General features: G+C 45.3%; 41 protein-coding genes, 1 tRNA gene and 1 riboswitch. Of the genes, 9 read left to right on the top strand and 33 right to left on the bottom strand.

Going from position 1 to position 57,671, the window contains the following annotated elements; all coding sequences use genetic code 11:
* Positions 1-56: 56 nt before the first annotated feature.
* A complete protein-coding gene (gene pmbA, locus L3V32_RS22705) occupies positions 57-1,400 on the bottom strand; it encodes a metalloprotease PmbA (RefSeq protein WP_006742351.1) in 1,344 nt (447 codons plus the stop codon).
* Between the two features lie 110 nt (positions 1,401-1,510).
* On the opposite strand from pmbA, the gene yjgA reads away from it, so the two are divergent.
* Positions 1,511-2,038 carry a ribosome biogenesis factor YjgA gene (yjgA, locus tag L3V32_RS22700; protein WP_005396253.1) on the top strand — a complete coding sequence of 176 codons (528 nt, stop codon included), beginning with the start codon at positions 1,511-1,513 and terminating at the stop codon, positions 2,036-2,038.
* Positions 2,039-2,127: 89 nt separating this feature from the next.
* Here yjgA and L3V32_RS22695 read toward each other — a convergent pair whose 3' ends face one another.
* Together L3V32_RS22695 and L3V32_RS22690 are read right to left on the bottom strand one after the other, a co-directional pair.
* Positions 2,128-3,090 (bottom strand): D-2-hydroxyacid dehydrogenase, encoded by a 963-nt coding sequence (locus L3V32_RS22695; protein ID WP_237285314.1) that lies wholly within the window; start codon positions 3,088-3,090, stop codon positions 2,128-2,130.
* Between the two features lie 93 nt (positions 3,091-3,183).
* Positions 3,184-3,936 carry a pseudouridine synthase gene (locus L3V32_RS22690; protein WP_237285312.1) on the bottom strand — a complete coding sequence of 251 codons (753 nt, stop codon included), beginning with the start codon at positions 3,934-3,936 and terminating at the stop codon, positions 3,184-3,186.
* A gap of 342 nt (positions 3,937-4,278) precedes the next feature.
* Between L3V32_RS22690 and L3V32_RS22685 the strand changes: the two genes are divergently transcribed.
* Positions 4,279-5,544, top strand: coding sequence for an NRAMP family divalent metal transporter (locus L3V32_RS22685; protein WP_237285310.1), 1,266 nt, complete (start codon positions 4,279-4,281; stop codon positions 5,542-5,544).
* Between the two features lie 108 nt (positions 5,545-5,652).
* Here the strand turns inward: L3V32_RS22685 and rapA are convergent, their stop codons facing one another.
* A complete protein-coding gene (gene rapA / locus L3V32_RS22680) occupies positions 5,653-8,562 on the bottom strand; it encodes an RNA polymerase-associated protein RapA (protein WP_237285309.1) in 2,910 nt (969 codons plus the stop codon).
* A 560-nt stretch (positions 8,563-9,122) separates the two neighbouring features.
* Here rapA and L3V32_RS22675 point away from each other — a divergent pair.
* Positions 9,123-10,499 carry a PhoH family protein gene (locus L3V32_RS22675; protein ID WP_237285307.1) on the top strand — a complete coding sequence of 459 codons (1,377 nt, stop codon included), beginning with the start codon at positions 9,123-9,125 and terminating at the stop codon, positions 10,497-10,499.
* A 66-nt stretch (positions 10,500-10,565) separates the two neighbouring features.
* On the opposite strand, the gene tldD is transcribed toward L3V32_RS22675, so the two are convergent.
* From tldD to L3V32_RS22545, 26 genes are all read right to left on the bottom strand, one after another.
* A complete protein-coding gene (gene tldD / locus L3V32_RS22670; protein WP_170892775.1) occupies positions 10,566-12,011 on the bottom strand; it encodes a metalloprotease TldD in 1,446 nt (481 codons plus the stop codon).
* 11 nt (positions 12,012-12,022) lie between these two features.
* The gene (locus L3V32_RS22665; RefSeq protein WP_237285305.1) at positions 12,023-12,844 is read right to left on the bottom strand and encodes a carbon-nitrogen hydrolase family protein; all 822 of its coding nucleotides are present in this window, start codon (positions 12,842-12,844) and stop codon (positions 12,023-12,025) included.
* Between the two features lie 33 nt (positions 12,845-12,877).
* On the bottom strand, positions 12,878-16,759 hold the full coding sequence (locus tag L3V32_RS22660) for a YhdP family protein (protein WP_237285303.1): 3,882 nt from the start codon (positions 16,757-16,759) through the stop codon (positions 12,878-12,880).
* Positions 16,760-16,771: 12 nt separating this feature from the next.
* Positions 16,772-18,241 carry a ribonuclease G gene (gene rng, locus L3V32_RS22655; RefSeq protein WP_005381138.1) on the bottom strand — a complete coding sequence of 490 codons (1,470 nt, stop codon included), beginning with the start codon at positions 18,239-18,241 and terminating at the stop codon, positions 16,772-16,774.
* Between the two features lie 18 nt (positions 18,242-18,259).
* A complete protein-coding gene (locus L3V32_RS22650; RefSeq protein ID WP_048626847.1) occupies positions 18,260-18,829 on the bottom strand; it encodes a nucleoside triphosphate pyrophosphatase in 570 nt (189 codons plus the stop codon).
* A 4-nt stretch (positions 18,830-18,833) separates the two neighbouring features.
* Positions 18,834-19,322, bottom strand: a complete 489-nt coding sequence (gene mreD, locus L3V32_RS22645) for a rod shape-determining protein MreD (RefSeq protein WP_012841380.1) — start codon at positions 19,320-19,322, stop codon at positions 18,834-18,836.
* On the bottom strand, positions 19,312-20,211 hold the full coding sequence (gene mreC, locus L3V32_RS22640; RefSeq protein WP_005396268.1) for a rod shape-determining protein MreC: 900 nt from the start codon (positions 20,209-20,211) through the stop codon (positions 19,312-19,314). Before mreC ends, mreD begins: the two co-directional genes overlap by 11 nt.
* 150 nt (positions 20,212-20,361) lie before the next feature.
* Positions 20,362-21,405 carry a rod shape-determining protein gene (locus L3V32_RS22635; RefSeq protein ID WP_005381144.1) on the bottom strand — a complete coding sequence of 348 codons (1,044 nt, stop codon included), beginning with the start codon at positions 21,403-21,405 and terminating at the stop codon, positions 20,362-20,364.
* Positions 21,406-21,556: 151 nt separating this feature from the next.
* Positions 21,557-25,987 (bottom strand): DUF6701 domain-containing protein, encoded by a 4,431-nt coding sequence (locus L3V32_RS22630; RefSeq protein WP_237285301.1) that lies wholly within the window; start codon positions 25,985-25,987, stop codon positions 21,557-21,559.
* A gap of 7 nt (positions 25,988-25,994) precedes the next feature.
* Positions 25,995-26,429, bottom strand: a complete 435-nt coding sequence (locus L3V32_RS22625; RefSeq protein WP_237285299.1) for an MSHA biogenesis protein MshP — start codon at positions 26,427-26,429, stop codon at positions 25,995-25,997.
* Entirely contained in the window at positions 26,419-27,132 is a 714-nt protein-coding gene (locus L3V32_RS22620; protein WP_237285297.1) for a PilW family protein, read from the bottom strand. The genes L3V32_RS22625 and L3V32_RS22620 overlap by 11 nt, the downstream gene beginning before the upstream one ends.
* Complete coding sequence (locus L3V32_RS22615; RefSeq protein WP_237285295.1) at positions 27,132-27,713, bottom strand: type II secretion system protein; 582 nt, start codon at positions 27,711-27,713, stop codon at positions 27,132-27,134. Before L3V32_RS22615 ends, L3V32_RS22620 begins: the two co-directional genes overlap by 1 nt.
* Positions 27,710-28,198 (bottom strand): type II secretion system protein, encoded by a 489-nt coding sequence (locus L3V32_RS22610; RefSeq protein ID WP_237285293.1) that lies wholly within the window; start codon positions 28,196-28,198, stop codon positions 27,710-27,712. Before L3V32_RS22610 ends, L3V32_RS22615 begins: the two co-directional genes overlap by 4 nt.
* A 115-nt stretch (positions 28,199-28,313) precedes the next feature.
* A complete protein-coding gene (locus L3V32_RS22605; protein ID WP_237285291.1) occupies positions 28,314-28,547 on the bottom strand; it encodes a prepilin-type N-terminal cleavage/methylation domain-containing protein in 234 nt (77 codons plus the stop codon).
* A gap of 67 nt (positions 28,548-28,614) precedes the next feature.
* A complete protein-coding gene (locus L3V32_RS22600; protein ID WP_237285289.1) occupies positions 28,615-29,118 on the bottom strand; it encodes a type II secretion system protein in 504 nt (167 codons plus the stop codon).
* A gap of 291 nt (positions 29,119-29,409) precedes the next feature.
* The gene (locus tag L3V32_RS22595) at positions 29,410-29,871 is read right to left on the bottom strand and encodes an MSHA biogenesis protein MshF (RefSeq protein ID WP_237285287.1); all 462 of its coding nucleotides are present in this window, start codon (positions 29,869-29,871) and stop codon (positions 29,410-29,412) included.
* A gap of 3 nt (positions 29,872-29,874) precedes the next feature.
* Positions 29,875-31,098, bottom strand: coding sequence for a type II secretion system F family protein (locus L3V32_RS22590; RefSeq protein WP_048626840.1), 1,224 nt, complete (start codon positions 31,096-31,098; stop codon positions 29,875-29,877).
* A gap of 8 nt (positions 31,099-31,106) precedes the next feature.
* Positions 31,107-32,831: a GspE/PulE family protein gene (locus L3V32_RS22585; RefSeq protein ID WP_074191841.1), complete on the bottom strand. Its 1,725-nt coding sequence runs from the start codon at positions 32,829-32,831 to the stop codon at positions 31,107-31,109.
* Positions 32,828-33,922: a lipopolysaccharide assembly protein LapB gene (locus tag L3V32_RS22580; RefSeq protein ID WP_237285286.1), complete on the bottom strand. Its 1,095-nt coding sequence runs from the start codon at positions 33,920-33,922 to the stop codon at positions 32,828-32,830. The genes L3V32_RS22585 and L3V32_RS22580 overlap by 4 nt, the downstream gene beginning before the upstream one ends.
* Positions 33,919-34,764 (bottom strand): ExeA family protein, encoded by an 846-nt coding sequence (locus L3V32_RS22575; protein WP_046873590.1) that lies wholly within the window; start codon positions 34,762-34,764, stop codon positions 33,919-33,921. Before L3V32_RS22575 ends, L3V32_RS22580 begins: the two co-directional genes overlap by 4 nt.
* A gap of 44 nt (positions 34,765-34,808) precedes the next feature.
* Entirely contained in the window at positions 34,809-36,452 is a 1,644-nt protein-coding gene (gene mshL / locus L3V32_RS22570; RefSeq protein ID WP_046873589.1) for a pilus (MSHA type) biogenesis protein MshL, read from the bottom strand.
* 20 nt (positions 36,453-36,472) lie between these two features.
* Positions 36,473-36,805: an MSHA biogenesis protein MshK gene (locus L3V32_RS22565; RefSeq protein WP_164666950.1), complete on the bottom strand. Its 333-nt coding sequence runs from the start codon at positions 36,803-36,805 to the stop codon at positions 36,473-36,475.
* The gene (gene gspM, locus L3V32_RS22560; protein ID WP_104974757.1) at positions 36,798-37,448 is read right to left on the bottom strand and encodes a type II secretion system protein GspM; all 651 of its coding nucleotides are present in this window, start codon (positions 37,446-37,448) and stop codon (positions 36,798-36,800) included. The genes L3V32_RS22565 and gspM overlap by 8 nt, the downstream gene beginning before the upstream one ends.
* Positions 37,445-38,890: an MSHA biogenesis protein MshI gene (locus L3V32_RS22555; RefSeq protein ID WP_237285283.1), complete on the bottom strand. Its 1,446-nt coding sequence runs from the start codon at positions 38,888-38,890 to the stop codon at positions 37,445-37,447. The genes gspM and L3V32_RS22555 overlap by 4 nt, the downstream gene beginning before the upstream one ends.
* An 11-nt stretch (positions 38,891-38,901) precedes the next feature.
* Positions 38,902-40,911, bottom strand: a complete 2,010-nt coding sequence (gene csrD, locus L3V32_RS22550; RefSeq protein WP_237285282.1) for an RNase E specificity factor CsrD — start codon at positions 40,909-40,911, stop codon at positions 38,902-38,904.
* 242 nt (positions 40,912-41,153) lie between these two features.
* On the bottom strand, positions 41,154-41,690 hold the full coding sequence (locus tag L3V32_RS22545; protein WP_012841367.1) for a single-stranded DNA-binding protein: 537 nt from the start codon (positions 41,688-41,690) through the stop codon (positions 41,154-41,156).
* A 277-nt stretch (positions 41,691-41,967) separates the two neighbouring features.
* Between L3V32_RS22545 and L3V32_RS22540 the strand changes: the two genes are divergently transcribed.
* The 4 genes from L3V32_RS22540 (at position 41,968) to L3V32_RS22525 (ending at position 48,464) form a co-directional block, all read left to right on the top strand.
* Positions 41,968-42,612 carry a LuxR C-terminal-related transcriptional regulator gene (locus L3V32_RS22540; protein ID WP_005397417.1) on the top strand — a complete coding sequence of 215 codons (645 nt, stop codon included), beginning with the start codon at positions 41,968-41,970 and terminating at the stop codon, positions 42,610-42,612.
* Positions 42,613-42,770: 158 nt separating this feature from the next.
* Complete coding sequence (gene galU / locus L3V32_RS22535) at positions 42,771-43,643, top strand: UTP--glucose-1-phosphate uridylyltransferase GalU (RefSeq protein WP_005397418.1); 873 nt, start codon at positions 42,771-42,773, stop codon at positions 43,641-43,643.
* A gap of 149 nt (positions 43,644-43,792) precedes the next feature.
* Positions 43,793-46,615 (top strand): excinuclease ABC subunit UvrA, encoded by a 2,823-nt coding sequence (uvrA, locus tag L3V32_RS22530; protein WP_046873583.1) that lies wholly within the window; start codon positions 43,793-43,795, stop codon positions 46,613-46,615.
* 67 nt (positions 46,616-46,682) lie between these two features.
* Positions 46,683-48,464, top strand: coding sequence for a PglL family O-oligosaccharyltransferase (locus tag L3V32_RS22525; protein WP_237285281.1), 1,782 nt, complete (start codon positions 46,683-46,685; stop codon positions 48,462-48,464).
* 58 nt (positions 48,465-48,522) lie between these two features.
* Here L3V32_RS22525 and L3V32_RS22520 read toward each other — a convergent pair whose 3' ends face one another.
* The gene (locus L3V32_RS22520) at positions 48,523-49,644 is read right to left on the bottom strand and encodes an alanine--glyoxylate aminotransferase family protein (RefSeq protein WP_047009173.1); all 1,122 of its coding nucleotides are present in this window, start codon (positions 49,642-49,644) and stop codon (positions 48,523-48,525) included.
* Between the two features lie 220 nt (positions 49,645-49,864).
* Positions 49,865-50,043: riboswitch (Lysine riboswitch) on the top strand.
* Between the two features lie 101 nt (positions 50,044-50,144).
* On the opposite strand from L3V32_RS22520, the gene lysC reads away from it, so the two are divergent.
* Positions 50,145-51,497: a lysine-sensitive aspartokinase 3 gene (gene lysC, locus L3V32_RS22515; RefSeq protein WP_134648147.1), complete on the top strand. Its 1,353-nt coding sequence runs from the start codon at positions 50,145-50,147 to the stop codon at positions 51,495-51,497.
* Between the two features lie 86 nt (positions 51,498-51,583).
* Here the strand turns inward: lysC and metH are convergent, their stop codons facing one another.
* Positions 51,584-55,264: a methionine synthase gene (gene metH, locus L3V32_RS22510; RefSeq protein WP_237285280.1), complete on the bottom strand. Its 3,681-nt coding sequence runs from the start codon at positions 55,262-55,264 to the stop codon at positions 51,584-51,586.
* Positions 55,265-55,455: 191 nt separating this feature from the next.
* Here metH and L3V32_RS22505 point away from each other — a divergent pair, with 191 nt between their 5' ends.
* Positions 55,456-56,787, top strand: coding sequence for a sodium:proton antiporter (locus tag L3V32_RS22505; RefSeq protein ID WP_053306797.1), 1,332 nt, complete (start codon positions 55,456-55,458; stop codon positions 56,785-56,787).
* Between the two features lie 763 nt (positions 56,788-57,550).
* On the opposite strand, the gene L3V32_RS22500 is transcribed toward L3V32_RS22505, so the two are convergent.
* A tRNA-Asp gene (locus tag L3V32_RS22500) sits at positions 57,551-57,627 on the bottom strand.
* Between the last annotated feature and the right edge of the window lie 44 nt (positions 57,628-57,671).

Raw genomic sequence — 57,671 nt, 5'->3', positions numbered from 1 at the left:
AAAACTAAAAAGCCTGATGAACACATCAGGCTTTTTTAATTCTGAACTAGGAAAGCTTACTCACCTGCAACTTTCATCGCATCCAGTAAGATTGAACCCGTTTGAATTTGCGAGCGCGTTTCAACGTCGCTACCTACGGCAACAATCTTATTGAACATGTCCTTCAGATTACCAGCGATGGTAATTTCCGATACTGGGTATTGGATTTCACCGTTCTCAACCCAGAAGCCTGCAGCACCTCGAGAGTAATCACCTGTTACCACGTTCACGCCTTGCCCCATCACTTCTGTCACTAACAAACCAGTGCCGAGCTCTTTGAGCATTTGTTCGAAGTTTTGACCAGTCGATTTCACGTACCAGTTATGGATGCCACCAGCGTGACCTGTCGGCGCCATCTTCATTTTACGTGCGGCATAACTGGTTAACAGATAAGTTGCTAGCACACCGTCAGTAATGATCTCACGGTCTTGAGTATATACGCCTTCGCTATCGAATGGGCTTGACGCCAAACCACGTAATACATGTGGACGTTCCGAGATATTGAACCACTCAGGAAGCACTTGCTTACCAAGGTGATCAAGTAGAAAAGAAGATTTACGGTACAGGTTACCACCGCTGATCGCCATAACTAGGTGACCAATCAAGCCAGTTGCAACATCAGCGGCAAACATGATTGGGTATTTACCTGTCTTTAGGCGCTGCGCATCTAAGCGGTTAATCGTATTCTCTGCAGCCTTACGACCCACTGTTTCTGGTGTCCATAAGTCATCGCGATGACGTGCCACTGTGTAGCTGTAATCACGCTCCATTTCGCCATTTTGACCAACGCCAATCACACAACAGCTGGTACTGTGGCGGCTAGACGCATAGCTTGCTAATAATCCATGGCTGTTACCATACACTTTTACACCGTAGTGGCTATCATAACTCGCGCCATCACTTTGCTTGATTGCACTGTTATAACTTAACGCTTCTTTCTCAGCGGCGATCGCCACATCGGCAGCATAATCGGGATCAGGGGCGTCTGGGTGGAAAAGATCAAGCTCGGGGATCTCTTGCACCATGTATTCTTTGGCTGCGGGCCCTGCAAATGGATCTTCAGATGTGTAATGCGCAATATCCAGCGCCGCAATAACGGTTTGCTCGATAGCAGCTTCACTTAAATCAGACGTGGAAGCACTGCCTTTACGTTGACCTCGGTAAACGGTAATGCCCAGCGCACCATCGCTGTTGAACTCGACATTTTCTACCTCGCCCATGCGAGTAGATACACTTAAACCAGTGCTTTTGGTAATTGCGACTTCGGCGGCGTCAGATTTTGCCGATGCAAGTTTTAAGGCTCTTGCGACGGCTTGCTCTAGCTCGGTACGTTGCTCAGCAACCTGCTGTTTAATATCCATTGTCTTTCACATCTTGTCTTTGATGAACAATAGGATAACAAGAATTTCGCTTTCTCCCCACGATTCTTGTTAAAATAGTCATAATATTAATCAAAACACAGGCAACTGAAATGGCACGTAAGAATCAAAAAGCGCCATGGGAACCAGAAGAAGAGATCATCTGGGTAAGCAAATCCGAGATGAAGCGAGACATGGAAGAACTGCAAAAGCTAGGTGAGGAGCTTGTCGGCCTCAAACCTGCAGTTCTCGAAAAGTTTCCATTGAGCGAAGACCTGCGAGAAGCAATTGCAGACGCGCAACGCTTTAAAAACGAAGCACGTCGTCGCCAATTACAACGTATTGGTAAGTTGATGCGTTATGAAGATCCAGAGCCAATCCAAGCGGCGTTGGATAAGATTCGTAACAAGCACTCTCAATTAACGGCGGTATTCCACAAGCTTGAAGCTCTGCGTGATCGCGTGGTGGAAGAAGGCGACAAAGCCATTGATGACGTAATGGAAATGTACCCAGAAGCGGATCGTCAGCGTCTACGCCAATTGGCTCGCCAAGCAGCGAAAGAGAAAAAGGCTGGGAAACCAGCAAAAGCGTACCGCGAAATCTTCCAGATCCTAAAAGGTCTAAACGAAGAAGAGTTTTAATTCGAGGGCTCAAGCAATGAGCATTCGATTTAAACGCAAAAAGCAGACGTCAATGTCTGCTTTTTTTATCTTTGGTTTTACAGTCAGCGTTACACTAAGCGATTAACGCGGTCTCCGCGCTCGAAAGCGTTAATGTTCTCAATCAAGATTTCCGCTAAACGTTGGATAGATGAGTCGCTGCCCCATGCAACATGCGGTGTCAGTAACAAATTAGGTAAACTCATATTGGCAATCAGCAGATTGCTCTCATCAGCCGGTTCTTGTGTAAAAACATCAAAACCAGCCGCTGCAATTTCTTCCTGTTTTAAGGCTTCCACCAGCGCTTCCTCATTAACCAAGCCTCCACGCCCCGTATTAATTAGAATGGCGTTGGACTTCATTTGTTGCAACTCTGCTTGACCAATTAAATTCTGAGTATGCTCGTTGAGCGGACAGTGCAAAGTCAACGCATCAGAACGTTTCAACACTTCTTCAAACGGTACATAACCAGGTCGACATTCCGGTGCACCTTTACGCTCAGCAAAGATCACCTGCATGCCTAGCGCATTCGCTAACTGTGCTGTCGCTTGCCCTAAAGCGCCGCTGCCAACAACACCTAGTGTGCTACCACCTATATCCCCGATTGGGTGCGTAAAAAAGCAAAACTGCTTATTACGCTGCCATTCGCCAGCGGCAATATCTTGATGGTAACCAAATAAATTTCGGCGTAAAGCAAACAGCATCGCCATCACGTGCTCAGGTACCGAACGCGTCGCGTAACCACGTACATTGGCAACCGCAATATCATGCTTAGCACAGTAGTCCACATCGACGTTGTTAAAACCAGTTGCGGCAACCGCGATCATCCGCAATTGTGATAGTTGCTCTAATACATTTTGGTCAAGCAGGACTTTATTGCTAATCACGATATCTGCATCTGCTAACCTTTCTATTACCTGCTCTGGCGCGGTTAAGTCGTACTCACGCCAGTGGTGCTGAAAGCTAGGTCGTGGGATCTCAATATGTTCTGGGATGGTCGCTCGGTCCAAAAATACGATGGTCGGCAAAGACATAACAACTCCTTATTCACGGCTGAAAGACAGGATACATCAACCACAGTAACGAAATAGCGAACTAGAAAGAACCGTTGTTGACTGCGGTTGGCATTAAGGGTGTGGCAACGTTTTATAATCAGGCAATGTACGTTCTGGCGAAAAATAGTTAAAGATCGCCGCCTCGGCTTCAGGATAAAAGTCACAAGGTACAAAAATACTGCTCAGCTGATCCGTAGCTGGATGATAAAAACTTAGCTCCGCAGCGTGCAACTCTAAACGTTCTGAAAACTGATACGCCTCTTCGCTTGCATAAAACTCATCACCCACAATCGCATGACCAATCGCCATCAAATGCACGCGTAACTGATGCGATCGACCAGTAATGGGCAGTAGTCGCACAACGGTCGTATGGGTGCTATCAGGGTGCACTTCACGCTTCACCACTTGGAATAAAGTTTGAGATGGCTTGCCGTCGTCGAAGCATACTTTTTGTCGCGGACGATTTGGCCAATCACAAATTAATGGAAGATCAATATTCCCTTCTTGCGGCTCAACATGCCCCCAAACACGTGCGTAATACACCTTGTGGGTGAGACGATATTGGAACTGCTTTTTTAATGCTCGCTCCGAAGGTTTGTTTTTCGCCAGCAGCATCAACCCTGATGTCGACATATCCAAGCGATGCACTACTTGGATTTCTGGATGCACTTCCTTGAGGCGGCTCCACATGCTGTCGTAATGCTCTGCAAGTCGACCAGGAACAGACAGTAACCCAGATGGCTTATTCACTGCCAGAATGTCGTCATCCTCAAAAACGATATCGACCCAAGGATCGGTGGGAGGGGTATATTCAAGCATTGCCATGGGAGATCTCTACAAAATAAAAACGCCGCGATTATATACCCAAATAGCACCCAGATGCAGGGTTCTGAAGAAAAGTTCAAACCAATAACACAAAGTCAATCCTTTAGCATAAAAACTAAAAATAGCACGTTGTAAATTTAGTTTGACAACAAGACGCATAACTGAATAGAGTGCTAGATGCACACAGCATGATATTCGCAAAGAATACTTAAAATAAATACATCAAAACACAGCATTTAAAAGACATTACCGTTGCGCAGTATAGGGCGAGCGCTCAGCTTGTCATGTACTGCGGTATGTATCTCTTTAGAAAGGTACATAAGATAAAAAGGACAATAAGCAATGGACTCCGCCGTTATAGATAAACCCCAATCCAAACTTTCCTTATTTTTTCGTTCGTTAGGCCCCGGCATATTAATGGCATCTGCTGCGGTGGGTGGCTCTCACCTCGTCGCATCAACCAAAGCTGGTGCGATTTATGGCTGGCAACTGGCGGCGCTGATTCTGCTCGTAAACCTGTTTAAATACCCTTTTTTCCGAGCGGGTGTACAGTACACCATGGGGACAGGGCTCACCTTGGTTGAGGGCTACGCGAAATTAGGTCGGCCTTATCTATGGCTATTTCTATTTCTGAGCGTGGTCTCAGCCGTAATCAATACCGCCGCTTTGTTGATGTTTAGTGCTAGCTTGCTGGGCTACTTCATTCCGTTTTCACTATCAATGGCATCACTCAGTATCATTGTGATTGTCACCTGCCTGATCATATTATTTGCTGGCCATTACAAAGCGCTCGATACGCTATCTAAGGTGATCATGTCGGTGTTAACCATCGCGACTTTACTTGCCGTTTCTATCGCCTTTGGTAACCCTGTTGAGCAAGTGGCCAACTTCGAGCCAACGTCACCTTGGTCGATTGCGGCAATTGGCTTTATCGTCGTAACAATGGGCTGGATGCCAGCACCGATAGAGATCTCCTGCTTGACCTCTGCGTGGTTAAAACGCCAATCAAGCCAGCAAGAAGTAACGTATCGCTCTGCTCTATTTGACTTTAATGTCGGTTACATTGGCACGGCTTTTCTTGCCATTATCTTTGTATCATTAGGTTCTTTGATGCTTTATGGATCTGGCGTTGCGCTTGAAAGTTCTGGCGTTGGCTTCTCCCATCAATTGGTTGGCTTATATGCGGCGACGATTGGCGAATGGTCTCGTTACTTGATAGCGGTAATTGCGTTTTTCTGTATCTTTGGCAGCACGATTACCGTTATTGATGGCTACTCGCGCGTTATTTCTGACTCTCAACGTCTACTGCGCTCGCAACCAGACACGAACCCTAAAACCACTTCAGCGATCATGCTGGTGGTCGCCTTATTTGCATTGGGTATTGTGGTTTTCTGGGCTTCTGCGTTATTGCCTATGCTGAACTTTGCGATGATCCTCGCCTTTATGACCACACCATTCTTTGCTCTGCTAAATTACACATTAGTGAGCAAAACCGAGTTACCTGAACCTCTGGCTGTTGGACCTAAATTGAAGTGGTTGTCGATTGCAGGCCTGATTTACTTGTTTGGCTTCTTGGCTGTATTTATCTGGTGGAAATGGTTGATGTAAATGAGTTAGCTATGAGTGAGTAATGCATTCTGCATAAAGAAACTAAACCGCAAATAAAGAAAAAGGTCTTCAACTGAAGACCTTTTTTAATGAGCAATAAAAACTTACTTAGTTGTGGCTTACCACAATCAAACGTAGCGAGTCGAGCTGCACTTGAGCTTGGTTGATGTAACCAGTGAGCTCCTTAATTTGTGCATCAATGGCTTCAATTTCTTCGTCACGAATATTTGGGTTTACCGCTTTCAGTGCTTGCAAACGCTCAAGTTCTGCATTCAAGCTATGCTGCATATCTTGATGAGCTTGCTTGCGTACTTCTTCGACCTTTTCTTCAATAAGAATATCACCGGCTTCGATCAAGCGGTGTACGTCTTTCTGTACCGACGTGACCAACTTGCTGCCTAAGTGACGGTTTACAGGGCTGAGCTGGCGGTTAAAGCTTTCAAATTCCACTTGAGCAGACAAGTCATTGCCACGCGAGTCCATCATCAAACGGATTGGCGTTTTCGGTAAGAAGCGCGCGATGCCACTGCGTTTTGGTGCTTGCGCATCTACCGCATAAATCAGCTCAAGAAGAATGGTCCCGACTGGTAGCGCTTTGTTTTTCAAAAGAGATACCGCAGACGTACCCACCCCTTCACTCATCAGAAGATCGATACCACCTTGGATCATTGGGTGCTCCCAACTGATAAAGTGCATGTCTTCACGAGATAAAGCCGTATCACGATCAAACGTGATCGTCGCTCCTTCGTATGGCAGACCTGGGTAGCTTGGTACCATCATGTGCTCAGATGGGGTCACAATCAGTGCGTTTTCACCTTTATCGTCTTGGTTCAAACCAATCGTATCAAAAAGAGAAAGTGCGAAGGTGACCAGATTGGTATCGCCGTCGGTTGATTCAATTTTCTCAACGATTTGTTGTGCTTTTTCCCCGCCATTTGAATGCATTTCTAACAGGCGATCACGGCCTTGATCCAATTGGGATTTCAGCTCTTTATTCATTTTTGCTGACGCTTCAATGATCTCATCCAGCGTGCTGGTGTCACCAGAAGCAAGGATTTCAATCAAGTCATCAGAGTACTTATCGTAAACGGCACGGCCTGTTGGGCAAGTTTCTGCAAAAGCGTTTAAACCTTCATCAAACCAGCGAGCAAGAATGGCTTGCGAGGTACCTTTCAGGTAAGGAATATGAATGTCGATGTCGCGGTTTTGGCCGATACGGTCCAAACGACCGATACGTTGCTCAAGCAAATCTGGGTTGAATGGCAAGTCGAACATGACAAGTTGGTTGGCAAACTGGAAGTTACGACCTTCAGAGCCGATTTCACTACAGATAAGAACCTGTGCACCACCTTCTTCTTGCGCAAAGTAAGCGGCTGCTTTGTCACGCTCAAGGATCGACATACCTTCATGGAAGACGGTCGCACGAATACCTTCACGCTCACGCAGTGCTTGCTCCAATTGCAGAGCCGTACTTGCACGAGAGGCAATCACCAGAATTTTCTCGCTGCGCTTCTCTTTTACCTTTTCAAGTAACCAATTCACGCGCGAGTCAAACTGCCACCAGCTTGCATCATCGCCTTCAAATTCTTGGAAGATCTCTTCTGGGTAAAGGTTCTTCATTGCACGTGCTTCCGAACTCATCTTACCGCCGATCATCCCAGCAACACGCATTGACGTGGTGTATTGCGGTGGAATATCCATTGGCATCAGGTGCACGTTACGCGCTGGGAAGCCTTTGATAGCAGCACGTGTATTACGGAACAGAACACGTCCCGTACCGTGACGATCCATCAAGTTGTCGATCAACTCTTGGCGCGCTGACGCTTTCGCTTCTTCGTCAGTCTCACTCTCGATTATGCGGAAAAGTGGTTCTACGTCTTGTTCAGACAACAATTCAGTAATCTGGTTTTTCGCTTCATCAGGCAGTTTTTCACCAGAGAAGAGTGAAGTAATCGCATCTGCTACAGGCGCGTATTGCTCTTCTTCCTCGATGAACGCTTCGTAATCGTAGAAACGGTCAGGATCCAGCAAACGCAGACGAGCAAAGTGGCTTTCACGACCAAGCTGTTCTGGCGTTGCCGTCAGTAACAACACTCCAGGAGTACGTTCGGCTAAACCTTCTACCACTTGGTATTCACGGCTCGGTTTATCTTGGCTCCACTCAAGGTGATGCGCTTCATCGACAACTAATAGGTCCCATTCGCCTTCCAGTGCTTGTTCAAAACGCTTGCGGCTCTTGCGTAGGAAGTCTAAAGAACACAGCACGTATTGCTGGGTATCAAATGGGTTTTCTGCATCCGCGAATGCTTCGATACAACGCTCTTCGTCAAAGATAGAGAAATGCAGGTTGAAACGACGCATCATCTCAACCAGCCATTGATGTTGCAGTGTTTCAGGTACCACAATCAAAATGCGTTCTGCACGGCCAGACAGCACTTGCTGGTGGATGATCATGCCCGCTTCGATGGTTTTACCCAAACCCACTTCATCCGCCAGTAATACGCGTGGCGCGTGGCGACGGCCAACTTCGTGCGCGATGTAAAGCTGATGAGGGATCAAACCTGCACGCATACCACATAGGCCACGCATTGGGCTCTTATGCTGCTCAAACTGGTTGGTTAGCGCACGGTAACGCAGAACAAAGTTGTCCATGCGATCGATTTGACCGGCGTACAACTTATCTTGAGGTTTATTAAAACGAATTTGGTTGCTCAGAAAAATCTCACGCAGAACAACGGCGGTTTCTTGCGTGTCTTCACGAGTACCGAAATAGGTGTATAGACCTTCATCTTCCAGTACTTCTTCAACTTTTAGAGACCAACCTTCTTGGCAGTCGATGACATCACCAACGTTAAAGGTGACTCGGGTAACAGGTGCATCGTTACGTGCGTAAACTCGGTTTTCCTCTGACGCTGCAAACATCAATGTCACAGTACGAGCATCCATTGCTACAACGGTACCTAAACCTAAATCGCTTTCCGTATCGCTAATCCAGCGCTGCCCCAAAGCAAATGTCATGAATTGACTACCTCGTTATTAGTTCTTGATTCGTGTTTCTTGTTGGTCTACTCATGCCCGTAGGCATGGATAATAGTTTAGATCTGATTCTGGCTTCTGCTATGCCGATAGCATTCGTCATTCCAGTATGAACTGAGTATTTTTAAGCCAGCTCAACATGATAAATCGGACGTAGCCTATACGCAGAAAAAGGTCGCTAATCTTACTTGAAGCTGTGATTTAGGTCACGCCGAAACCGCATCAAGCGGAAACTTTTTTTCCCAAACTATAAATGCAATCAAATTGTAAAATACTCATGCCAATTATTAAGTTGTAGAACGTAAATATTACGTATACTTCTAGTGAGGGGCGTTTAAAACCATTGCATATGATTTAAGCGCGTTAGTACACGATTAGGATCAACACGGGTTTGCAGTAAGTTGTCTTGCTACTCGGTTGCACACTAACCGACATCAGCCCGACAACCTCTATTGCAAGCAATCAGAGTTAGGCCGCTTCACACCTATTTGAGAACGACCTAACCACTCGCATGCAGAGCCGTATTACGGCAAGGAGACGCTATGGGCGATACCGATCGGAAACTGTTTGTACTTGATACCAACATTCTTCTTCATGAACCCTTTGCCATCTTCTCTTTCCAAGAACACGATGTCGTTATCCCCATGACCGTGTTGGAAGAACTCGACCGAATCAAAGACAGCAAACGCGATGTCGCAAGAGACGCTCGCGTGGCTATTCGCGCTTTGGAAGATTTGTTTAAAGAAGCAACGCCCGATGAAATTTCTGAAGGTATTCCTGTTTCTAAAGACAGCCCCGACCAAGGCACCATTTCCATTTTGGCGGATTTCGAACTGCAGGAAACCGTCAAAGCCTTCGCCGACAAAGCCGGTGACAACCGCATACTCAATGCGGTGCTTTATCTGCAAAACAAACGAGCACCACGTGAAGTGGTACTGATCACGAAAGACATTAACATGCGTCTGCGCGCCAAAGGCGCTGGCGTACGTTTTGTTGAAGACTACCGAACCGATCAACTGATTGACGACATTCAATACCTCACCAAAGGCTTTCAACTGCGTGAGGGGGACTTCTGGAGTGATATTGAGGAAGTGGAAAGTTATGCGCTGGGCGGAAAAACCTATCACAAGCTCAATCGTGAACCTTTTGAACCAACCTTTATTAACCAATATGTGATTGATGAAGACAGCGACTTTGCTGGCCGCGTGGAAACCATCAATGAAGACAAATTAACGCTACTCGACCTGAGCCGTGAACGCATGATGCACCGTAAGGCTTGGGACATCACACCAAAAAACATCTACCAAGGAATGGCGTTGGATGCCTTACTTGACCCGGATATTGACCTAGTGATTTTAACCGGTGCCGCTGGTAGTGGTAAAACGCTATTAGCCATGGCAGCAGCACTGGAGCAAACCATTGAAAAAGGCATGTTCGATAAAATTATCGTGACGCGTAACACGCCAGACATCGGTGAATCCATCGGCTTCTTACCCGGCTCAGAAGAGGAGAAAATGATGCCGTGGTTAGCGGCGGTGACCGATACCTTGGAAGCGCTACATAAACACGATCACTGCACTGAAGGCTCATTGAAGTACATCTGCGATAAAGCCAACATTCAATTTAAATCGATCAACTTTATGCGTGGCCGTTCGATCCAAAATGCGTTTGTACTGCTTGATGAGTGTCAAAACCTCACCGCATCACAAATCAAAACCATCATCACCCGCTGTGGTGAAGGAACAAAAATCGTCTGCTCCGGTAACTTGGCGCAGATTGACTCTCATTACCTCACCCCAGTGACATCAGGGTTGACGTACATGGTTGAGCGCTTCAAGAACTTTGAAGGCAGCGCAAATATTCACCTCAACGGCGTGGTTCGTAGCCGCTTGGCGGAATTTGCTGAAGAAAATCTATAATCGACACCGACTCACAAAGCAAAAGAGCGCTCTAATGAGCGCTCTTTTTATAACGATTCGAATGAGTTACTCAGTGCCACCCACCGTCAGTGAGTCCAATTTCAAGGTCGGCTGACCAACACCAACTGGCACACTTTGACCTGCTTTACCACATACGCCAACGCCCTTGTCGATACTTAGGTCGTTGCCGACCATAGAGACTTGCTGCATGGCTTCGATACCTGAGCCAATCAACGTCGCACCTTTAACAGGGCGCGTAATTTTACCGTTTTCAATCAAGTACGCTTCCGATGCGGAGAATACAAACTTACCCGAAGTAATGTCCACCTGACCGCCACCAAAGTTTGGCGCATACAACCCTTTCTCTACCGTCGAGATGATTTCTTCTGGCGTATGTTCACCTGGAAGCATGTAGGTGTTGGTCATACGCGGCATCGGCAAGTGTGCATACGACTCACGACGACCATTACCTGTTGGGTTCACACCCATTAACCGCGCGTTTAGCTTGTCTTGCATGTAACCTTTCAGCACACCATTTTCGATAAGCGTGTTGTACTGGCCATTCACCCCTTCATCATCCACATTGAGTGAACCACGAAGGTCTTTTAATGTACCGTCATCAACAATGGTACACAGTGAAGACGTCACTTGTTGACCCATTTTGCCAGAGAAAACCGAAGATTCCTTACGATTAAAGTCACCTTCTAGGCCATGACCTACCGCCTCATGTAGCAATACGCCTGGCCAACCTGAGCCCAATACCACTGGCATCATGCCTGCTGGTGCGGCTTCTGCTTCAAGGTTTACCAGCGCCATGCGAATCGCTTCGTCTGCATAATGGAAAGCTTGTTTCACACCATTGCTTTCCGTTAAAAAGAAATCGTAACCAAAACGGCCACCGCCACCAGCGCTACCTCGTTCACGTCGTTCACCTTTTTGAGCGAGCACGCTAATAGACAAACGCACCAAAGGACGAATATCGCCTGCATAAGTACCGTCTGTTGCCGCAACAAGCATCTGCTCATGCACACCGCTGATGCTGATCGAGACTTCTTTAATCAATGGCTCTTTAGTGCGGATGTAAGCATCTAGAGATTTGAGCAACTCTGTTTTTTGCTGCTTTTCCCACCCAGCTAATGGATTCACAGCCGCGTAGTACGCTTGGTTTTCGGTGCGTTTAAACGCTTGGACTTTGCCATTTTGCCCTTGTTGAGCAATACCGCGCGCCGCCATTGCACTCTGCTTCAGACCTTCAGGCTGAATTTGATCAGAGTAGGCAAAGCCGGTTTTTTCACCAGTTACCGCACGAACACCAACACCACAATCAATGTTAAAAGAGCCATCTTTGATGATGCTGTCTTCTAGAACCAGAGACTCGTGCCAGCTGGACTGAAAGTAAATGTCCGCATAATCGATCTGGCGCGTCGCAATGCTGGCAAGCGTGTCAGCAATGTCTTGTTCTGTCAGACCATTTGGGGCAAGGAGTGCCTGTTCTATTTGGTTTGTGCTCATAGTTAGCTCTTTTATTTCCGTCTCAATTCATTTTGAAAGCGACTGTGTTGAGTCAGCGGCATATTCTGCCTTACTTGTTGGCTCTGTGACAAATCTATCTCTGTCACTAACAAGCCTACTTCATCCTGAAGCTGTTTATGAATACGTCCCCAAGGGTCAACGACCATTGAGTGTCCCCATGTTTTTCGTCCACATGGATGCGTTCCAGTTTGTCCGCTCGCCAAAATCCAACATTGTGTCTCAATCGCTCTAGCTCGCAATAATACTTCCCAGTGAACTTGCCCCGTCACAGCGGTAAACGCAGCAGGCACCACAATGATATCCGCGCCTTCTTGGCGTAATACTTTATAAAGCTCAGGAAAACGAAGATCGTAACAGATGCTCAATCCAACGCTGCCGATATCGGTTTCCGCCACTACAATTTGATTACCCGCCATAAACGTATCCGACTCACGATAACTACCATAACCATCGGCTACGTCGACATCAAACATATGCAGTTTGTCATAGTGAGCAATGCATTTACCGTGCGGCGGCAATACAAGCGTTGTGGTCGTGACACCTTTTGCGGTTTGAATGGGCATGCTTCCGACAATCAGTGTTAACTGGTTCTTTCTTGCGATTTCAGAGAGCCGCTGTTGAATCATGCCACTCCCAAGTGGCTCTGCATGTTGATGGTACGCTTCGCGGTTGGCAAACAGCACCGTATTTTCAGGGGTAAGGACAAGCTTGGCACCTTGCTTACTCGCCAAAGCACACTGTTTTTCAATAAAGTCCAGATTCGCAGTGATATCTGGACCCGATGTCATTTGAATAATGCCAACACGTTCCATGTGTTTCCTCCCTATTCCATTTTAGTCGGTGAGTTATTTCGCCTGTTCACGCAGCTTTTCTGGCAGTTTGTATTCACCTTTACTTCGAGAAATTTCTTTTACCGTTGGTGAGTCTAGTGGGCCTTTCACTTCATAATTGACTTGAGTGAAGACCTCAACCACCGGAGAAATCACTGTTGAGATGGCTAAAACATACAACGCGGTTTGTGGCGCTACTGCAAACGCGGTCAGCATTGGTAGGCCTGATGTGATGTCTGGGGTGAACTTCACTTCCGCATCGACCATTCTGCTGTTCATATTGGCGATGCCGCGGATCTGCATTTCTCCTGCTAAGGCATCCATCACGATATCGTTGGTGATAAACACGCCATCTTGGATTTTGCCCGTGCCCGTGATCGAGTTAAACGCCATGCCTTTATCGAATACGTCGGTAAAATCGAGCTGCATCTTACGGATGATAGAATCCAAGCTGAACAAACCTAACAAGCGTGCCGCACCACTGACTTCACTGATCACGCCTTTACCAAATTCCGTTGAGACATTCCCTTGCAAGGTTTGTGTCTTCATCGACCAAGGCGCGCCGTCCCACTCCATATTGGCATTGATCTCAAATGGTGCCTGCTGAATACCCGATGTGATACCAAAGCGCTCCATAAGATCAGTGTTGTTATCACCTTTCATTTTCATGGTTAAGTTGGAATGGCTACTCTCTTTTGTCAGATCCCACCAACCGCTCATATCAATGCGGTTTTTGCCGCTGCTAAAGGTGATATTTTTCCACTCCAAACGGTTCTCGCGACGCTGCAAATCAACATTCACCTTCCCCACTTTGTAACCTTGCAACCAAAAATCATCGATGTTCAAAGTTAAGTTTGGCATCTCAGCGTGAAACTGGCGGTCAAAATTGGTAATCAAAGGCGCGTTTTGATCCTCACTGGCAAAGAGCGAGCTACGCTCTTTGGTCATCTCTTCAAACCCTGGAATATACAGGTGCAAGTGCTCCAAAGAGACCGATAAGTCATACGGTTTCAGATAGTTAGCCTTACCTTTAACCTCTTGACTGTCCACATCGAGTTGCCAGCTCAAATTCTTTTTGCTTGCGGAGAAGTCCACATCATGAAACTCAATCCCACCAAGCTGCAAGTTTGGCGTTTCAACATCAATCCGTGTCGGCAATGGAATACTCGGCGTCTTCATGCTTGCCAGAACAGATGAGGATTGCTTACCTTCCGAGCCCTGAACCAGCTCTGCCCACTGGTCTAAATTAAGCTCAGCGACACGCACTGATGCATCGTGTCCGACAATAGGGCTGATCCTGAAACCACCTTTGCCGACCATTAAATGAGTCGCCGTCAGAACAGGTACGTCGCCAGTTATATCTATCTCGGTTTGATACTTAGCATTTGGTATCTGTAGTCTTGCTGAAATACTTTCTTGGTTGCCGGATGCCTGTAGTTTTGCTTGCCCGGACTCGCCAACTTGTTTCGCTAGCGGATAGGGATATTGACTCGCTAAACGATTTAGCTGCGCCAACACATCAAGTTGATAGGTGAAGCCTACATCATTAAGTTGTAAGTCAATGTCCATTTGCCACGGCGCATGCCCAGAAACAAGCTTTAACCAACGCTCACCAACATAAGGTTTGAGAGGCTCAACGTCCCAATCCCCTAATGTATTAATCGTCACATTGTAGCCCTGTTCCGCACTCTCACCATGAAAATCGAGGGAGATAGGCTGGGTAAGCAACTCTGCAGACAAACCCGATGTGGTGACCACATCATTATCGAAGTGGATACGCCCTGTGGCTTTCTCCAGCGTCATTGGCGGCGCTTCAATATCGACACGGTTTTCTGTTAAATCGGCATAACCCCAAGCACGGGACTCTTTTTCAAAATCAAACGGAATGTTGAGCTGGAACTCAGAGTAAACCGGACCACTCACTTGCAGCGCCGTCAACGCTGCCCCGACCGAGTCCACCAATGGCGTCGCCATCATGTAGTCACGAACTTCATTACCCGGCGCGCTCGCTTTGGCTTCAATCTCAATGTGTCCACCCTCCGCCAACTCAGGGATTCGCCCAGTAATACGCTTGGCATGAACACCATTTAGCGTGGCGGACTTTGAATCTAAATACATGGCATCATTTTCAAACAGCAAGTCCAGCTGCAGATCAGTGATGGTTGGCCACGCCGTATCAAAGCTAAATTTCGCGTCTTTTAAACCGACCCACGCCTGAAACATGCCATTATGATCTTTGTAAGGAAAATCCCCTAACTCGCCATACCACAGCAGCTTAGCCGTATTCACTTTACCGCCTTGAATCGCAGTCGATAGGTAATCCGTTAAGTCTTGTCCAAGTGCCAGAGTCGGCAGGTAACGCCATGTTTCACCTGCGTTATAGAGATCTGCTTCAGCATAAAACGATAAAAATGGGCTTTGTTCTTTTGGAAAATCAAGACGGAATGCTCCTAGTACTTGAAGATCCGGTGTCGCTGCCGTCACTTTATCAGACCACAAGCGCCAGCCACTCTCATCTTGTTGCCAGATAATATCGACTTCACCTTGTTTGATATTCAGCGGAGCTTGAAATACATCACCGTACGGAAATACATCATCAATGACGGTTACTTTCGCTTTTGCCTGATCTAAATCACCAGATACACTGCCCTGCACATGATGGAATCCTGGTAGCAGTTCCCATTGCGTCATCGCAAGTTCATCCAGTTCCGCGGAGTAGCGTAACGTGTCTAAACCACCGTTCATGGACAAGCGAACATCTTCAACTCGGCCTTTCGGTGCCAATTTGTTGATAAGGTCACTGGTCGATTCTGACTCTGGAGCCAATTTGATGAGCGGAATAAGTGCTTCGATATCGAGTTGAGAAAGGTTGAGCGTCCAACCATTCGGTTGCCAATCAAACGCTGCGTCTAATTCCGGCCAAGGGGTGTTGTCGGTTCGGATCCGAAGTGAGTGACCATTTACTTTCCAACCTTGTTTATCTGGTCGAAGATTGAAAATACCTGACTCGATAAACAGCTCATGACGACCGTTTTCATTCCACACCAGCTCAGAAGGCAACAGTTCAACATACGCATCATTCGGTTGGCTGTGTTTCAGCGTCAGCCAAGTGTTTAAGCTGACCTTACCCGACTCAGCACCCGACTCTTCTTGCATGTAAGTGGTTAACCAAGGCGTCACTGAGACATCTTGGGCACTTACGTAAAACTCACCAGACACATCACGTAGCGAACCATGATCTTTAAAGTTAGCGCTCACTAACAATGAATTCAGACGAACATCGGCAATGTTCACGGTGCCTTCGGCTAAGTGATGCTTGCCTTGGTTGCTCCAACGGAGCTGCTCGATATCTAAACGGCGAGTCTCACCAGATACCGATTTATACCAAATCCGTGAGTCGGTAATGGTGAAGTCTTCAAACTGACGTAAAAGAAGTGAGTCGAGTTGGTCGATGAGCTTCACTTCGCTCTTATCCACACTCGACTCCTGCTCTTGACGACTAGAGGTCGGCAGAATGTCTACGGTGTGAATATCCAGAGCGAGGTTATGGATGGTGAGGTCTGCGACCACCGGTTTGAGTTGCAAAAGAGATTGAATGAGATCGAATTCAATTTGGATTTCTTCAACGGCAAAGCGTGCATCCTGAATATTCGGCAGGTTCGCTTCTAAACCGAGTAGCGCGATCGAGGGATGGTTATTGCGCCACGTCCCTGCGACGTTGGCGATAGAAAAGTCAAAACCTGTGTCTTGCTTGACCCAGGTTTTGATCTCATCTTGGAAGTGGTTAAGTTGTGGCAATGTGACGCGCAGTGTGGTTACTAATATGGCTAATAACACCAGTACAGTAACTAAACTCCACGCACAAAAACGCCCAAAACGGTTAACACCAGAATTCACAAATGTTCCAAATTACATCATTACGACGTCAAACTGTTCCTGAATGTACAGGGGCTCAGCCTGAACTCGCACTTGCTTGCCAATAAATACTTCGAGCTCAGCCAATGCATGAGACTCATCACCCAACAGCGCTTCAGCAACAAACGGCGATGCGTACACAACAAAATTATCGGCGTCGTAAGCACGGTTTACACGAGTAATCTCGCGTAATATCTCAAAGCACACGGTTTCAACCGTTTTCACGCTACCACGGCCTTCACAAGTAGGACAGCCAGAACACAAGATATGTTCAATACTTTCTCGTGTGCGCTTACGCGTCATCTCGACTAAGCCGAGCTGAGTAAAGCCGTTGATGTTAGTTTTTACTCGGTCTTTAGCCAGTGCGGTTTCCAATGAGGTAAGCACTCGCTGACGGTGCTCTTCAGACGCCATATCGATAAAGTCGATAATGATGATGCCGCCGAGATTGCGCAAACGCAGCTGACGAGCAATAGCCTGAGTTGCCTCAATGTTGGTATTAAAGATAGTCTCTTCGAGATTACGACGACCAACAAATGCACCAGTGTTGATGTCGATAGTTGTCATAGCTTCAGTTTGATCAATGATCAAATAGCCACCCGACTTTAGCTCAACCTTGCGCTCTAAAGAACGCTGAATTTCATTCTCGGTGTCGTACATGTCAAAGATTGGCTTGTCACCTTCGTAAAGCTCAAGCTTGTCTGTTAACTCAGGTACATACTCAGAAGTGAATTCTTTCAGGTTTTCATATTCGAGGCGGGAGTCGACCATGATTTTATCGAGCTCTGTGCCGACAAAATCACGCAGAATACGCTGGGCCAAACCAAGTTCACCGTAAAGCGTTGAACGCGTTTTGTATTTTGAACGACGCTCCATGACTTTTAGCCACAAGCGCTTAAGAAATGCCGCGTCTTGAGAAAGCTCTTTTTCATCTGCGCCTTCCGCTGCGGTACGAATGATAAAACCACCGTGCTCATCACAGTAATGGTTCACCACTTTTTTCAGACGCTCGCGCTCTTTCTCACTCTCAATACGCTGCGAGACACCAACATGGCTGGCACCCGGCATAAAGACAAGATAACGTGAAGGCAATGTGATATCCGTCGTTAAACGCGCGCCTTTCGTGCCGAGCGGATCTTTGACCACTTGTACAACAATGTCTTGTCCCTGACGTACCAGCTCAGAGATATCACGGACTTGAAACTGCTGTTTTTCGTTCTCTGCCACACATTCGGTATGCGGGACAATATCTGACGCATGTAAAAACGCCGCTTTATCTAAACCGATATCGACGAAAGCCGCTTGCATACCTGGCAGTACTCGGCTGACTTTGCCTTTGTATATATTGCCCACAATGCCGCGACGCGATTCGCGCTCGATATGTATTTCTTGTAGTACTCCACCTTCAATCATGGCCACACGAGTTTCACTCGGGGTCACGTTAAGCAGCAATTCTGCACTCATGTGCACACCTCAAAACAATTATAAAAATTCTTGAATTAGCTGATCGGTTTCGAACAAAGGTAAGCCTACTACAGCGTGATAACTGCCTTCGATTCGGGTGACAAATCGCCCTCCGAGTCCTTGAATACCATAACTTCCAGCTTTATCGCATGGCTCTCCTGACTGCCAATATTGTTCGATTTCTTCGTGAGTCAGTTGTTTGAACCACACGTCAGTGGTGACGACCACTGAATGTTGTTGTTCCGATGATACGACGCTCACCGCAGTCATCACTTGATGACGACGACCGGATAAGTCAGTAAGCATACGCTTTGAATCTTCAAAACTTTTTGGTTTTTCTAGCACACGGTCATCGCATACTACGACCGTGTCAGAGCCCAATACAACGGAATCAGGCTTAGCTAATGCTAAGCCTGCCTGAGCTTTTTCCAAAGAAAGACGCAGCACGTACTCTCGTGCCTGCTCATGAGCCTGTTTAGCTTCCTCAATATCAGGCAATACGATCTCAAAGTCATAACCTAGTTGAGCAAGCAGCTCTTTTCTTCTCGGAGAACCCGAAGCGAGAACGAGAGATAGGCTTTTCTTCACCGCTTTACCTTACGTGCCATGCACGACGAACTCGTCGCATTAATAAAAACATCCATGGCCAAAGTATACAGTTTATTGCTGCCGTCCACAGAGATAATGGATTAAATACTACGTCCTGGTTCAAATATTCCCCACAGAATATCAAAACTTCCAATAACGCAGTAAAAAAGGCAATTAAAATCGACTGTTGCCACAATGCCATGTTACGAATCAATAGGAAATTCAACGCCACCAGATAGATGACAATCGACATCATCATGCCGCGAATTCCAAGCGTTGAGCCGATCAAGATATCCCATAATAAGCCCAGCACTAGCGCGGTTCCAACGTTCACTCGGTGCGGCAGTGCCAACACCCAATAACACGTGACAAGGAACAACCATGATGGACGTAAAACATCCAACACACCTGGCCACGGAATGGTTTGTAATACCAGCGCAACGAAGAAACTGACACCAATCACCATTCGGCTGCTCACTACATTATTGGCCATCAGTTACCTCTTGTTCTTCTTGCTCTAACCCTTCATCCACATTGGATCGCAGCACTTTGTGTTGACGATCTTCATTCGGCCAAATCAGCAGTAGGTAACGTAAACGATCAAACTCTACAACTGGCTCAGCCTTGATTGACGCAAATTCTTGGCGCGTATCGTGATCCACATTGGTAACCGTCGCGACTGGGTACCCTTCTGGGTAAATCCCACCTAGGCCGGATGTCACCAATAGATCGCCAACCTGAATATCAGTACTGGTTGGAATGTGCTCCAGTTGGATTTCATCCATTTCACCATTGCCCGACGCGATCACTCGAATATCGTTACGGATCACCTGGACAGGAATCGCATTTTTCGCATCCGTTAGCAACAGAACACGTGCGTTGTGCGCTGCGACAAACGTGACCTGACCAACAATGCCTTTTTCGTTGATCACTGGCTGTCCGACGTACACTCCGTCTATTTGTCCTTTATCAATCACCACTTGATGACGATAAGGTGAAGTATCAACCGCCATCACTTCAGTTACGACTTTCTTTTCATCCCGGACAAATGAAGAGCCTAACAATTTGCGTAGACGTTGGTTTTCTTCTTTATACTGATCGAGCAAGATCAGCTCGCTTTTCAGGCGTAGCACTTCTCGCTTTAAGTTGCGATTGCCTTCAACTAATGCCTGACGAGTATTAAAACGTTCAAATACGCCATCGAACATGCTGCGAGGCAAATTGGCTGCGTATTGAATGGGCGCAACCATACTGTTCAATAAGTATCGGACGTTGGAAAACGTATCTAGACGACTATCAGCCAGCATTAAGCTCGCCGACACGATGACAGCAAAAAACAGACGTAATTGCAGAGACGGACCTCTGCCAAAAATCGGTTTCATCTTGTTTTTGACCTGATTGCTTCCATGATTATTGAGCCTTACTTGGCAACCTAAAAATACTTAAATAAATACTTTTAGGTATGGAGCATGTTTGAATTACAGAGAGAGCAGAAATGAAGGTGAAGCCCGACATGAGCTTCACCTAAACCTTTATTCTTCAGAGAACAGATCGCCACCGTGCATGTCGATCATTTCTAGTGCTTTACCGCCACCACGCGCAACACACGTTAGTGGGTCTTCCGCGATAACCACAGGGATACCGGTTTCTTCCATTAATAGACGATCGAGATCTTTCAGTAGCGCGCCACCACCAGTCAGAACCATGCCGTTTTCAGAAATGTCTGAAGCAAGCTCTGGTGGACACTGCTCTAGTGCAACCATGACCGCTGAGACGATGCCAGATAGCGGCTCTTGAAGCGCTTCTAGGATCTCGTTTGAGTTCAGGCTGAAGCTGCGTGGCACACCCTCTGCAAGGTTGCGACCGCGAACTTCAATCTCTTGAACTTCATCGCCAGGGTAAGCAGAACCGATTTCATGTTTGATCTTTTCAGCCGTGGCTTCACCAATCAAGCTGCCGTAGTTACGACGTACGTAGTTAATTACCGCTTCATCAAAGCGGTCACCACCGATACGTACAGACGATGAGTAAACCACACCGTTTAGAGAGATAACGGCAACTTCAGTTGTACCACCACCGATATCGACCACCATTGAACCTGTCGGCTCAGACACGCGCAGACCAGCACCAATTGCTGCCGCCATTGGCTCGTCGATTAGGTAAACTTCACGAGCACCAGCACCGAGTGCTGATTCACGAATTGCGCGGCGCTCAACTTGGGTAGAACCGCAAGGAACACAAACAAGAACACGTGGGCTTGGCTTTAGGATGCTGTTGTCATGCACTTGTTTGATAAAGTGCTGAAGCATTTTTTCGGTTACGTAGAAATCAGCGATTACGCCGTCTTTCATTGGGCGGATAGCGGAAATGTTGCCAGGTGTACGACCAAGCATCTGTTTTGCTGCGTGACCGACTGCAGCAACGCTTTTTGCAGAACCTACACGATCTTGACGAATAGCAACTACAGAAGGTTCATCAAGGACAATTCCTTGCCCTTTTACGTAAATTAGAGTGTTGGCTGTACCTAAATCGATAGATAGATCGTTAGAAAACATGCCACGAAGTTTCTTAAACATACTCTTCGCTCATCCTGCAAAAATATAGAAGACAAAAATTGCTCTAAATGTACCAATGCCTCGCTGTCACAGCAAGGTATTGGTACACAAACATGAGCAGAAAGCCTCAATTTCTTGCAGTTTCCTAACTTAAGGCCAAAAACCTAAGTTGTTACTGTCCGGTTAACCCAGGCTCACCACGGTAAATCACACGATCGTTACCACGGTGAATACCAAAGGTGACGACGGAGGATGGGTTTTCTTCACCAGGGCTCTTATTATCCCAGTTGTACTTGAGCCAAGGGATATTGCTACCATCCGAGTCTAGCCCTAACCATAGTTCAGCTTGTTGACGGATCGCAGATTGACATGTAGCCAAGTTTTGTTTGACCTTAATTTTTCGTGTTGTTCCCTCTGAAACCGTCGCATTCCCCTCCAAAATAACCGAGCAATCAGTACCATCATTAGGCCAAACTGGTGTTTGTTTTTTAATAAAATTCATTACAGAGGTATTGTTATCTTCTTCATTTACTGTAAAACGCTCACCATTCCAAAATTCAACAGAGAGGGGAACTGTCAATTCCTGGCCTTGGTAGCCCCCGACATCAGATAACAGCATTCGTCCAAACCTAACAGGAGGTTGGCTAGGAAGTACAGCAGATACATTGTAGCTCTCGGAAGAACTATTTTTAAATCTAACAGGGTCTTTACCCGATATTTCAAGACTAAACTCTGTAGTTTTTGAGAGTCGATCATTTGTATTGAAAGGCCCATTTTCATCGAGAGGCTTAGTCACATATGCAAAAGCGTCCTGCAAATACCACTGTGAAGTCTCCGATACATCAGGGTTCTCTCGCCAATCACCTAACGATGTATCGAGAATTAAACTGCTTGATACTTTTCCATCCCCCAGAACGGCAAGCTTAGCTTGATAACTGCCATCAATTAAGTGGTAGTTTTTCAATGGCGCACTACTACCCATACCGTATGGGAGTATCGACACTTCTGCCAAATCGAATTTCTGTCCCATATACGAAATGTTTCCTTGATTTTTTGGCGCATCCCATTTCGTTGAATTGATCACAAAGCTATCAGGGTAAAAGCGCCCTATCTTACGAGAACCTTTGACCCCTTTATCTCCATCAACTTCTATTGAAGAATAAAAAGCCCCAGTTTCCAAGGCAGACAAATTTATGCTTCCAACCTCTGAATAGGCTAAATCGGAAAAAACATAGCTATAGGCAATTTTTTTATCATCAGACACATTGCGTACCAATGTGCCAGTCAAGTTGCCTAAAATACCACCAACTGGAGAATCGAGCGTATACGATAACTCAGCAGACGCCTCAGATAAAAAGTAATTGTGGGTTAACTGTTCTTGCTCGCTACACTCTGGGCTATTGTATTTTAGCGGTGCGACTCGAACAGAAAAGAGCTGACCAGCGGCAACAAAAGCATTACCACTCTTACTGTTACCATTTGCGGAAACATACTCACCTTCAGTGCTCTGAGGGCAAACAGAAAACTTCCATGGACGCGATTTAACAGAAAACTTCCCACTTAAGAGACCGCCGTCGATTTGACATTCTTTTGTATCGGAGTCTTTTAGCTCATCAAAACTATCACAATCAAACTCTGAATCCTTTAGGGTTACCGTTGCTTCCCCTGAATCCGTAAACGTAACTGAAGATTTTGCTAGGCCGTCCTTAAAATCTAGACCAGACAGCGAGATAGCACCGGATTGATTCGCTGATGGCATTGTAATTAGAGAAGATACATCATCACCCTTTAATGAATGATTATATTTGAGCACAATCGGAGAAGACGAATCTGACGATGGCGGACACGCAAGTACTCGAACATCTATATCAACAGGTTTGTTTGCAATCATTGGAATAGCAGAGTTATCCCATTTATCTTGATTGCTAGACTTGATATCAAATTTATAAGGGACAAAACTAAAGCTAACCTCTTTAGATTTGTTCATGTCTTGCACCATTGTTGCATTTAATTTGTAACGTTGTTTCGCCAATAGTGCATCGGTTTCATCCGCTAAAACTGTTAACTTAAGCTCCCCTTCGTTATTACTAAAGAACCTACACGTATCATTATTACTAGCGATCGAGCATAAGCTACCGCTTCCCTTCAATACTTGTACTTTAAAAGCCACTCCATCGGAGTTAGGGATGGAAATATCAATGCTAGTGCTTACGGGAACTGATGAGTTCCTCGTAATTATGTCAAATACGGGAGCATCATCACCGCACATCAATGCGAGTTGAGAAGTTGGACTCAAGTCGAACTCATATTGGTTTGTAGGTGCTAGGCATGATGAAGACCTAATAATTTGAGCACTTGAGTTTAGCTCTACACTAACAGCAGTCAAGGCACCATAAAACTCTGTCCCACTTAGTTGAACGGACTCATTGCCATTAATATCTTGCGCCTCGCTATACAACAGACCGATAAACTTTGATGAGCCATTAAAATCAACTCTCGCATTTGGATTTGAGAAAGGAATATCATAGACATTAACACGCAGGTAACCTTCATACTGGCTGTTATTTTCAATATTTTTGATATCCATACCCAAGAAGCCACCAACGTTCATTTCTTTTACATTGAGAACGACCTCCTGCCCTTCAGGTACGAGTAACTTTCCAGAGTTATTAATTTCGAGACGGTCAATCCAATAGGTGCCACTCATCAAAGTTAACTCACTACCTATACTCAATATACCTTCTACTTGGCGCCCTTTTCTCCAAGTCTGAGGCGTGCCAATCCAAGTGCTACCACTACTGTTTGAACTAGGAAAGCTCTCCAATGTGTCTCGCGGTACTTTCAGATCTGAATTACCCCAACAACGAGTCCCATCACAACCTGCATTTATGCGCTGTTCATAATCTGGAGCAGGGCCAGTAAGGTCTCCGGATACTTTACTATCATCAAAGCCAACGATGCGGATGATGTCACCATTCTCATCCATTGTTCGCGCACCTTTGATTTGTGCAGACCCCGAAATATATAGTCGCCCTTCTCCAAGACCTGAGTTAGGATTATCGGCGTCATACCATGTTTGTACTGGAGAGCGGAACGGTTCACAAACATCCAAAGCAGCTGGTTTTTCAAACATAAACCAACCAACATCTTCGCTTAAGTGACCTCGCTCTTTGTCTTTGTGCATATCCTCTTCAACAATAAAGGCTACTGAATTACTGGTAACATCACAGCGACGTAACCATCCTCCATTGTTACCATTTCTTGAGTTTTTGTTCGCGACAAGAACGGGCGGAGCCTCAAAGCCAGCGCTAGCTGGGAACGGAGTATAAACTTTGCAGCCCTCAACTACTGGGTCAATAACGGGATCTTTCTGAGCTAGCGTGTATTTGGTTTTACCTTGCCCTAACCAAAAACGTTGCCCATTTATATAACCAAAGCCTTCACCAGCAACAAACGCCACGGTTTCATTATCGTTAAGAATATTGAATGTTTCATGTCCTTGGCTATTCTTCTTATAAACTTCTGATTTTTCCAAAGCGAGTTTAAAGGACGTTGTATTCGCATCCCTAGCCATACCAGTAAACCAGTTGTTAGTACCATCATTATTTTTGGTTTGTGGCTGAACTAACACGCCTGGCCTCCCATCAAACCCTGTCAAACCATAGTCGTAAAAATCAATGGTGATGCCATTATTCTGCTCATTGATGCCTTTTTTATTATTTTTATATTGAGATGCAGCAACGTTGGTCTTGATAGTACCCGCTACAATTTTTGCACCATTATTAAGCTCTAAAACACCAGGTTCGATAACAAAGTAGTCAACCTTCGCTAACTCCTTTTGTACCTCAGAACTATTCTTACCTAAAAAGGTGACATTTCTATCTGCTTTTTGATGCGGCGGGAATTCTTGCACAATAGTTGCAGAATTGTGTGTCGTGTTAACGACTGAGACACTCGATGGATACTCTGTTTTACGAGGATTCTTGCTCGATAAGGCTTTGTCGATGGTCGGCATGACAAACACGAGTGGTTTAGAATGACTTGCGTCATACGTGTTTTCAAAGTTGATAGTACATGTGTACTTACCACCTACCATGCTACAGGTGCTATTATCGACCGTACCAAACTCAAAATCAGGTGAACGGTTAATTGGCCCTCCTGGATTACCAGGGTCCACAGAGTTAGAACACTGAATGTTGTCAACATCATCTCCAACATCAATAACCCAATGCTGACCACTCTCCAAATTCACGGTTTGGACTTCTATTAGCTTATAATTCGCCGCACCTTCAAATTTGCGGTAATACTTCAATGTATTTGAGCCAGCCTGATGAGTAATCTTTATGTTGTAATCAACATCATCAATTAGCTCTTGCTCATTGAACAAGTAGTCATAGTTATTGGTATTACTTCTTTTATGCTCTGTATACCAAAGTACATACCCGTGGTTTCCTTGCTTTAAGTTAACCGCCTGATATTCATCATCTCCCTCGACATCAAAGCTTACTGTAAAGTTATTTTGACCTTTAACTGAGCACTGTGAAGCATACACAAAACTCGGCAGCATGAGCATGAGTGCTAATAAAGCATTTATCGTTTTCATTATTATTTTACTCCCTAACCCAAATCTCTTGTTGTCGCTGTACTTGTGCAACCCCGGAACCACAAACTGCTGTGGCTTGCACTCTAAACAGAGATTCAGCTTCAGAGGTACCTGCATTAAAGGTACCAATGTTTGAACATGTCATAGCACTTAATTGGCAACCTGTGCCTTGTGTAACATTTGGTGTTGCGCCACTTACCGTATTGGCACAAAAATCGGCCACATCAGGGTTAGTGTCGTTTAAAGGATATAGCTGAGTCAGTGCCCACTCATTTGCAGACTGAGCAAAAAACCAAGCTTTTGTTCCCAAAAACTCTCTTGTTAATCCGCTTTGATTCGACCATGTCACTTTCATTAAAGAGGAAGCCAAATATCCCATTACAATAATGACGAATAACACGATGATTAGTACATTTCCGCTGGAGTTTCTTCTATGGGACATTGAGCACCTGCACATCTTGTTGATACACACTACGTTCACCATCCTGCTCAAACTCTAGATTTATATGAACTAAACCACCTCGTTGCAGAGTAGGCTCTAGATAACGCATACCACTTACGGACGTGTCGACACTATCTGCAACCGTAATATCATTCCGCCTAACTTCTTTATTATCAAAACAGTAGCGAGCCTCTGACTTCTCTTTATAAATATAAAGACGGCTCGAAACAGAGTTGCCCGCAATCGTATTTGCCGCCCCACTAACGACAAAAACGTTACCGTTTTTTGATAAACCACCAATGGCTATATTTTGCGAAGAAGTTGATTGTAAATCTTCATATCGGCTCGGATTTATCACCATCCTGCGATTCACAGGAATAGGATTAAGCGTTGAGTCATTACCTAGCAAAAACTCTAAGTCATTATTCTTAAACGTGTAAAAACCAGAATATTCAATCGGCACAAACTCTAGACAATTAGTTGTTCCTTTTGGAACATGAAAACTATTAGGTACAGCATGGCGGATTTCACGCGTCATCTTTTCTAAAACAAACTGAGCCTGTGTTTGTATTCGTTGGCGATCGATAGTATCAGCGTAACCTTTCATTCCTAACTGGACATACCCAGCTATCCCCAACATGATGAAGCTGCCGACCACAATCGTAACTATCATTTCCATTAAGGTGAAACCACGATCTTTCATCAGTAGTTCCCCTTAATAGCTGTTAAAGTAAGGGGCTGCGTGTTCCCCGCAAAAATCCTTAATGTTACTTTTTTGTATTCGGTTATTTCATCGGGAGCTTTATCCGTCAGATCATCATAGGCAACGCTAACTTCTAATCTAAAGTTTTTGTACTGCTCAGTACTGTCCGCACCAAGTACATCACTAATATTCCCTCTAGGGATACCATCACACTGAGAAGCAGTTGTAGATGTGCTCCAACACCCGATATAGTCATCGACATCGTTGAAATCACTAGGCGTTGTTTCCAAGGAACCGTCTAGTTTTTTATCCGCACCTAATTTATTTACGTCAGTGCAGCTCACTCCATTCTCACCACATCGAATGGTGCCGCCATCAAAATCACTGTTTTCATCAAAGCCTCGCGCCAATATCTGAGACATAAAACCTTGGCCTAAGGCGGCAGCGCGAGTTTGATAATGAGGAATGGCTGAATCTCGAATTTGAGGGACAAGAAAAGAAGTAAACGCCACCATCGCAATACCCATTAAAACAATTGCGATGATCATTTCTATTAAAGTCATGCCACTAGATTTCTTCATGAGCATGTACCTTTTGAAACATAACCTTGAGTATTAATTTCAACTTGGCAGCGGCTTCGACCATGTTTATCTTCAATCAGGATTGAAACTCCACCACTCGCAGAATTTATAGGATTACCCAACAAATTAAACTCGATTGGATTAGTTACGGCATTGGTCAGTGAAAACTTTGCGGATTTATCAATAACTACGTCACTACGAGCATCTTGTGCACTGCCTGTTAGTGCACAGGCAGCAACCGAGCCAACACATGAGCTAGAAACTTGTAAACGAAAATTGTTGTCAGGACTTGCAACATTCGACTGCATACGATTCACTTGTACTTGGCGAATCACAGAAATCACGCGTTCTTGTAATGCATATGCAGAAAAGCTGCCTGAGCCCACAAAACGGCTGGCTGCAAAAAGTGAAAGGATAGAGAGGAGCACAATCACGAGGATTAACTCCATTAACGTGAACCCTAATGCAGAGCTGCGAATTTTCATAACCCAACCTTAGGCTTAGAACAAGCAAGATAAGTATACGATGAAATTATGAGATTAATGATAGGTTTATAATTTTTCGATTCGAAGTGTGAACAGACGAACAAATAACCAATATCTAGTTATTTTGCCCTTTTGAACGACCAATCTCTTCTTCAATTCGATCGTAAGTTTCTTTGTTGCTTAGCGTCTCAGAAACGTGCTCTGCGGTCTGCTTAGTTTGCTCCCACTTTGCTTCGTAAGTTTCTGGTTCAAAGCTGATAAATCTTGGTAATACCACATAACCGACTACACCTAAGATAACCAGCACAACCACAAGCTCAATTGCACTAAGACCCGATGATTTACGCATATGAACTATTCCGAGATTAATCAAAATAAAGAGATAAAGGCCAGACTAGCTGGCCTTTAAAAAATCATTAACAATCATCATTTACGATTTTTGTTTTTGCTGCGGTTGCATTTGTAGTACCTGTAGCCTCAGTATACTTAACAAAGCAGCCTTTAGTTTCAGTCCAAGATGTTGGAATAGTGTCGAAACTTTTCAGAGTGTAGTACTTTGTGCCCGCAACAGCGCTACCGCTCAAATCAAATGCTTTCCAGTCTTCAGTTAAACCTGTAACTGCAGTGTTTAAACCTTCAACAGTAGGATAGCCGAAGTTAATCTTGATACCTTCAACATTTGGTTCCACTTTCGGATCGGCAGAGGCATCAGCTTCGATAGTTTCTTTGCTTTCAATCGCCGCTTTTCCGTAGGTAATGCCAACGGCACCATCAATAGCACCTTTAAGCCCCTGTAAAGAAGCCTCTCTCGCATCATTTTGCAAGTTAAGGAAACGTGGTGCTGCAGTTACCGCTAGAATACCTAGGATTACAATTACCACTACCAATTCGATAAGGGTGAAACCACCTTGTCTTTTCATTGTTTACTCTCTCTATGTAAGCATGCAGTACAACTGCAAAGTTTCGTTTAGGTCACGCGACCATTTTGGATATTGTCAAAACGGTTTGGGGCAGCAACGTTCACTAAAACTGACCGTGAAGTGGATACTGTATCTACCGCTTGAGCAGAATGACGATTCGCCATTATTCAGTTCATGCTGCAATGAGAAAAACACATTATTGTTTACCCTCTATTACAGCGTCTTACTTATGGTAATGATTGCATTATACCGACTTTCAATACCAATTATAGTGATTAGGTGTCAAAAAATTCACTCCGCCGACATTTCGACGTCTATTTTCAGTTGATTAGCTGTTGAAATAACTACAATCGACTGACCATTTTCATAAGTATAGTGACAGACATAACGATCAGTTTTGATGGATCCACTGATATCTATTAGCTTATTGGTCATTATTTTACGTTGTGGATAATGCACTGCTAGCCAATAACCACAATCTAAAACACCTTGTTGAGTAAAGGGAGATACTAGCCCGCCCTCAGTCATCGTGAGATTAAAACCATCCATCAGCATATGTTCTGGCTCGCCTTTTACGAGCCAAGCTTGACGATAACGCTGAACACTATCTTGCATCCAAACTCTCGCCAACTTCGCTCCAGTCACCTGCGCCTGCTCGGTAACAGGACGTAATTTGGCAGCCAAGCCAACAGCAATGATGGTAGCAATTACCCCAAAAACGATTAGCGTCGCTCGACTTTGATTTTCAACCACCTATTAGCCGCCTTTGATGATGTCTAGCATTCCCCACATTGGCAAGAAGATACCCAGTGCTAGCACCATGACCATGCCGGCGACAATCACCAAAAGTAGCGGTTCTATTCTTGCGGTTAGTGTTTTTAGATCGTAATCAACTTCTCTATCGTAAAAATCCGACACTTCTAGCAGCAGCTCATCAATACGACCGGTTTCTTCCCCTACTGCAATCATCTGAATCACCAAAGGGGTAAAGATTTTACTGTTGATGGCAGTCACTGAGATGGTGCTACCCGCTTCAATCGCGGATTTCATCTCAAGAATTCGATTTTCTAAAAAGCGGTTCCCCAGAGCTTCCCCGGCTAAAGCTAAAGACTGGTTAAGTGGAACGCCTGACTTAAGCATCAACGAGAAGGTTCTGGCAAAACGGGAAAGCTGCGCGCGATTAACGATATCGCCCACAATTGGAAGCCGAAGCCGAAACTTATCGAACTTTTCCCGACCATCAGCCGTCGCCACCCAGGCTCTGAAAACCGCAAACGCGCCAATCATTGCCACAATCAACAACACCCAATAATTAACAAAGAAATTAGAAGTAGCGATCAAAATACGCGTCGGCAGTGGTAACTCAACACCAAAGCGCGTAAACATCGATGCAAACTCAGGGATCACCAAGATATTCAATATAAACATGGCGATAGTGATAAAGATAATGACAAACGTCGGATAACGCATCGCCGCTTTGATGCGTTTACGAGTCTCGAGTTCCTGCTCGTAGTAATTCGCCAGTTGCAATAGTGCTTGATCGAGTCGACCCGTATTCTCACCTACGTTGATCATAGAAACGAACAGTGGGCTGAATACTTTGCTGTGTTGCTGCATCGCAGAAGACAAACCTCGGCCATTACTCAGTTCAGAAACGACATCTTCCAGTGCCTCTTTGAGCTGTTTGTTTTCACAATTTTGCAGCAGGCCACGCATAGAACGCAGCAACGGTACGCCCGCTTTAGTTAAGCTAAACAACTGGCGAGAGAAAAGAATGATCACTTCCAATGGAATGGCTGGCACAAATAGCTTAGACAAGCTCATTTGGCTTTTTGCCGACTCTTTCTCTAACCGCACATTGAGCGGGATGATCCCTTTGTTCATCAACGCTTCCGCTGCAGCTTCTGAGTTCACTGCCTCGATTTTGCCGTTAGTGGATGAGCCGTCTAGAGTACGACCTTGATAACGAAAAGTTGGCATTCACTTACCTATATGAAAATGGGATCAGTCTTACCAGAAGCGTCACCTTCACCTAGGGTCATCACTTCATCCAAGCTGACGGTGCCTTGCAGCGCCAGTTCCATCGCCGAGGCAAGCAGCGGCTTATAGTTTTCTGAGCGACGCGCGGCTTGGGCAAAGCCAACCGCATCATTGGCGCGCAGTTTATCCATCATTTCTTGCTCCAGTTCGAGCATTTCAAACACACCGATTCGGCCTCGATAGCCAGTCAAGTTACAGTTTTGACAGCCTGCACCTTTATAAAAAGTGGTGCCAACTTGGTTTGGAAAACGCCCAGCTAACCACTGTTGGCGTGAATCGTCTAGATGGTCTTCTGTTTTGCAATCTGGACAAACACGGCGAACAAGACGCTGCGCCACCACAGCTCTGACCGCACTAGCAACCAAGTAACCCGGTGCGCCCATATCGATCATGCGTAACGCACTGTCGACAGCATCATTGGTGTGAAGAGTGCTCAATACTAAGTGACCCGTTAGTGCAGCTCGTAGACCAATTTCTACCGTCTCTTGGTCACGCATCTCACCAACAAGAATGATGTCTGGGTCTTGACGCAAGAAGGTTCGAAGCACACGCGAGAAAGTCAGGTCGATCTTACTGTTTACCTGTACCTGAGTGATGCGAGGCAGGCGATATTCAACCGGGTCCTCTGCTGTAATGATCTTTTTCCCAGGTTCGTTGAGCTCACTTAATGCGCCGTAAAGCGTGGTGGTTTTACCTGAACCTGTCGGCCCCGTCACCAAGATCATGCCGTGCGGACGAGCCAACTGTCGACGTAAACGAGCAAGCAAATCTGGCGGCAAACCTGACTCTTCTAATGGACGCAAACCAGCAGACTGGTTAAGCAGACGCATTACCACGGACTCCCCGTATTGCGTTGGTAGCGTCGACATACGAATATCGATTGATTGACCACGCACTTTGATATTGAATCGGCCATCTTGTGGCAAGCGCTTCTCAGAGATGTCTAGGTGCGCCATCAACTTCAATCGAAGAACCAAAGCCGATGCGATATTCACTTCATTCAGGATGGTTTCATGCAGTACACCATCAATACGCTGACGTAAGCGCAATATCTGATCGTCTGGCTCAATATGAATATCCGATGCCCCGACTTGTACCGCATCTTCAAACATGGAATTAACCAGCTTTACAACGGTAACTTCCTCACTGTCGGTTCCATCAATACCGTAATCGAAGCTTTGCTCGTCTTTATGCTCTTCATGCAACTGTTCCGCGAAAGAAGCGATCTCTTTAGTGCGGCGATAATAGCGGTCAAAGCTTGAAATGAGTTGGCGCTCTGAAGCCACAATGAACTCAAGGTTGTATTCACCTAGCAAATTCATCAGTGACTCTTGGATGAACAAATCTGCAGGGTCACTCATAGCAACGCGCAACGTGTCCCCATTTCGAGCAACGACCATCGCACGTAAGCGACGTGCGTGTACCTCAGGTAGAATCTGTACCGCTTCCGCATCCACAGGGGCACGACCAAGATCGATCAATGGCAAACCAAGTTGTTGGGACAAGAAGTCCAACATTTGCTTCTCAGTAATAAAGCCGAGATCAATTAACGCATCGCCTAGCTTCTGCCCGGTACTACGTTGTGCGTTTAGTGCTTGCTGGATTTGTTCTTCAGAGACGATGCCTTCTTCAACCAGAAGATCGCCTAAGCGTTTTCTCAACTGAATTTTCATTGTGCATTCTCCAGCTGTTTCAAGATGCTCAAACGGTCACGAATAAACGCTTGCGATTGATTCGAAATGCCAACTTTACCCAGAGCTTGGTTGTAAGAGTTGATCGCGGCGGTAAACGTCAGCGCGCGCTCTTGTTGAATCGCTAAACCTAGCCACCAGCGCGCATTTTCCGGCTCACGTTGAGTAAGGAGTTGATAACTCTCAAGCGCAATATCATTCTGCTTGTGTTTTTGTGCCAATGCCGCACGCATCGCCAAGTAATCTCGACTTGGTATTGGAGGCAAATGCACAAGCGGACTCAGCGCCGCTTCAGGTTGATTAGCTTTCACTAACAACTTAGACAAGGCCAAACGAAGTACTTGGTTGTTCGTGTCAAGGTTGATCCCTTCTTGGATAATCTCATACGCTTTACGCGTGTCGCCTTTGCCAAAGTACAACGCCGATAATTTTTGACGCGTGTCTGCATTCATTGGCTCATACCGTAACGCCTCAGCATAAGCCGACAACGCCGTTTGCATATCGTTAGCATCCAGTGCTTTTTCCGCTCGGCTAACCGCTTTAAGAGATAACTGGCGGTGCGTCAGCTCAACCTGCTCAATACGCATTGAACTGTTTTCTGCTGTCGTGCGGGTTACGTGATTAGATTGCTCATCGCTTGGCATCGTTGCCACTTGCGCGAGTAGCACTGCATCTTCAGAGACCGCATTTACCTCCGCTCTTGGCGTGAACCTATCAGTCTCTGGCATATGAAGCTGTTGCGCAGCCGGTTGTATCACTGGCTTCGTGTAAACCACATGGGCTGTCTCGGGCGTCATTTTACTCGTTGGCGAATGAGTACTCTCTGATGATGTGATTGACGAAGCATTCACTGACGACAATGGCATGGTTTCTGTTTGAGCAGATGAAAGCTCGCCTGAAGGGATAGGACCGCGAGAGACCGCCCAGCCGCCCACCGCAAGGCTTAACGAGAAACCAGCAACGAGCCAAAGCCAAGGTTTACTGCGTGAAACGTTGGGAATGTCCGCACGAGTAAGCTCTGACGGTGATGTTTTTTCAGCGAGTTCTGATAATGCTTTATTGATGGCACTCAAGGTTGACTCCATCCCCAAAATACGGGTGTTTTAAACTTAGGTTTACGGGCATCAAACGTATCGTGCATAGCTGCGTAAACGTGATGATTTTTTAATAGTGTGCAACGATCATTAAATGCCGCAAGCAACGACTTGTGGCTAATTTGGTTGATCAAACGTGGAATCCCCATGGATGAACGCCAAATCGCTTTTTTCTGCTCAATAGAAAAAATGTGCGCTCCATTGCCTGCCTTGTCTAAACGATTATTGATGTAAGCCACGCCTTCATCGATAGAAAGAGGACGCAGCTGACAACTAAACGTAATACGTTGACGAAACTGCCTTAGCTCGTGGCTGGCTAACCGCTCATCCAACTCAGGTTGTCCGAATAATACCAGTTGAATGAGTTTATCTTGTTCCGTTTCTAGGTTACCGAACAGACGCAATGTTTCTAAAGCTTGTGGAGAAAGAGCTTGCGCTTCATCGACGATCAAGACGGTTTTCTTTCCCGCAGAATGCACTTGAATCAGGTGTTCTTGAATGAGAGAAACAATACGTAGCGGGTCATCGTTCTCGATGCCTAACTCTCTGGCGACAGCAAACTGCAACTGCTCTCCATTCAAAACTGGATTAGGTAAGTAAATCAGCTCGACTTCAGATTCAATCTGCTCAATTAACTTACGACACACCATGGTTTTTCCGGTGCCGACTTCTCCCGTCACCTTAATCACTCCTTCTCCCATTTGCACAGCGGCTAAAATGGTTTGGATCGCCTCATAGTGAGGGACTAACCCCAAGAACATCTCTGTGTTTGGGGTTAACGAAAAAGGCTGAACTCGAAATCCAAAATGTGACAAGTACATACTCGAATCACAAACTCATTGAAAAACGGAACCTTTCCCCGCGCTTATTGCGCATCTGGGAACCACTCTTGCAGCAGATCACGAGAGCGCTCTAGCTCTTTCTGCCAAGAGTTCACACCAACTACGGTCGGTTTTAGCAAGATGACCAATTCTGTTTTCTCAGTCACGTTATTTACGTTGCGGAACAAATGCCCCAATGCGGGCACATCGCCTAAGAATGGGACTTTAGAAACAAGCTCACGATTTTGCTGTTTCATCAAACCGCCGATAACCACAACATCGCCATCTTTAGCACGAATAACCGAGTCTGATTCACGAATAGAGCTTTTTGCCAATGGCAATTGGATGTTTTGGAACTCACCGCCCAAGTTCAATTTCTTCACTTCTTCCGAGACTTCAATAACCGCAGGGTGAACATGCAGGAACACATTGCCTTTGTTATCAATTTGCGGAGTCACATCGAGAGAGATACCTGAGAAGAATGGTGTCAATTCCACTTCTGGAACGGCATTTGAATTTTCACCGTTGCCTGCATTGCTCGATAGCTCGGTAACAAAGTACTCATCGGTACCCACTTTGATGACCGACTTTTGGTTGTTGGCAGCGGTAATACGAGGGCTCGAAAGAACGTTCAAGTCACCTTGTGTAGACATAAAACTCAACACAGCATTGAAGTTGCCATCAGAGATAGTCACGTTGGTTTGGCCGCCCAATAGCGTGCCAATCGCATCCAACGGTGGTAATGCCGACGCAGGGCGGTTCACTACGACACTACCCGAGTTACCAATTGACGCCGATAAGTTCGACCAGTTGATGCCTTGTTGGTAGCCATCATTCAACGTCACTTCTAGAATTTTAGCTTCAAGAATGACCTGACGCTGCATGCGCTCCTGCGATACACCTAAGAACTCACGGACTTCTCGAATATCATCTGGAAACGCTCGAACCGTAATCACTCCTGCTTGAGGTGTTACGACAACGCTTTGTCCTTTGCCTGAACCAATTAGATTCGCAACGGCTTGCTGCAGCATCGGCCAGAAGTCACTTTCAGTGATGGTTTCGATGCGCGTACCGCCCGTAGAAGTCGTCGAGCTATCGCCGCTGTTACTTCCATTGTCAGAGTCTGATGAGTCAGAACTGTCTGAGCTACCGCCAGAATTAGACGTACCAGCCGAGGTCACTGAGCCCGTGACAATGCTCGTCAATGATCGACCAGAGCGTTTGAACTGGAGGTAATCAACAGGAATGGTTACCGTACGCATACCAGCAGGGTAGATTTGAATAACTTTGCCAGACTTCACCACATCATAGCCATACATGTTCTGTACAACGCTCAGGACTTCATCCAACGTAACATCTGACAAGTTGACGGTGATATTACCTTGTACCGCTGGATGAATCGCCACGCTGTACTCAGTGCCTTTGACTAGCGAGGCAAAAAAGCTTCGTGCATCGACCGCATTCGCTTGAATACGGAAACGCTTCGAGGTGCCTTGCTCTGAAGCAACATTCGAGTCTAAGTTAGGCATCAGGTCCGCTTCGACAGAAGAAGGAATTTCTTCTAACGTGCGGCTGTTCGCTTGATTGATAGATTCATTGAGCGCTTCTTTAACTTCCACTGGGTCACGATGACCCATTGAACATCCCATTAAAGAAGCAATCGTTATTCCTACAACTAATTTGCGCATATCTGATCAGGCTCTGGTTATTATTTTTTTACGTTTAAACCAAAAAGCTCTAGGTCCCACTGACGGTTACCACGCTTTAAAGTTACAAATTCACTATTAATGCTCGCGACGCGATAACCCTTAAATAGCTCGCCTTTTTCAACAAGCTTGTTATCCATAATCGCGACACAAGCAGTACTTGGCTTACACACAATACTGTTGAGCGTAGGCAGTCGGTACTGTTTTGCTTTTGGTTTCGCTGGCGTTTCAACCGCAGGCTTTTCCCAGCCAAGTGGTGCCGTTGGATCTTGGTTCGCCCAAGCGGTTCCTGCCGCAGCCATGACAAGCAATGAGATGATGAGTTTTTTAACCACCAATAAACTCCTCTCGAGATCCTAGTGTGTAGACTTCCAACACAAGCTTCGCTTTCGGGTACTCTTCGACTTTGTAACTAAAGCTGCGCCAATAATAACTGGCAGGAAGGCTCTCCAATTTATTTAGGTAATTGGCAATAGAAAAGTAGTCGCCAGTCAGCTCCATACGTACAGGGTGTACGTAGTAACCAGAGTATTGCGATGCTTCTTTATCTTCCGTAATTGGCTCAGATGGCAAAGTTTGCAAAGACAAAAGGTGAATGCCACTTTGCTGCTCTAATACATTTTCCAGCAGCTCAGCCATTTGCGAAGGTGTAATAAGGTGTTCGATGATCTCCGCTAGCTGCATCGAAAGGTGCTGACTTTCTGTTAGCAGGTTAGATATCGCGCGATCAATCTCAGCGTTTGGATCTTTCTTCAGCTGCGCTTGAATACGTAGCGTGTCGATTTCAATCTTTTGATTGGCTTGCTTTAAATTGCTTAGTTGCCTCTCATTACTGATGATCTCGTTAAGCTTTGGTTCCAGTACCAGCGTAAAAAGCAACATGATCACGACAACTAAACCACACAGCGCGATGAGCACTTTTTCACGCGCGCTCATTTCGCCAAAGCGCTCTTCTAATGAGAGCCAGAATTCGTTCATTTCTCTTTATCCTCGCGCGTTTTTAGCTCAAACGTCACAATATCCTTATCATTTCGGCCAATTTTGACGTCGTCAAATGTCCGGCCAACCAAGCTAATCTCAGTTTTAAATTGGTTAACCCAACTTGGTACTGAGCTCGGCTTTTTCGCCAGTCCCTTCAGATCTAAGGTATGGTTATTGATTCGAATTTCGGACAAAGAAATTTCTTGGTTTCCTAGCTTAGCTAATGATTGCATCACGCCAGAGTAACCCGTGCGCTGCGAGTTATCGTATTTCCCGACGGCTTTAAGCGAGTCTCGCTTCGCCTTGACTTCACGCTCTAAGCGGGCTTTAGCTGCCAGCTTATTATTGTCGGGTTGATGCTTACGTAGTTTGACTTGATAGCGTTCAAGCTCTGACTTCATGATATCGCCTTTGCTTTTTACAATAGCAATTTCATCTTCTAAACCACTGCTCTGCCAAGTCACATAGCCGTAAGAGAGTAGAATGGCCGCAGCCGCGATACCCCAAGATAACGCGATATTTCTTAGTGTCAGGAGCTCTTTTTTCGGCTTTAAGTAATCAGGGTATAAGTTAACGCGTCGAGTATTAGAAGCCGCAGCAGCATCTGCTAAAACGTGTCCTGATAACTCATGTTCTGGTGGTAATAACGGAGAAACTTTAGTGCTTAAACGGTAGTTCAGAGACTGAACAAGCTCACTCTCATCCTCCTCATCACAACACACTTTCAATTGATGCAGCTGCACATGGCGCAACTGAGAAGAAAGATAATCAATCGAACGTTGCAGTTCTAACGAGAGGCTATCCATCTGTAACTCGCTAGACGGAACCCCCGTTAACGGTGGCGTCACACTTCGAATCGAACGATGGAACGCGATAGTATTTTCGACAAAAGCGCTAATACGGAAGTGACCACGCACACTGCGTTGTAATAATAGGAAGTTACCTAGTTCACCTGCGGTCTCTCCCCAAATGTCGTCTTCAGGAAGAATAGCTTCTAATGGCAACTGGGCGCGACTGGCCAGTAACACGATCTTATCCAACATTTTTCGTGATAAGACGTAAGCTTGCACTTTGGTTGAATTGGGTAGCTCTACCGCATCGGCAATGATGTCAACGGCACGCTCAGAGATCAGTTCTTTCAACAAAAACGGTAATGCTGCAGGCCATTCTTGGCGCGGCATGACAGGTTTGTCGATTTGATACATCTGATAATAGTTATGAGAAAGGACAACCGTTAGAGAATCATACGCACTCGCAGCAACGCTCAATGCTTGCTCTACGGCTTTCTCCCAATTGGATTCAGAAATATCAAATTGGTATGGGCGGCCACTTTTTATTGAAGATGATAAATAAACGGCGTCTGGCTGAATAACCAAAAAGCAGGAACGACCACCACCAGATGATCGTTTGAGCTTGTCGAGTAGTGCTTTGAAATCCATGATTATTATCTTTATTTTTTACGCCAGCGATTTCGTCTTCCCAATTTCACTTGGGATTCTGATTGAGAACTTGGCAATGCTTGTGGACGAGGAAGAAACTGCTGCTCTGCAGAGAAGTAGCGCCCTTGCCCACCATAAACCCCGAGTTCAATTAACGTGTTGAGCTCGTTTTGATTCTCAATTCCCACTGCTATGATTTTAGTTTTACTGTTTGCCGCGGCACCTAGCATGCTGCGGACAAATAGCTGGTTCTCATGTCGCTGGTCGATTTTTGCTACTAAACTGCGATGAAGTTTAAGGTAACGAATATCCACTTCTTTTAAATAGTGAGTGCTGACGATGGTTCGTCCAGCCTGCCCAACCATTAAGTAGCACCCTAAACCGGCCAGCATTTTAGCGACTGGTCGCATAAAGTCTAAGTGTCTTACAAATTGTGCTTCAACAAACTCAAAACTGAGACACTTTCTCTGTTCACGTGACAACTGTAAGAGTTCATCACGAAACCATTTAAAGTACTCTCGGTTAGAAAAAGGCGTTACATTCAAATTGAGCGCATACGATCTTGAGTTATCAAAATTATCCTTAAATTCTCTTAAGAATTTATTAATAACTGACTTATCCATTTGCGCTTCATAACCAACCTGTCTGATCGCAGAAATAAACCGAGACGCTTTAACAATACCATTCTCAGGATCGCGAATCCGGCATGTTAACTCTTCATATAATGATTTTTTATGCGTCGCGTCACTTATTGGGTGCACAGATTGTGCGTAGAGTATCACATTTTCTGGTGTAAGTGCTGTGTCAAATAACGTTCTCCACCTCACACTTCCGCGAGCTTCTTCATCGTGGTTCCATTTTTTGAAGCGACTCCAATTATTGTTATTTTGTAGTTGCGCACTACGCAAAGCTGTCTCTGCCTCATCGATGATTTGGCTGTGTCGCTCACCCTCTTTATAAGTAGTGATGCCTATATGGCACCAGTTGTCTGGGTCGAGTGGCTCTGGCGGAATTAATTTTTCTAACTGGCGAATGCATTGTGATGCCAAATTAGCCACATCTTTGGCACTTTGATGCGGCAGAAATAACGCAAAATCAGCATCGTAATAACGAGAAAACACAACATCAGGGTATCGCTGAACTAAGTTGGATAATAAACTCCCAACTTCAACAATAAACTCATCCGTAATTTGCTTATCTTGCTCTTCTTCAACCAGTTTCCAGTCTTGAATACGTACTAGCAAAACGGCGCCGCGAGCCCCACTTTCTAGTAACGCCGATTCCAGTTTGCTATCAAACAGCACTCGATTGGCTGTACCTGTTAACTTATCAAGGAAGGTTTGAGTTCGAATAAAGGTATCAAATCGGCTTCGCTCTTGACGCGCATCTTGTAACTCTTCAATTAATACATCGAGCGCTTCACTGGCAGTATAAGGCCATTCTTTTTTGTCGCCTTTTGCATACTGCTCTACCCGACCAGCAAGGATCATCCTGCCTCGCTCTTCGAGCATTTCAGAGCCTTCTAATTGCTCCTTAAGCCACGCAACGCCGCGCATTAAACAGAAGATGATCAAGATAACGGCAAGCGTGATCGACCAAAGCGCCTGCATTGAGTAGCTGTAACCTAAGTAAGGCGGGATCGCTTTAAAATGAATCGTGTAATCTTGATTGTGAGTCAGTTGGTATTCTGTCTCAAACAAGACTGACGCTTCCATTTGATGAGAAGTATCTTTGAAGCGATAAACAACCGCATTGTTGGTCGACAATGTCATTTCGACAATATTGGAAGCCTGCAGCATTTTCGGCATCCAGCGCTGCATAGAATAAGCAGCGTCAGGATCTTCCATCTCCTTGTCGACCACCTCTACGATCCCTTCTAAATAATGGGTGAGATATTCCTGCCCAAGACGTTTAAAAGAGAGGGTGCCACCGACAAACAAGATAAACATGGCGCAGATGACGATCATGGTGACAAAAGCCACCAGCCGTGTGCTTAACTTAAGAGTTGGGGTATACCTCATGAATACCAAATTCCTTTTTTATTCATCATATACCTTATTGAAATATTTATACTTGATAAGAGTTCATCAAACAATCGGATTCGTCTGATAGTGAGAGGCTGGAGCATAAAGAACATCACACTCATTGATAAGTTTTATTGTTACGCCTAACCTTGCTGAGATAAGCCTTTGAGATCATTAGATAGTGACAATAAAAAAGACCGCGATATTCGCGGCCTTTTCGATTCAAGCATAAGCAGAATTTAGAACGGGATATCGTCGTCAAAATCCATTGGTGGCTCATTGTACTGCTGCTGTGGTTGCTGCGGAGCCTGCTGTTGTTGCTGTTGCTGAGGCGCATTGTACTGCTGCTGAGCTGGTTGTTGAGGCTGACCCCATCCACCTTGCTGCTGCTGTTGACCGCCCATTGGTGCGCCGCCACCTTGACCACGACCGCCAAGCATTTGCATCACGCCGTTGAAGCCTTGAACAACGACTTCAGTTGAGTAGCGATCTTGACCGCTTTGGTCTTGCCATTTACGCGTTTGCAGTTGGCCTTCAATGTATACTTGAGAACCTTTACGCAAGTACTCACCTGCTACTTCCGCAAGTTTGCCGAACAACACAACACGGTGCCATTCCGTTTTTTCGCGCTGTTCGCCAGTCGCTTTATCACGCCATGAATCAGAAGTCGCAATAGTAATGTTTGCTACTGCACCGCCGTTCGGCATGTAACGAATTTCAGGGTCGTTACCTAGATTCCCCACCAAAATAACTTTGTTAATTCCACGGCTGGCCATGATGTGCTCCGTTTCACTCTGGATATATAAAATTTTAGCGCATTAGAATAGCACGCTTTAATGTTTTGATTAAAGTCTAATACCATTGTGATCTAATGAGTCACCTACTAGAACCCAAATCGCATTTCAACTTACGCATGTAGCATTTTTGATTCGCGTTGCAGACATCGTTTCGTGAAGCTTTGAATTCGAACGCATTTATTCAGTAAAGCTATGGTTATAACCTCTCTTTAATGCCAACTTATGGCCTTTATTGAACACTGGGAGATTTGAACACGTGAGAAAGTCGGCTTACGCAAGAAAGCTATTTCTGATCAGTATGGAAGATAATGCGCAAAAAAAGGTGGCAGCACTCGAAAAGTACATTGATATGAGCATCCCGGTGATTTCAACCGAAGCACTCATGGAAGCTAAGCCACAGCATCGTAATAAAATCCTACTGATCGACTTCAGTGAACATAAATCACTCGTTCAATCGATCAAAAACTTACCGCTGGTATGGAAGAACTTTGAAACCGTTGTGTTCAATGTCCCTAAAAGGCTGACCACGGATGAGCTGCTTTCATTTGGTCAATTAAAGGGGCTGTTCTATTCCGAAGATACGCTAGAGCAAATTGGAGAAGGATTAAAAGGCATTGTTAACGGTCAAAACTGGCTGCCGCGTAATGTAACCAGTCAACTTTTACACTATTACCGTAACGTCATTAACACTCATACTGCCCCAGCCACGGTAGACCTAACCATTCGCGAGCTGCAAGTACTGCGTTGCTTGCAAGCTGGCGCCTCAAACAGCCAAATGGCCGAGGAATTATTTGTCAGTGAATTCACCATCAAATCGCACTTGTATCAGATATTCAAAAAGCTATCAGTGAAGAATCGCGTTCAGGCAATTGCTTGGGCAGATCAAAACTTAATGTCATGATGCGATGCCGCGACTCTTATGACTAAAATGACGAGTCGCTCATCTTTTTTCCGCACTAAGTCTCACACTTTTTCCTACTTTATTCATGATTCATTGACGCCTCTCGTGTTAAAGTTATGCGCAGATTCTTGATAATAACGAGATAGGATATTCCCCCAATGATTAAAAAATGTCTGTTCCCTGCTGCAGGCTATGGCACTCGCTTCTTACCGGCAACGAAATCTATGCCAAAAGAGATGATGCCAGTCGTGAATAAACCGCTTATTGAATACGGCGTTGAAGAAGCAATTCAAGCTGGTATGAACGGCATGTGTATTGTGACAGGTCGTGGCAAACACTCTATCATGGACCACTTTGATAAGAACTACGAACTAGAACACCAGATTAGCGGTACCAATAAAGAAGAGCTATTGGTAGATATCCGTGAAATCATTGAATCTGCAAACTTCACTTACATCCGTCAACGCGAGATGAAAGGCTTAGGCCACGCGATTCTGACCGGGCGTGAACTGGTGGGTGACGAACCATTTGCCGTCGTTCTTGCTGATGACCTTTGTGTCAACGAAGAAGAAGGCGTGCTAGCTCAAATGGTGGCGCTATTTAAACAGTTCCGTTGTTCTATCGTTGCCGTACAAGAAGTCCCAGAAGATGAGACTCACAAATACGGCGTTATCTCTGGTGAAATGATCAAAGATGACATCTACCGCGTAGACGACATGGTAGAAAAACCTGAGAAAGGCACGGCACCAAGCAACCTTGCGATCATTGGTCGTTACATCCTGACTCCCGATATTTTTGAACTGATTGAAAACACAGAGCCAGGTAAAGGTGGTGAAATTCAAATCACTGACGCGCTACTTAAACAAGCAAAAGCGGGCTGTGTCTTGGCTTATAAATTCAAAGGCAAACGCTTTGACTGTGGTAGTGTTGAAGGTTACATCGAAGCAACCAACTACTGTTTTGAAAACCTTTATCTAAAAGATGAAAAAGCCTCTGAGTTAGGTAAACACGCAACACAAAAAGCGGTATAAAGCATCGTCGTAGTACGAAATTATTGTTTCTAAAGCCCGGCATTATGTTGGGCTTTTATTCTTACTGTTTTTTTATCCAGTAATTTTCTTTGCACATTTCTCACACTATGTAATACTTGCCCCACTTGGTTATACATAGAGCAAAAACGATGGATAAAATAGAAGTTCGCGGTGCCCGAACCCATAACCTCAAAGACATTAATCTTACAATCCCTCGCGATAAACTGATTGTCATTACTGGACTAAGTGGCTCCGGTAAATCCTCTCTCGCTTTCGATACATTGTATGCAGAAGGCCAACGACGCTATGTGGAGTCTCTCTCTGCCTACGCTCGTCAGTTTTTGTCTCTGATGGAAAAACCCGATGTAGACCATATTGAAGGGTTATCACCCGCGATTTCTATTGAACAGAAGTCTACTTCTCATAACCCGCGTTCAACCGTCGGTACAATTACCGAAGTCTACGACTACTTACGTCTGTTGTATGCTCGTGTGGGTGAACCCCGCTGTCCAACGCACCATGCCCCTCTTGCCGCACAAACCATCAGTCAAATGGTGGACAAAGTTCTGGAGATGCCAGAAGGCAGCAAAATGATGCTGTTGGCCCCTATTGTCAAAGAGCGTAAAGGTGAGCATGTTAAAACGCTTGAGAACCTGGCAGCTCAGGGCTTTATTCGTGCGCGTATTGATGGAGAGACATGCGATCTATCTGATCCTCCAACGCTAGAGCTACATAAAAAGCACACCATTGAAGTCGTGGTAGACCGCTTTAAAGTTCGTCCCGATCTGCAACAGCGCTTAGCCGAATCTTTTGAGACCACGCTCGAGTTATCAGGCGGAATTGCGGTTGTCGCGCCAATGGATGGCGACGGTGAAGAGATTATTTTCTCCGCCAACTTCGCTTGTCCACAATGTGGTTACAGCATGCAAGAGTTAGAGCCGCGACTTTTCTCATTCAACAACCCTGCTGGTGCATGTGGCACTTGTGATGGTTTGGGTGTGCAGCAATACTTCGATCCAAGCCGAGTAATTCAAGATGATTCATTAAGCTTGGCACAAGGTGCGATTCGCGGTTGGGATCAAAAGAACTACTACTACTTCCAAATGCTCACCTCATTGGCCGATCATTATGGTTTTGATCTCCATGCACCTTTTAATTCTCTGCCAAAGAAAACGCAAGATGTCATTCTAAAGGGCTCTGGCCGCACTGAGATTGAGTTTAAATACATCAACGATCGTGGCGATATTCGCGTTAAGCGCCATCCATTCGAAGGTATTCTGAATACCCTCGAACGTCGTTATCGTGATACAGAATCCAACTCTGTCCGTGAAGAGCTTGCGAAATACATCTCCACTAAATCTTGTTCAAGCTGTGGTGGTACTCGTCTGCGCCTTGAAGCACGTAACGTGTTTATTGCTGATACGACACTGCCTGAGATTGTTGAACTCAGCATTGCTGATGCATTGGAATTCTTCCATTCCTTGAAACTGGAGGGTCAACGCGCCCAAATCGCTGAAAAAGTGATGAAGGAAATCAACGATCGCCTGCAGTTCTTGGTTAACGTTGGTTTGAACTATCTGAACCTGTCTCGCAGCGCCGAAACGCTCTCTGGTGGTGAAGCACAACGTATTCGTTTAGCAAGCCAAATTGGGGCGGGTCTCGTTGGTGTGATGTATGTTCTGGACGAGCCGTCGATTGGTCTCCACCAGCGTGATAATGAACGCTTATTAAAAACGCTCACTCATTTGCGCGATTTAGGCAACACCGTACTCGTGGTAGAACACGATGAAGATGCTATTCGCTGTGCGGATCATGTCATAGATATCGGTCCTGGCGCTGGCGTACACGGTGGTCATGTTGTCGCGGAAGGCACCATGGAAGAGATAATCGCAAATCCGAATTCTCTGACAGGTCAGTACTTAAGTGGCGTTAAAGAAATCGCAGTACCGAAAGATCGCACACCGCGAGATCCGAAAAAAACGGTTGAGCTATTAGGCGCAACAGGTAATAACCTTAAAAACGTTAATCTTTCAATTCCTGTTGGGTTATTCAGCTGTATTACAGGCGTATCTGGTTCAGGTAAATCAACGCTGATTAATGATACTTTCTTTAAAATTGCGCATACCCAACTTAACGGAGCGACAACGGCTCAGCCTTCACCTTATAAATCGATTAAAGGTTTAGAGCACTTCGACAAGGTTATCGATATCGATCAAAGCCCAATTGGTCGTACACCTCGCTCCAACCCTGCTACTTATACGGGGATCTTTACCCCAATCCGTGAGCTGTTTGCAGGCACACAAGAGTCGCGTTCTCGCGGTTACAAGCCTGGACGTTTTAGCTTTAACGTACGCGGTGGTCGTTGTGAGGCCTGTCAGGGTGATGGTGTCATTAAAGTTGAAATGCATTTCCTACCAGACGTTTATGTGCCATGTGATGTATGTAAAGGTAAGCGCTACAACCGTGAAACACTTGAAGTACGTTACAAAGGCAAAACCATTGATGAAGTGCTAGAAATGACGGTCGAAGACGCCCGAACGTTCTTTGAACCCGTACCTGCTATAGCACGTAAGCTACAGACTCTAATGGATGTTGGCTTGTCTTACATTCGCCTAGGTCAAGCGGCAACGACACTCTCCGGTGGTGAAGCTCAGCGTGTGAAACTAGCGAGAGAGCTATCCAAGCGTGATACAGGAAAAACCTTGTACATTTTGGATGAACCAACAACCGGCCTGCACTTCCATGATATCCAGCAGTTGCTCACTGTATTGCACAGACTTCGCGACCACGGAAATACTGTCGTGGTGATCGAGCATAACCTAGATGTCATTAAGACTGCGGACTGGATTATCGATCTAGGACCTGAAGGGGGACAGGGTGGAGGCGAGATAATCGCTCAAGGCACACCGGAAGATGTGTCGCAAATCGAGGGTTCGCACACAGCTCACTTCCTTAAGCCTATGTTGAAGTAGAAAAAACAGGTAAAGTACCGAGACCAGCAAGTGCTGGTCTTTTTTCATTCAAAACAACGCAATAACTATGGCTACTATACATGTAAGTGGAACAAAGCTTTCTCCCGAAAAAGTACAGGTTCCCCTCAATCGCAAGTTTCTCATTGCCTTGGCAACACTATTTGTGTTGGCAATGCACTTTTTCATGCCCAACCCCGGCGGTTCGGGGCTTTCGCTTTCGTTCAATGCGACAACTTGGATTGCTTTTAGCTTTGCATTAGGCATTGGGTGCTACCAACTCGCGAATAATCGAGCGCTACGTTACTCAAAATTAACCATCGGCTTGTTCATTAGTGCTCTTATCATGACGGTGCCCATTCTGTACCCAAATGCGAATAGCAGTTTGGCAGCCAACAAGCTCATTGGTCTGTGGTGTGGCGTCCTGTTTTTTATTGTCTTACAACAATTTCATTTCAGTAATAAACATCGCCAACGCCTGTTATGGTTCATTGTCCTTGCGGTTGTTATCGAAGCCATTTTTGGTCTGACACAATATCTGTATCTCAAACCAGGCAATCCGTTTGGTTACGACACGGTGGCCAATCGTCCTTATGGTATTTTCCAACAGCCCAATGTAATGGCCAGCTTTCTTGCGACAGGATTGGTGATTGCCAGCTATTTACTTACACGTCAGCCCTACAAATACGACCGTAAGTTAAGCGATGTTTACCTTCTCTATGCCGTGCCAGTTTTAACTTTACCACTAATTGTGGCGTTGGCTTCACGCACTGGTTGGTTAGCCTCGGTCATCGCCGTGTTGTTGGTCATTCCATACATGTACCGCTTTGCAACCAAAGGGCGCTTTATCCGCTGGGTTACGTCGCTTGTAAGTGGGCTCTTACTCTCAGTAGTTGTCATGCATCTTGCCTTTCCTGATGGAGGTGGGTTAGCCGCAGAAAAAGTAAATATGGAGTCTCCTCGAGCGTATACTTTTCCGCAAACATTAGACATGGTGATTGAAAAGCCTTTTACTGGCTATGGATATGGCAAGTTTGAATCTGAGTACATGCTGTATACGGCTCGTCAACATGCCCTAAATGAGAATTACCCAGCTGGTTTGCCAGCCATGGATCATCCGCATAACGAGCTACTTTACTGGGGAGTAGAAGGTGGTTTGCTGCCAATACTCGGCATCTTCTTAGCGATGGCACTGGTACTGTATCGAATCTATCAAGCCAAACGCGGAACTCGTCTTGCGTTGCTGGCCTTGTTTATACCTATCGTATTGCACTCACAACTGGAATACCCTTTCTACCACTCTCTCGTACATTGGTTGATCTTCGTTATCCTGCTGTACTGGGTCGATCAGCGCGTCTCTCGTTATCGACAAGTCGGCTTTAGTAATGTGACCAAAAGCTTGCTGCGAGTCTTTAGTTTGGTAATTCCCGTTACGTTTACGTTTTACATGGTAAGCGCATTGCATACGAACTATGTATTGACGAAGTTTGAGACCACTAGGCCAACTAACCCTGATATTCTGAATCAAGTCAGTAACCCTGTAGTTTGGAAAGACAGGTTTGATTGGGATGTCTATAGCACGTTTTTAAACATTGGGCTGTACCAACAAGACGCAACCTTGATTCAGCCTTATATCGATTGGTCGCTAAAAATCATCAAAGATAAGCCTCGCCCTGCATTTTATAATAATTTGATTTTGGCCTACCAAGGCTTAGATGACTCAAGTAAAGCGGAGCAAATCAGAGCTGAAGCGCAGTTTTTGTTCCCGAAGATTGATTTCAGTGACGTCAATTACCGACCACCTTCTCAAGCAATCTCTGCCTCACCAGCACCCACTTCAGGTGCAGAGTAATAAGTACAAAAAAGCGAAGGGATGACCTTCGCTTTTCTTTATCTCATTGCGGTATAGTTTATTCAGTGAGTGACTCTTCTAATGCTTTTAAGCACAGTGCAACGTTTTCAGGTCGAGCGCCGTAACCCATTAAGCCAATACGCCACGCTTTACCGGCTAATGCCCCGAGGCCTGCACCAATTTCTAGGTTATAGGTTTCTAGCAAGTGAGCACGAACTTTTGCTTCATCAATTCCTTCAGGCACGTAAATCGCATTTAATTGCGGCAAACGATGAGCTTCGTCCACAACAAATTCAAAGCCTAACTTTTGTAGGCCATTTTTGAGTTTTTCATGCATCAGTTGGTGACGAGCCCAAGCGTTTTCTAATCCTTCATTTTTCAGTATCAATAAAGCTTCATGAAGCGCATACAAGCTATTAACTGGCGCCGTATGATGGTAACTACGCTTGCCTTCTCCACTCCAATACCCCAAAACTAAACTCTGATCGAGGAACCAACTCTGTACTGGTGTTGTTCTTGCTTGAATCTTTTCAATCGCGGCAGGAGAAAACGTCACTGGTGAGAGCCCTGGTACACATGACAAACATTTTTGACTGCCAGAGTAAACCGCATCCAGTTGCCATTCATCCACTTTTAACGGCACACCACCAAGTGACGTCACCGCATCAACAATAGATAATGCATTATGCTGTTTCGCCAGCTTACCCAATGCTTGAGCATCACTGACTGCACCAGTTGAGGTTTCCGCATGCACAAAAGCAAGAATTTTTGTATCTGGGTGCTGTTCGAGTGCTTGCTCGACTTTATCAATGGAAACAGGCGTCCCCCATTCATCATCGACGATAACAACTTCACCACCAGCACGGACGACATTTTCGCGCATGCGTTCACCAAATACACCGTTACGGCAGACGATCACTTTATCGCCTTCCTCGATTAAGTTTACAAAGCAGGTTTCCATCCCTGCACTACCTGGCGCTGAAACTGCAATAGTGAATTCATTGTCAGTTTGAAAGGCATACTTCAATAGCTGCTTGAGCTCATCCATCATACCGATAAACAGAGGATCAAGGTGACCTACCGTAGGACGGCTTAGTGCTTGTAACACTTGAGGATAAATATCAGAAGGACCAGGTCCCATTAAAATACGGTGAGGTGGAATAAAGCTTTGGATCGACATGTCAGCTCCTTGATTATCTTTTATCCTGAGCATTCTAAAAGTTCTATTCAATAACATGGCTCAGGTGTAGGGTTCTTCACCCTAATAGATTTTTCCTCTATCAGCAATTAGCCGTAAGTATGGAGGTCAAACCAGTGTCACAAAATCGTTAATAAAAAACACCATAAAGGTTGAAATATTGATTGACATTAAGGCCTCAAAACCGTTCAATGTTTGAGCTTTATGTAGAAGAGGAGCGCTACCCAGGTAGATGATTTGTGGAACCGCAATTCCAACACCAATCATTGAGGGGGAGTAGTGCCGAGGTAAGTCAAAGTTGCAGGATTTGACTTGTCGGTTGAATTGGGCTGAATCCCATCAACTGTCATCAGCGCAGTCTGATGAAGGGCTTCTGAGGGTAAATTTTTCAAATAGCATTCTAAATACCTCTCTTTTTGCTCTGTTCCTTTTCTCACTAAACATTGGATGTACAATTTTTTAGGAAGTCGTGGGAGAACGCAGTGAGCGCATTTAACGTAGCTAAATTCGGTGGAACCAGTGTTGCCAATTTTGAGGCAATGAGTCGTTGCGCCACCATTATCGAAAACAATCCAAATACTCGCCTGGTCGTGAGCAGCGCTTGTTCTGGCGTCACCAACCTATTGGTGGAACTTGCCAATGGTGTACAGGATCAAACGCACCGTACTGAGCTGCTGCAAAATCTGGCCAACATTCATGACGCCATTTTAACTCAGCTCGAAGACAGCACGAAAACTGCTGCCGAGGTGTATGGCATATTAGATACCGTAACCAGCCTGGCCGAGGCTGCATCTATCCAAGCTAGTGCGAAGTTAACCGATCATTTAGTCGCATGTGGTGAACTCATGTCGACGCACATTCTAACTCAGTTAATGTGTGAGCGAGGCATTCAAGCAGTGCGCTTTGATATCCGCGATGTGCTGCGTACTGATGACAACTTTGGTCGCGCGGAGCCAAACATTGAAGCAATTTCGACGCTTGCGCAAGATAAACTCGTACCACTTTGCCAACAATCCGTTGTTGTTACTCAAGGCTTCATAGGATCTGACGAAGCAGGTAATACAACAACACTAGGTCGAGGAGGCAGCGATTACAGCGCCGCCTTAATTGCTGAGAGCGTCAAAGCGGCAGGGTTAGAAATCTGGACTGATGTACCGGGCATCTACACAACAGACCCGCGAATTGCGCCAAAAGCCTCACCAATTCCCGAGATCAGCTTTAGTGAAGCTTCAGAAATGGCTAACTTTGGCGCTAAAATCCTTCACCCTTCTACGCTAGTACCCGCATTGCGCCACGACATTCCGGTATTTGTAGGGTCATCGAAAGAGCCAGAAAAAGGGGGCACTTGGATTCGTCACCAAGCCGAAAGCTCGCCGTTGTTCCGTGCGCTAGCTTTGCGTTGTAACCAAACCATGGTAACGCTACGCAGCGCCAACATGTTCCACGCATACGGCTTCTTAGCAAAGGTTTTTGAGATCCTTGCAAAGCATAAGATCTCTGTCGATTTGATCACGACATCTGAAATCAGTGTATCGTTAACACTTGATCAAACCGATACATCCGGCGGCGCGCCGCAGCTGCCGCAAGCTGTACGAGAAGAGTTAGAAGAGCTATGTAAGGTAGAAGTTGAACATGACCTATGCCTCGTTGCTCTCATTGGTAACAACATGAGTGAGAGTAAAGGCTACGCGAAACAGGTTTTTGGCACGCTAGAAGACTTTAACCTACGCATGATTTGTTATGGCGCTAGCCCTCACAACTTATGCTTCTTGCTCCATGAATCGGTATCGAAACAAGCCATACAAAAACTCCACACCGAGTTGTTTGAGAAGTAAGTTCAACTCAATAAAACAAAGGGCTGCGTATCTGCAGCCCTTTGTTGTTTCAATAGTTGTTACATTTGAACGAGGTAAACATCAATTTAACCGTTAATGTTTGGCCCTAACCATTTTTCAGCCTCGATCCTATCCCACCCTTTGCGATCGGCGTAGCTCTCTAGCTGATCTTCTTGGATCTGTGCGATCGCAAAGTAACGTGAGTCAGGATGAGAGAAATACCAACCAGAGACTGACGCGCCCGGATACATTGCATAGCTGGACGTTAGAGTCATGCCAATATTCTCTTCCACATTAAGTAGCTCCCAAAGCGGTCCTTTTTCAGTATGCTCAGGACACGCTGGATAACCTGGTGCAGGGCGAATACCTTGGTATTTTTCACGAATGAGATCATCGTTAGATAAATCTTCATCCGCAGCATAACCCCAAATTTCTTTACGGACACGCTCATGCAAATACTCAGCAAACGCTTCGGCTAGGCGATCCGCCACCGCTTGAATCATAATTGCGTTGTAATCATCTCCCTGTGCTTTGTATTCATCAGCAAGCTCTCGTTCACCAATACCACCAGTGACAGCAAATGCCCCTATCCAATCATGTTTACCCGACTCTTTAGGTGCGATGTAGTCGGATAAACAATAGTTGAATCCTTTTGGTTTCTCGGTCTGTTGTCGCAAGTTACGTAATACTTTCACAACGTCGGTACGAGTTTCATCAGCATAAACTTCAATGTCGTCCCCCACGCTCGCAGCAGGGAATAAGCCACACACTCCACGCGCTTTTAACAGGCCTTCTCGCTCAACTCGATCAAGTAACTCGTTGGCATCTTCGAATAAACGTTTTGCTTCTTCACCAACTTCTTCATGTTGGAAAATTGTTGGATACTTACCCACAAGTGACCAAGTCATAAAGAATGGTGTCCAATCGATGTATTGACGTAATATAGCCACATCAAAATCATCGAAGATATGAATCCCAGGCTTAACAGGCACTGGAGGAGTATAAGCTTCCCAATCGATCGCAACTTTATTCGCTCGAGCCGCTTCTAATGTCACTGGTTTCGTTCTCGGTTTCTTTCGATTATGTTGATCACGTACTCGTTCGTAATCAGCTTCAAGTTTTTCAACAAATTCAGGGCGACGTTCATCTGACAATAGAGAAGTACATACGCCCACTGCACGTGAGGCGTTGTTCACGTAAACCACTGGATGCTTGTAATTTTGCTCAATCTTAACTGCTGTATGGGCTTTTGACGTTGTTGCACCACCGATGAGAAGAGGTAAGTTAAAGTCGAGACGCTCCATCTCTTTTGCAACATGCACCATTTCGTCTAATGAAGGCGTGATCAACCCTGATAAACCAATAATATCGACGTCCTCTTCTTGCGCTACTTTTAAGATCTTTTCGCAAGGAACCATGACACCAAGATCTATAATTTCGTAGTTATTGCACTGCAATACAACGCCAACGATATTTTTCCCGATATCATGTACATCACCTTTGACCGTCGCTAGCAAAATCTTACCGTTTGTTTGTCCCACCTGCTTTTCTGCATTGATGTAGGGCTCGAGATGCGCTACCGCTTGCTTCATCACTCGGGCCGATTTTACGACCTGAGGAAGGAACATTTTACCTTCACCAAACAAGTCTCCGACGACGTTCATCCCATCCATGAGTGGGCCTTCAATCACCTCTAATGGCTTTGAAGCATTGACACGTGCCTCTTCGGTATCATCAACGATAAACTCGGTTATTCCTTTCACTAACGCGTGTTCTAAACGCTTTTCAACAGGCCAAGTTCTCCACTCAAGTGCAGAGGCATCCTCCTCTTTACCTACCCCTTTGCCTGCATATTCCGCCGCGATATCTAACAATCTCTCAGTGGCGTCATCACGACGGTTAAGAACGACATCTTCCACAGCCTCACGCAATTTTTCAGGCACGTTATCGTAGATTTCTAACTGACCCGCATTCACAATCCCCATATCCATACCATTTTTAAAACAGTGATAGAGGAACACCGCGTGAATCGCTTCACGTACATAGTTATTGCCACGGAAAGAGAATGAGACGTTAGAAACACCACCCGAGATCATCGCATGTGGTAAATCACGTTTGATATCGCCAACGGCTTCAATGAAATCCACCGCGTAGTTATTATGCTCCTCGATACCCGTAGCAATGGCAAAAATGTTTGGGTCAAAAATGATGTCTTCTGGTGGAAAGCCCACTTCATCAACGAGAATTCGGTAAGCGTTGGTACAAATTTCAACTTTGCGCTCACGTGTATCTGCTTGCCCAATCTCATCAAACGCCATCACAATCACAGCCGCACCATAACGGCGAATCAACTTAGCTTGTTCAACGAATTTCTCTTTGCCTTCTTTGAGAGAGATCGAGTTAACAATGCCTTTGCCTTGGATGCACTTAAGGCCGGCTTCAATAACCTCCCACTTGGAAGAGTCGACCATGATTGGTACTTTTGAGATTTCAGGTTCTGACGCACAAAGGTTTAAAAATCGAACCATACAAGCTTGTGCATCCAACATGCCTTCATCCATGTTGATATCGATAATTTGAGCGCCATTTTCAACTTGTTGACGAGCCACATCGAGCGCTTCATCGTACAGCTCTTCTTTAATCAAGCGTTTAAAACGCGCAGAACCAGTTACATTCGTACGCTCACCGACATTGATAAATAAAGAGTCTTTATCAATGGCAAGCGGCTCTAAGCCAGACAAGCGACAAGCAACGGGAAGATCAGGTAATTGACGAGGGGCGATATTTTCAACCGCGAGTGCCATTTGGCGAATGTGCTCAGGAGTTGTACCACAGCACCCACCAATCAAGTTTAAAAAGCCACTTTGAGCCCACTCTTGAACATGCTTAGCCATATCTTCTGGCGATAAATCGTATTCGCCGAATGCATTCGGAAGCCCGGCATTTGGGTGAGCGGAAACAAAAGATTCTGATATACGCGAAAGCTCTTCAACATAAGGACGAAGCTCATCTGGGCCCAGCGCACAGTTCAAACCAAACGAAATCGGTTTAACATGACGTAATGAGTTGTAAAACGCTTCTGTAGTTTGACCTGATAATGTTCTACCAGAAGCATCAGTAATAGTCCCCGAGATCATCACAGGTAACTCAATACCCATCTCTTCAAACACACTTTCAACAGCAAATGAACAAGCCTTAGCGTTAAGAGTATCGAAGATGGTCTCGATAAGAATAAGGTCAGAACCACCTTTAATCAGCGCTCGAGTCGATTCAGAGTAAGCCTCAACTAACTCGTCGAAAGAAACATTTCGATATCCGGGGTCATTTACATCAGGAGAAATAGAACAAGTCCGGTTCGTCGGCCCTAAAACCCCTGCGACATAACGCGGTTTATCGGGTGTTTTTGCGGTCCATTCGTCTGCAACTTCACGTGCAAGCTTGGCAGCTGCAAAGTTAATTTCTTCACTTAGGCTTTCCATCTCGTAGTCAGCCATCGCAATGGTTGTTGCGTTAAACGTGTTGGTTTCGAGAATATCTGCACCCGCTTCTAAATATGCAGCGTGAATTTCCTTGATAAGTTGAGGCTGACTTAGAACCAACAGGTCGTTGTTACCCTTTAGATCACAATGCCAATCCGCAAAGCGCGTTCCTCGATAGTCTTGCTCTTCAAGTTTGTATCCCTGAATCATGGTTCCCATACCACCATCAATCAAAAGAATACGTTGCTTCAATTGAGCTTCAATCTGTTGTCTTACATTACTTCCCACAGTACAACCTCATTCCTTTAGTTATCATTCCATCCTATCACACAAACTTCAGGAGTCTAGACGTCTAAACGTGGAATTAATGATTATTTTATCTCCTTCTTAACTTACAAAATAATCGCGAAAAAATGTTTGCTATTTAAGCAGCATCAGTCGAGAATCCCATTCATAAAATGTTACAAATAGAGAGCTCTATGTCGGTCTATCATACTTTATGTTTTCTATCCGCAGCTGCAATGCTAATTGCTTTTGTAAACAGCAAGATAGGAAAGATGCAAACCACCATTGCGATTACCGCAGGTTCAATGGTGCTTTCACTTCTAATCTTAATTGCAGGTCAAAACAACTGGTTCCACCTCACCGAAATTGCGACAGAAACGGTCACAAGGATCAACTTTGAAGATTTCTTGCTCAAGGGCATTCTTGGCTTCTTACTATTTGCGGGTGGATTAGGCATCAAACTCCCGAACCTTAAAGATCAAAAATGGGAAATTACCGTTTTGGCTCTCGGAGCCACCCTATTTTCCACTTTCTTTATCGGGTTTGCGCTCTACGGATTCTGTCAGTTAATTGGCATCCAATTTGATTTGGTCTACTGCTTACTATTTGGTGCTCTAATATCGCCAACTGACCCAATCGCTGTATTGGCTATAGTTAAAAAGCTCGATGCTCCCAAACGTATCTCCACCCAGATTGAAGGAGAGTCGCTCTTCAATGACGGCTTCGGTTTGGTTATCTTTGTCACTCTATTTACGATTGCATTTGGTACTGAGGCACCAACTGTAGGTAGTGTCACCTTACTCTTCATCCAAGAAGCTATCGGTGGTATCACTTATGGTTTCGTCCTCGGTTTGCTATTCCACTACTTAATCAGTGCCACCGATGATCACTCAATGGAATTGTTACTTACCATTGGTGTCCCAACGGCAGGTTATGCATTTGCTGAATACATCCATGTATCAGGCCCACTCGCGATGGTTGTATCCGGTATTATGATTGGCAACTGGACACGCTTTATCGGCTTTTCAAAAGAGAGTGAAGACCACCTTGACCACTTTTGGGAGCTCGTCGATGAGTTCTTGAATGGCGTGTTATTCCTACTGATCGGTATGTCGATGCTGCTATTTGAATTTCACAAAGAAGACTGGATCATGATGGCTATTTCAGTCCCTCTTGTACTAGCAGCTCGCTATCTAAGTGTATTTCTTTCTTACATAGGCTTTAAACGTTACAGAAAATATAATCCATGGTCAGTGCGTATTTTGACGTGGGGCGGTTTACGCGGAGGCCTGGCGCTAGCGATGGCACTTTCTATTCCATCTGGTATTTGGGTGATTCAAGATAAGTTAATCGATGTAAAAGAGATTATTCTTGTAATGACCTACTCCGTCGTTGTTTTCTCTATCCTCATTCAAGGCTCAACAATCACCCCAATGATTGAAAAAGCAAAAGCAGAAGAGAAAAAGATGGAAGAGAACAACCAAGCAATAACCACTCCGGAACATACGGAGCCAGTGGACTCTTAAAGACACGTAACTTAATAGATAAAAAGCAGCTACCTAGCTGCTTTTTTCATAACTAATTTTCAGACTCCCCTTCAAGGACGAATGCTCCTTATTCTTTGATATACCTTCAAATATACTAAGAATCGCTACGCTACATTTTCATAGATACTAACTATTGCCGATAGATAGTATTCATAGACGAGCCTTTTAATTTACCCATTTTCATCTGTATCACTTCTCTTCCCTTGGCAATATAGGCTCCTCGCAAACATCAAAGCTAAACTTCCACAATACTTAGCAATGAGCGAGTTTGTATTTTTATAGAGAAAGAAGCATTGAGGATGATTGCGAGATCACTCCCCCAAACGGGCTTGAAATCCCACCAAACTAAGGTCTGAGCTAGCACTCAGGTTGTTCAAGCCCTTAGCAGAAGTTTAGAGTCCTCATACTTGATCTCAGCGACACTGAACTTATATTCAAAGTTGTTCTGTTTTCGAGATAGAAACAAAGCGACACCTCGAACGACTAAGTTCTGTCACATAGCTAGATATTTCTAATATGTTATAGAGGAATCTTTGGTAAGCACGTGCTGGTACTCAAAACGAGAGCTCGAGACTGTCATCAACTAGTTCATGACAGGGCTTAGAAAGCATAGCGAAGAGGGAAGTCTGCCTCTCGATGCAAGGTATGTCGATGCAAGGTTTCAATATGGAAATGGGGTTAAGGTAAGTCGGGTAACCAAAACGAAAAAAGCCCCAGTCTTTCGACTGAGGCTTACTATAAGTGGCGGAGTGGACGGGACTCGAACCCGCGACCCCCGGCGTGACAGGCCGGTATTCTAACCAACTGAACTACCACTCCGCAGTGGTATCACTCGCTTGTAATCAGCAAGTGTCCAAAATTTA

Origin of the sequence: Vibrio sp. J2-4 (genome assembly GCF_021728155.1) — a bacterium.
Classification (GTDB): domain Bacteria; phylum Pseudomonadota; class Gammaproteobacteria; order Enterobacterales; family Vibrionaceae; genus Vibrio; species Vibrio diabolicus.
This window is presented reverse-complemented; position numbering and strand designations above follow the sequence as displayed.

Bases quoted from the DNA above. Each gene is read 5' to 3' on its own strand.
- pmbA (WP_006742351.1), bottom strand. From the start codon at position 1,400: ATGGATATTAAACAGCAGGTTGCTGAGCAACGTACCGAGCTAGAGCAA.
- yjgA (WP_005396253.1), top strand. From the start codon at position 1,511: ATGGCACGTAAGAATCAAAAAGCGCCATGGGAACCAGAAGAAGAGATC.
- L3V32_RS22695 (WP_237285314.1), bottom strand. From the start codon at position 3,090: ATGTCTTTGCCGACCATCGTATTTTTGGACCGAGCGACCATCCCAGAA.
- L3V32_RS22690 (WP_237285312.1), bottom strand. From the start codon at position 3,936: ATGGCAATGCTTGAATATACCCCTCCCACCGATCCTTGGGTCGATATC.
- L3V32_RS22685 (WP_237285310.1), top strand. From the start codon at position 4,279: ATGGACTCCGCCGTTATAGATAAACCCCAATCCAAACTTTCCTTATTT.
- rapA (WP_237285309.1), bottom strand. From the start codon at position 8,562: ATGACATTTGCTTTGGGGCAGCGCTGGATTAGCGATACGGAAAGCGAT.
- L3V32_RS22675 (WP_237285307.1), top strand. From the start codon at position 9,123: ATGGGCGATACCGATCGGAAACTGTTTGTACTTGATACCAACATTCTT.
- tldD (WP_170892775.1), bottom strand. From the start codon at position 12,011: ATGAGCACAAACCAAATAGAACAGGCACTCCTTGCCCCAAATGGTCTG.
- L3V32_RS22665 (WP_237285305.1), bottom strand. From the start codon at position 12,844: ATGGAACGTGTTGGCATTATTCAAATGACATCGGGTCCAGATATCACT.
- rng (WP_005381138.1), bottom strand. From the start codon at position 18,241: ATGAGTGCAGAATTGCTGCTTAACGTGACCCCGAGTGAAACTCGTGTG.
- mreD (WP_012841380.1), bottom strand. From the start codon at position 19,322: ATGGCCAATAATGTAGTGAGCAGCCGAATGGTGATTGGTGTCAGTTTC.
- mreC (WP_005396268.1), bottom strand. From the start codon at position 20,211: ATGAAACCGATTTTTGGCAGAGGTCCGTCTCTGCAATTACGTCTGTTT.
- L3V32_RS22635 (WP_005381144.1), bottom strand. From the start codon at position 21,405: ATGTTTAAGAAACTTCGTGGCATGTTTTCTAACGATCTATCTATCGAT.
- L3V32_RS22630 (WP_237285301.1), bottom strand. From the start codon at position 25,987: ATGAAAACGATAAATGCTTTATTAGCACTCATGCTCATGCTGCCGAGT.
- L3V32_RS22625 (WP_237285299.1), bottom strand. From the start codon at position 26,429: ATGTCCCATAGAAGAAACTCCAGCGGAAATGTACTAATCATCGTGTTA.
- L3V32_RS22620 (WP_237285297.1), bottom strand. From the start codon at position 27,132: ATGAAAGATCGTGGTTTCACCTTAATGGAAATGATAGTTACGATTGTG.
- L3V32_RS22615 (WP_237285295.1), bottom strand. From the start codon at position 27,713: ATGAAGAAATCTAGTGGCATGACTTTAATAGAAATGATCATCGCAATT.
- L3V32_RS22610 (WP_237285293.1), bottom strand. From the start codon at position 28,198: ATGAAAATTCGCAGCTCTGCATTAGGGTTCACGTTAATGGAGTTAATC.
- L3V32_RS22605 (WP_237285291.1), bottom strand. From the start codon at position 28,547: ATGCGTAAATCATCGGGTCTTAGTGCAATTGAGCTTGTGGTTGTGCTG.
- L3V32_RS22600 (WP_237285289.1), bottom strand. From the start codon at position 29,118: ATGAAAAGACAAGGTGGTTTCACCCTTATCGAATTGGTAGTGGTAATT.
- L3V32_RS22590 (WP_048626840.1), bottom strand. From the start codon at position 31,098: ATGCCAACTTTTCGTTATCAAGGTCGTACTCTAGACGGCTCATCCACT.
- L3V32_RS22585 (WP_074191841.1), bottom strand. From the start codon at position 32,831: ATGAAAATTCAGTTGAGAAAACGCTTAGGCGATCTTCTGGTTGAAGAA.
- L3V32_RS22575 (WP_046873590.1), bottom strand. From the start codon at position 34,764: ATGTACTTGTCACATTTTGGATTTCGAGTTCAGCCTTTTTCGTTAACC.
- mshL (WP_046873589.1), bottom strand. From the start codon at position 36,452: ATGCGCAAATTAGTTGTAGGAATAACGATTGCTTCTTTAATGGGATGT.
- gspM (WP_104974757.1), bottom strand. From the start codon at position 37,448: ATGAACGAATTCTGGCTCTCATTAGAAGAGCGCTTTGGCGAAATGAGC.
- L3V32_RS22555 (WP_237285283.1), bottom strand. From the start codon at position 38,890: ATGGATTTCAAAGCACTACTCGACAAGCTCAAACGATCATCTGGTGGT.
- csrD (WP_237285282.1), bottom strand. From the start codon at position 40,911: ATGAGGTATACCCCAACTCTTAAGTTAAGCACACGGCTGGTGGCTTTT.
- L3V32_RS22545 (WP_012841367.1), bottom strand. From the start codon at position 41,690: ATGGCCAGCCGTGGAATTAACAAAGTTATTTTGGTGGGGAATCTAGGT.
- galU (WP_005397418.1), top strand. From the start codon at position 42,771: ATGATTAAAAAATGTCTGTTCCCTGCTGCAGGCTATGGCACTCGCTTC.
- uvrA (WP_046873583.1), top strand. From the start codon at position 43,793: ATGGATAAAATAGAAGTTCGCGGTGCCCGAACCCATAACCTCAAAGAC.
- L3V32_RS22525 (WP_237285281.1), top strand. From the start codon at position 46,683: ATGGCTACTATACATGTAAGTGGAACAAAGCTTTCTCCCGAAAAAGTA.
- L3V32_RS22520 (WP_047009173.1), bottom strand. From the start codon at position 49,644: ATGTCGATCCAAAGCTTTATTCCACCTCACCGTATTTTAATGGGACCT.
- L3V32_RS22505 (WP_053306797.1), top strand. From the start codon at position 55,456: ATGTCGGTCTATCATACTTTATGTTTTCTATCCGCAGCTGCAATGCTA.